Origin of the sequence: Spirosoma liriopis (assembly GCF_023196085.1) — a bacterium.
GTDB lineage: Bacteria > Bacteroidota > Bacteroidia > Cytophagales > Spirosomataceae > Spirosoma > Spirosoma oryzicola.
This window is the reverse complement of the sequence record NZ_JALPRF010000012.1, coordinates 1-56,146: the sequence shown is the minus strand read 5'-3', so window position 1 is coordinate 56,146 and position 56,146 is coordinate 1. Positions and strand designations below refer to the sequence as shown.

The 56,146-nt window shown below is 48.9% G+C and carries 63 protein-coding genes and 1 pseudogene (1 of these 64 cut by a window edge); 35 read left to right on the top strand and 29 right to left on the bottom strand.

Translation table 11 applies throughout. The annotated features are described in order from the left end of the window. The 7 genes from M0L20_RS28620 to M0L20_RS28590 form a co-directional block, all read left to right on the top strand. On the top strand, positions 1–671 hold the 3' portion of the coding sequence (locus M0L20_RS28620) for a hypothetical protein (protein ID WP_248480639.1). Its footprint begins 70 nt before the window's first position; 671 of the gene's 741 nt are visible here — the last part of the coding sequence; the start codon falls outside the window, past its left edge; it ends in the stop codon at positions 669–671. Further along, positions 668–1,735 carry a hypothetical protein gene (locus M0L20_RS28615; protein WP_248480637.1) on the top strand — a complete coding sequence of 356 codons (1,068 nt, stop codon included), beginning with the start codon at positions 668–670 and terminating at the stop codon, positions 1,733–1,735. Before M0L20_RS28620 ends, M0L20_RS28615 begins: the two co-directional genes overlap by 4 nt. A 99-nt stretch (positions 1,736–1,834) precedes the next feature. Next, on the top strand, positions 1,835–2,212 hold the full coding sequence (locus tag M0L20_RS28610) for an ASCH domain-containing protein (protein WP_248480636.1): 378 nt from the start codon (positions 1,835–1,837) through the stop codon (positions 2,210–2,212). A gap of 2 nt (positions 2,213–2,214) precedes the next feature. Beyond that, on the top strand, positions 2,215–3,474 hold the full coding sequence (locus M0L20_RS28605) for a metal-dependent hydrolase (RefSeq protein WP_248480635.1): 1,260 nt from the start codon (positions 2,215–2,217) through the stop codon (positions 3,472–3,474). Between the two features lie 159 nt (positions 3,475–3,633). Next, positions 3,634–6,036: a hypothetical protein gene (locus M0L20_RS28600; protein ID WP_248480634.1), complete on the top strand. Its 2,403-nt coding sequence runs from the start codon at positions 3,634–3,636 to the stop codon at positions 6,034–6,036. 4 nt (positions 6,037–6,040) lie between these two features. Further along, complete coding sequence (locus tag M0L20_RS28595; RefSeq protein ID WP_248480633.1) at positions 6,041–7,156, top strand: hypothetical protein; 1,116 nt, start codon at positions 6,041–6,043, stop codon at positions 7,154–7,156. Positions 7,157–7,535: 379 nt separating this feature from the next. After that, entirely contained in the window at positions 7,536–9,047 is a 1,512-nt protein-coding gene (locus tag M0L20_RS28590) for a tyrosine-type recombinase/integrase (protein ID WP_248480632.1), read from the top strand. A gap of 150 nt (positions 9,048–9,197) precedes the next feature. Here the strand turns inward: M0L20_RS28590 and M0L20_RS28585 are convergent, their stop codons facing one another. Further along, entirely contained in the window at positions 9,198–9,563 is a 366-nt protein-coding gene (locus tag M0L20_RS28585; RefSeq protein ID WP_248480631.1) for a helix-turn-helix domain-containing protein, read from the bottom strand. A gap of 368 nt (positions 9,564–9,931) precedes the next feature. After that, a complete protein-coding gene (locus M0L20_RS28580; protein WP_248480629.1) occupies positions 9,932–10,276 on the bottom strand; it encodes a hypothetical protein in 345 nt (114 codons plus the stop codon). Between the two features lie 229 nt (positions 10,277–10,505). Here M0L20_RS28580 and M0L20_RS28575 point away from each other — a divergent pair, with 229 nt between their 5' ends. The 15 genes from M0L20_RS28575 (at position 10,506) to M0L20_RS28505 (ending at position 16,040) form a co-directional block, all read left to right on the top strand. Continuing rightward, positions 10,506–10,895 (top strand): hypothetical protein, encoded by a 390-nt coding sequence (locus M0L20_RS28575; RefSeq protein ID WP_248480627.1) that lies wholly within the window; start codon positions 10,506–10,508, stop codon positions 10,893–10,895. A gap of 50 nt (positions 10,896–10,945) precedes the next feature. Then, positions 10,946–11,176, top strand: coding sequence for a hypothetical protein (locus M0L20_RS28570; protein ID WP_248480626.1), 231 nt, complete (start codon positions 10,946–10,948; stop codon positions 11,174–11,176). A gap of 4 nt (positions 11,177–11,180) precedes the next feature. Next, positions 11,181–11,369, top strand: coding sequence for a SymE family type I addiction module toxin (locus tag M0L20_RS28565; RefSeq protein ID WP_354004301.1), 189 nt, complete (start codon positions 11,181–11,183; stop codon positions 11,367–11,369). 67 nt (positions 11,370–11,436) lie between these two features. After that, the gene (locus M0L20_RS28560) at positions 11,437–12,042 is read left to right on the top strand and encodes a hypothetical protein (protein WP_248480624.1); all 606 of its coding nucleotides are present in this window, start codon (positions 11,437–11,439) and stop codon (positions 12,040–12,042) included. A 58-nt stretch (positions 12,043–12,100) separates the two neighbouring features. Then, the gene (locus M0L20_RS28555; RefSeq protein ID WP_248480622.1) at positions 12,101–12,454 is read left to right on the top strand and encodes a DUF3846 domain-containing protein; all 354 of its coding nucleotides are present in this window, start codon (positions 12,101–12,103) and stop codon (positions 12,452–12,454) included. Positions 12,455–12,509: 55 nt separating this feature from the next. Continuing rightward, a complete protein-coding gene (locus tag M0L20_RS28550; RefSeq protein ID WP_248480620.1) occupies positions 12,510–13,157 on the top strand; it encodes a PD-(D/E)XK nuclease-like domain-containing protein in 648 nt (215 codons plus the stop codon). 159 nt (positions 13,158–13,316) lie between these two features. Then, positions 13,317–13,502: a hypothetical protein gene (locus M0L20_RS28545; RefSeq protein WP_248480618.1), complete on the top strand. Its 186-nt coding sequence runs from the start codon at positions 13,317–13,319 to the stop codon at positions 13,500–13,502. Positions 13,503–13,538: 36 nt separating this feature from the next. Beyond that, positions 13,539–13,721 carry a hypothetical protein gene (locus M0L20_RS28540; protein ID WP_248480616.1) on the top strand — a complete coding sequence of 61 codons (183 nt, stop codon included), beginning with the start codon at positions 13,539–13,541 and terminating at the stop codon, positions 13,719–13,721. Then, positions 13,721–13,906 carry a hypothetical protein gene (locus M0L20_RS28535; RefSeq protein WP_248480614.1) on the top strand — a complete coding sequence of 62 codons (186 nt, stop codon included), beginning with the start codon at positions 13,721–13,723 and terminating at the stop codon, positions 13,904–13,906. The genes M0L20_RS28540 and M0L20_RS28535 overlap by 1 nt, the downstream gene beginning before the upstream one ends. Before the next feature lie 76 nt (positions 13,907–13,982). Further along, complete coding sequence (locus tag M0L20_RS28530; protein WP_248480612.1) at positions 13,983–14,285, top strand: BrnT family toxin; 303 nt, start codon at positions 13,983–13,985, stop codon at positions 14,283–14,285. After that, positions 14,266–14,418, top strand: coding sequence for a hypothetical protein (locus tag M0L20_RS28525; RefSeq protein WP_248480610.1), 153 nt, complete (start codon positions 14,266–14,268; stop codon positions 14,416–14,418). Before M0L20_RS28530 ends, M0L20_RS28525 begins: the two co-directional genes overlap by 20 nt. Before the next feature lie 309 nt (positions 14,419–14,727). Continuing rightward, complete coding sequence (locus tag M0L20_RS28520; protein ID WP_248480608.1) at positions 14,728–14,976, top strand: hypothetical protein; 249 nt, start codon at positions 14,728–14,730, stop codon at positions 14,974–14,976. Between the two features lie 110 nt (positions 14,977–15,086). After that, a complete protein-coding gene (locus M0L20_RS28515) occupies positions 15,087–15,296 on the top strand; it encodes a hypothetical protein (protein WP_248480605.1) in 210 nt (69 codons plus the stop codon). Between the two features lie 133 nt (positions 15,297–15,429). Next, the gene (locus M0L20_RS28510) at positions 15,430–15,732 is read left to right on the top strand and encodes a hypothetical protein (RefSeq protein ID WP_248480603.1); all 303 of its coding nucleotides are present in this window, start codon (positions 15,430–15,432) and stop codon (positions 15,730–15,732) included. Between the two features lie 14 nt (positions 15,733–15,746). Further along, a complete protein-coding gene (locus M0L20_RS28505) occupies positions 15,747–16,040 on the top strand; it encodes a hypothetical protein (RefSeq protein ID WP_248480601.1) in 294 nt (97 codons plus the stop codon). 260 nt (positions 16,041–16,300) lie between these two features. Here M0L20_RS28505 and M0L20_RS28500 read toward each other — a convergent pair whose 3' ends face one another. From M0L20_RS28500 to M0L20_RS28470, 7 genes are all read right to left on the bottom strand, one after another. Next, the gene (locus tag M0L20_RS28500; protein WP_248480599.1) at positions 16,301–16,708 is read right to left on the bottom strand and encodes a hypothetical protein; all 408 of its coding nucleotides are present in this window, start codon (positions 16,706–16,708) and stop codon (positions 16,301–16,303) included. Between the two features lie 214 nt (positions 16,709–16,922). Continuing rightward, entirely contained in the window at positions 16,923–17,414 is a 492-nt protein-coding gene (locus tag M0L20_RS28495; RefSeq protein WP_248480597.1) for a hypothetical protein, read from the bottom strand. A 280-nt stretch (positions 17,415–17,694) separates the two neighbouring features. Beyond that, positions 17,695–18,138, bottom strand: coding sequence for an anthrone oxygenase family protein (locus M0L20_RS28490; RefSeq protein WP_248480595.1), 444 nt, complete (start codon positions 18,136–18,138; stop codon positions 17,695–17,697). A gap of 69 nt (positions 18,139–18,207) precedes the next feature. Beyond that, the gene (locus M0L20_RS28485; RefSeq protein ID WP_248480593.1) at positions 18,208–18,690 is read right to left on the bottom strand and encodes a hypothetical protein; all 483 of its coding nucleotides are present in this window, start codon (positions 18,688–18,690) and stop codon (positions 18,208–18,210) included. 38 nt (positions 18,691–18,728) lie between these two features. After that, positions 18,729–19,163, bottom strand: coding sequence for a MarR family winged helix-turn-helix transcriptional regulator (locus M0L20_RS28480; protein WP_248480591.1), 435 nt, complete (start codon positions 19,161–19,163; stop codon positions 18,729–18,731). Positions 19,164–19,496: 333 nt separating this feature from the next. After that, on the bottom strand, positions 19,497–19,793 hold the full coding sequence (locus M0L20_RS28475) for a class I SAM-dependent methyltransferase (protein WP_248480589.1): 297 nt from the start codon (positions 19,791–19,793) through the stop codon (positions 19,497–19,499). A gap of 27 nt (positions 19,794–19,820) precedes the next feature. After that, the gene (locus M0L20_RS28470) at positions 19,821–20,084 is read right to left on the bottom strand and encodes a class I SAM-dependent methyltransferase (RefSeq protein ID WP_248480587.1); all 264 of its coding nucleotides are present in this window, start codon (positions 20,082–20,084) and stop codon (positions 19,821–19,823) included. Positions 20,085–20,408: 324 nt separating this feature from the next. Here M0L20_RS28470 and M0L20_RS28465 point away from each other — a divergent pair, with 324 nt between their 5' ends. Further along, entirely contained in the window at positions 20,409–21,515 is a 1,107-nt protein-coding gene (locus tag M0L20_RS28465; protein WP_248480586.1) for a DUF5700 domain-containing putative Zn-dependent protease, read from the top strand. Positions 21,516–21,909: 394 nt separating this feature from the next. Here M0L20_RS28465 and M0L20_RS28460 read toward each other — a convergent pair whose 3' ends face one another. After that, positions 21,910–23,205, bottom strand: coding sequence for a Y-family DNA polymerase (locus M0L20_RS28460; RefSeq protein ID WP_248480584.1), 1,296 nt, complete (start codon positions 23,203–23,205; stop codon positions 21,910–21,912). A gap of 5 nt (positions 23,206–23,210) precedes the next feature. Beyond that, positions 23,211–23,669, bottom strand: a complete 459-nt coding sequence (locus M0L20_RS28455) for a LexA family protein (protein WP_248480582.1) — start codon at positions 23,667–23,669, stop codon at positions 23,211–23,213. 318 nt (positions 23,670–23,987) lie between these two features. On the opposite strand from M0L20_RS28455, the gene M0L20_RS28450 reads away from it, so the two are divergent. From M0L20_RS28450 to M0L20_RS28440, 3 genes are all read left to right on the top strand, one after another. Then, a complete protein-coding gene (locus M0L20_RS28450) occupies positions 23,988–24,881 on the top strand; it encodes an NAD-dependent epimerase/dehydratase family protein (protein WP_248480580.1) in 894 nt (297 codons plus the stop codon). A gap of 549 nt (positions 24,882–25,430) precedes the next feature. Then, a complete protein-coding gene (locus M0L20_RS28445; RefSeq protein ID WP_248480579.1) occupies positions 25,431–26,030 on the top strand; it encodes a nucleotide-binding protein in 600 nt (199 codons plus the stop codon). Further along, positions 26,030–26,281 carry a hypothetical protein gene (locus M0L20_RS28440; RefSeq protein ID WP_248480578.1) on the top strand — a complete coding sequence of 84 codons (252 nt, stop codon included), beginning with the start codon at positions 26,030–26,032 and terminating at the stop codon, positions 26,279–26,281. The genes M0L20_RS28445 and M0L20_RS28440 overlap by 1 nt, the downstream gene beginning before the upstream one ends. Before the next feature lie 138 nt (positions 26,282–26,419). On the opposite strand, the gene M0L20_RS30275 is transcribed toward M0L20_RS28440, so the two are convergent. After that, entirely contained in the window at positions 26,420–26,545 is a 126-nt protein-coding gene (locus M0L20_RS30275; protein ID WP_262924056.1) for a hypothetical protein, read from the bottom strand. Positions 26,546–26,740: 195 nt separating this feature from the next. Then, the gene (locus tag M0L20_RS28435) at positions 26,741–27,760 is read right to left on the bottom strand and encodes an Atu2307/SP_0267 family LLM class monooxygenase (protein ID WP_232564124.1); all 1,020 of its coding nucleotides are present in this window, start codon (positions 27,758–27,760) and stop codon (positions 26,741–26,743) included. Between the two features lie 414 nt (positions 27,761–28,174). Here M0L20_RS28435 and M0L20_RS28430 point away from each other — a divergent pair, with 414 nt between their 5' ends. Together M0L20_RS28430 and M0L20_RS28425 are read left to right on the top strand one after the other, a co-directional pair. Then, on the top strand, positions 28,175–28,366 hold the full coding sequence (locus M0L20_RS28430; protein WP_232564125.1) for a cold-shock protein: 192 nt from the start codon (positions 28,175–28,177) through the stop codon (positions 28,364–28,366). Between the two features lie 463 nt (positions 28,367–28,829). Continuing rightward, the gene (locus tag M0L20_RS28425; RefSeq protein ID WP_248480577.1) at positions 28,830–29,216 is read left to right on the top strand and encodes a VOC family protein; all 387 of its coding nucleotides are present in this window, start codon (positions 28,830–28,832) and stop codon (positions 29,214–29,216) included. A gap of 82 nt (positions 29,217–29,298) precedes the next feature. Here M0L20_RS28425 and M0L20_RS28420 read toward each other — a convergent pair whose 3' ends face one another. Next, entirely contained in the window at positions 29,299–30,120 is an 822-nt protein-coding gene (locus M0L20_RS28420) for a helix-turn-helix domain-containing protein (protein ID WP_248480576.1), read from the bottom strand. A 6-nt stretch (positions 30,121–30,126) separates the two neighbouring features. Next, positions 30,127–30,942: pseudogene (locus M0L20_RS28415) on the bottom strand (oxidoreductase). A 474-nt stretch (positions 30,943–31,416) separates the two neighbouring features. Between M0L20_RS28415 and M0L20_RS28410 the strand changes: the two are divergent. Further along, positions 31,417–31,611 (top strand): hypothetical protein, encoded by a 195-nt coding sequence (locus M0L20_RS28410; RefSeq protein ID WP_232564129.1) that lies wholly within the window; start codon positions 31,417–31,419, stop codon positions 31,609–31,611. Positions 31,612–31,619: 8 nt separating this feature from the next. Here M0L20_RS28410 and M0L20_RS28405 read toward each other — a convergent pair whose 3' ends face one another. The 14 genes from M0L20_RS28405 to M0L20_RS28340 all read right to left on the bottom strand — a co-directional run bounded on the left by M0L20_RS28405 (position 31,620) and on the right by M0L20_RS28340 (position 47,105). Next, on the bottom strand, positions 31,620–31,811 hold the full coding sequence (locus tag M0L20_RS28405; RefSeq protein WP_248480575.1) for a hypothetical protein: 192 nt from the start codon (positions 31,809–31,811) through the stop codon (positions 31,620–31,622). A gap of 135 nt (positions 31,812–31,946) precedes the next feature. Next, on the bottom strand, positions 31,947–32,441 hold the full coding sequence (locus M0L20_RS28400) for a hypothetical protein (RefSeq protein WP_248480574.1): 495 nt from the start codon (positions 32,439–32,441) through the stop codon (positions 31,947–31,949). A 442-nt stretch (positions 32,442–32,883) separates the two neighbouring features. Next, the gene (locus tag M0L20_RS28395) at positions 32,884–33,747 is read right to left on the bottom strand and encodes an ATP-binding protein (RefSeq protein ID WP_248480573.1); all 864 of its coding nucleotides are present in this window, start codon (positions 33,745–33,747) and stop codon (positions 32,884–32,886) included. Between the two features lie 30 nt (positions 33,748–33,777). Continuing rightward, positions 33,778–34,998 carry a PAS domain-containing protein gene (locus M0L20_RS28390; RefSeq protein WP_248480571.1) on the bottom strand — a complete coding sequence of 407 codons (1,221 nt, stop codon included), beginning with the start codon at positions 34,996–34,998 and terminating at the stop codon, positions 33,778–33,780. A gap of 333 nt (positions 34,999–35,331) precedes the next feature. Beyond that, the gene (locus M0L20_RS28385) at positions 35,332–37,746 is read right to left on the bottom strand and encodes an ATP-binding protein (RefSeq protein ID WP_248480569.1); all 2,415 of its coding nucleotides are present in this window, start codon (positions 37,744–37,746) and stop codon (positions 35,332–35,334) included. A 559-nt stretch (positions 37,747–38,305) separates the two neighbouring features. Further along, positions 38,306–40,687, bottom strand: a complete 2,382-nt coding sequence (locus tag M0L20_RS28380) for an ATP-binding protein (RefSeq protein WP_248480567.1) — start codon at positions 40,685–40,687, stop codon at positions 38,306–38,308. Between the two features lie 674 nt (positions 40,688–41,361). Beyond that, a complete protein-coding gene (locus tag M0L20_RS28375; RefSeq protein ID WP_248480565.1) occupies positions 41,362–41,718 on the bottom strand; it encodes a hypothetical protein in 357 nt (118 codons plus the stop codon). Between the two features lie 41 nt (positions 41,719–41,759). Continuing rightward, on the bottom strand, positions 41,760–42,227 hold the full coding sequence (locus tag M0L20_RS28370; protein ID WP_232564136.1) for a hypothetical protein: 468 nt from the start codon (positions 42,225–42,227) through the stop codon (positions 41,760–41,762). Between the two features lie 293 nt (positions 42,228–42,520). Then, a complete protein-coding gene (locus tag M0L20_RS28365; RefSeq protein ID WP_232564137.1) occupies positions 42,521–42,691 on the bottom strand; it encodes a hypothetical protein in 171 nt (56 codons plus the stop codon). An 824-nt stretch (positions 42,692–43,515) separates the two neighbouring features. After that, the gene (locus M0L20_RS28360; protein ID WP_248480563.1) at positions 43,516–44,418 is read right to left on the bottom strand and encodes an SAM-dependent methyltransferase; all 903 of its coding nucleotides are present in this window, start codon (positions 44,416–44,418) and stop codon (positions 43,516–43,518) included. A gap of 52 nt (positions 44,419–44,470) precedes the next feature. Next, positions 44,471–45,436: a fatty acid desaturase family protein gene (locus M0L20_RS28355; RefSeq protein ID WP_248480562.1), complete on the bottom strand. Its 966-nt coding sequence runs from the start codon at positions 45,434–45,436 to the stop codon at positions 44,471–44,473. Further along, on the bottom strand, positions 45,409–45,723 hold the full coding sequence (locus M0L20_RS28350) for a winged helix-turn-helix transcriptional regulator (RefSeq protein ID WP_248480561.1): 315 nt from the start codon (positions 45,721–45,723) through the stop codon (positions 45,409–45,411). Before M0L20_RS28350 ends, M0L20_RS28355 begins: the two co-directional genes overlap by 28 nt. Positions 45,724–46,491: 768 nt before the next feature. After that, on the bottom strand, positions 46,492–46,899 hold the full coding sequence (locus tag M0L20_RS28345; RefSeq protein ID WP_248480560.1) for a putative toxin-antitoxin system toxin component, PIN family: 408 nt from the start codon (positions 46,897–46,899) through the stop codon (positions 46,492–46,494). Beyond that, positions 46,896–47,105, bottom strand: a complete 210-nt coding sequence (locus M0L20_RS28340) for a hypothetical protein (protein WP_232564140.1) — start codon at positions 47,103–47,105, stop codon at positions 46,896–46,898. Before M0L20_RS28340 ends, M0L20_RS28345 begins: the two co-directional genes overlap by 4 nt. Positions 47,106–48,057: 952 nt before the next feature. Between M0L20_RS28340 and M0L20_RS28335 the strand changes: the two genes are divergently transcribed. The 6 genes from M0L20_RS28335 to M0L20_RS28310 all read left to right on the top strand — a co-directional run. Continuing rightward, positions 48,058–48,789 (top strand): hypothetical protein, encoded by a 732-nt coding sequence (locus tag M0L20_RS28335; RefSeq protein ID WP_248480559.1) that lies wholly within the window; start codon positions 48,058–48,060, stop codon positions 48,787–48,789. Positions 48,790–48,816: 27 nt separating this feature from the next. Next, entirely contained in the window at positions 48,817–49,977 is a 1,161-nt protein-coding gene (locus M0L20_RS28330; RefSeq protein WP_248480558.1) for a hypothetical protein, read from the top strand. Positions 49,978–49,989: 12 nt separating this feature from the next. Further along, entirely contained in the window at positions 49,990–51,342 is a 1,353-nt protein-coding gene (locus M0L20_RS30445) for an OmpA family protein (protein ID WP_248480557.1), read from the top strand. Continuing rightward, the gene (locus M0L20_RS28320) at positions 51,339–52,280 is read left to right on the top strand and encodes a hypothetical protein (protein ID WP_248480556.1); all 942 of its coding nucleotides are present in this window, start codon (positions 51,339–51,341) and stop codon (positions 52,278–52,280) included. The genes M0L20_RS30445 and M0L20_RS28320 overlap by 4 nt, the downstream gene beginning before the upstream one ends. Further along, on the top strand, positions 52,277–53,575 hold the full coding sequence (locus M0L20_RS28315; protein ID WP_248480554.1) for a hypothetical protein: 1,299 nt from the start codon (positions 52,277–52,279) through the stop codon (positions 53,573–53,575). Before M0L20_RS28320 ends, M0L20_RS28315 begins: the two co-directional genes overlap by 4 nt. A gap of 33 nt (positions 53,576–53,608) precedes the next feature. Beyond that, positions 53,609–56,146 (top strand): Ig-like domain-containing protein (locus M0L20_RS28310; protein ID WP_494338097.1); only part of this gene is annotated, 2,538 nt, incomplete at its 3' end.

Sequence of the window (56,146 nt, the reverse complement as noted above, 5' to 3'; positions counted from 1 at the left end):
ACGAACCCGGTGCCAACTCCCGGAACGGAACCGTCTACGTGCAGTACGAACGACTGGGTGACGGATTCCGGGAATTACAGCCTGCCTTCACACTGACCGATTATGTATTCCGGGAAGAACCCATTCGACCGGACTGGAGTGCTGATACGAACGAAAACTACATCGATAAAGGCAAGATAGCGGAACTGGTTAAGGCTGGACAGGTGAAACAGACACTCGTCCAGAAAAAAGGCGACGGCCCGTTATCGCTGGAACCCGGTTACCATCTCCTGAGTGATGGCGGGCCAAATCCGGTTGGATTTTGGGTCAACGCAACGGATAGACCCCTGATCTGGGTCAACAGCAATTACCCATTCAGCTGCGATCACGCGGAAGTAAAGATTATCCTGAAAAACTACCCCGCCCGGTACAATCTAAAGTGGTGGTTCATGGGTACCGATCTGATTGATCCCGCAACCACCACTGAGCAGCTGCTGACTAAGTTTACTGAGGATAAAGACGGTATCGATTACGATGCTGGATTTACAGCCATGACCCGGAGAGGGCGTTCGTTCCGCGTACCAAAAGGAATCGGGTATCTGATCGTAAAGACACCGAGAGATACGTATCAGGCGGCACGGATCAACGTAGGGGAAGCGAAGACCACGACTGTAACCTTTACCGCGCCATGAACGGTTTTCAAATCCGGGTAGCGCTGCTGGTGCTGGTGGCGTGTATCAGCTGGCGCTGTGATCCGGTTGACGAATCAACGTTCCCGGACAACAATTCGTACTTTCCCGGTCTGGACTTCGAGCCGGTCAATGATGGTCAGTTTCCGGTGTGGTTAGCGAACAGCATTGACGCGGAGCCGCAGGACATGACGATTGAGGTCTGGTACTACGACGTAACCGACAACAGCGACGAAGCCCTGGCCGATGTACGAAACGCTGCGTATGCTGCCGATGATGAATTTGTGGTACAGGCGAAAGGGAACGGATTCAGCAATTACAACGTCCAGAAACAGGTTCAGCTGTATTTCGATGAAGCGGCATTAGTGGTGCTGCGCATAAAGACCAATGATGGGCAAACCGCATACGCTGCGTTTACGACCACGAATAGCAAGAACCAAGTCGTAACGTTTTCGGCGCAGAACGGTGGCCGGTTAGCCGCTTCAACGAATGCCCGCATCTGTTTCGAATACCTGAACAACGAAACCGAGGTTTTCCGTCCCGCCTACTACATGGTGAAAGTGTGGCGATCCGATAACGAGCCTTCCGGTAATCCAACGGGTAAACCCACATACATCGTAACGAAACCCGCCAACGGACGCAGTTTTGCCCGGAAGTCGGTCAGACCCGGCTGGTACACCGCTGAGTTCGACGGAAGCGGACATTACCAGAAATTCAGCGTGTCGGCCTCGGAGAATGGTTTGCTGGTGTACAATGAACATAACTGGTCCAGTCCATTCAGCGGCTATTCCAGCAGCTACGGAAAGGTACGGGTAAGCTGGGCAAAACCGCCCGGTCAGGATGCGACCGCCGTGCTAACGTTTTTCAAAGCGGGAGCGCACTATACCAATATCTGGATGTATGCCGAGGATGGGTCAGGAAAGATAAAGTACCAGTTCTGGTTTATGCCTTCTGGTGTCTACGAACTGAACTACAACCTGCACAATAGCGATAACTACGCCACCAAATCAGTACCGGTGCACATTGCCCCCGGTAAGGTTTACCCAAACATAAAGCTGACGTATTAGCTCCGACCGCGCGGAATTGTATGCCTACCTGATCGGAAACCCGGCATCCAGCGCTTCAAAAGGGTTTTGTTCTTCTCACCGTTTACCTTCGTTCGAATCATGATTCCGCGACTGATGACTGCTGACCAGTTACCCCAATCACCAAAAATACCCGATCTGCCCCGGCTGGAATTTTCTTACAACTGGAACAAGAAGCTCGACTGTCACAGCTACACTACGCTGCGGCTTGCCAATCCGGAACGATATGCAATTGGACGCCAGTTCGGAATTTATCTGAACGGTAAACACTGGCATGATGCCGAAGTGCTGGACGTAAAGACACTGACGCTCGACCAGCTGAACGAATGGATCGCCCGGCTCGATACCGGTTATAGTCTGGACCAGTGCCGGGAAATCATTCAGACGATGTACAAGAACCGGTCCGTCAACTGGGAAACGCAACCCCTGAACTGGATACTCCTTTGTAAACTCGACTAGGGATGCAAAGCTTTAACCATGTGGCGGGAGGCTTTGCCTTTGCGGGGATCTTCGCCAGCTTTGCCGATATCAATATTTTTGACCGCTTCGATACAATGGCGGTGGTCTGGGTCGCGGCTGTGCTACCCGATGTTGATCATACGAAAAGCATTTCGGGAAAGGTGTTATATCCCTTATCCAAATGGCTGCAAACGCACTACGGCCACCGGACCGTGACGCACAGTATCTTTTTCTTTAGCGCCGTGGTGGTCCTCTGCAAAGGATTCGATAACCTGTTCCACCAGGCATTTACCCTGCCCGTCGCGCTGGCATTGGGAAGTCATTTGATTTTCGATATGTGCACCAAGCAGGGCATTCCGATCTTTTACCCCTTCAGCCGACGACCGGCGGTTCTTCCGGCCAATCCCAAGCTACGGCTCTCAGCCAACGACTTTCGCAGTGAAGCGATCCTGTTCCTGATTTTCTGCTGTCTGAACGTCTTTTGCTATCCGCTGATGGCAGCTGGTTTCTGGACCAGATACAACAAAGGATTTGCGACATTTGACCATCTGGAGCGCGAACGGAAACGGAAACCCGGAGATTATGACGTGCGTCTATTGAGTGCGGATGGGGATACAATTACGGGAATTCTCGTCGAGCAGAAACCAACGCAGCTGACCGTCTGGCAGACAAACCAGTTTATGCACTATAACCCCGCTAAATACCGACTGCTGACTTTCCACCGACTAACCAGCCACCACGAGCTGAAAGCTATTCATCTGGTTGGGGTTACAGTGGACAGTCTGAACCACTACCTGAAACGGGCGGTGGTAAAAGTAACGGTACAAAGTGAACAGGAAGTCTATTACGTTGACGGCGCGTTGGTGAAGAAAGGCAATGAGTTAACGATTGAGTATCCCACCGGTGCCAGGTTTGGTCAAGTCGCTATCAACAACGCGCAGACCCGGCTGGAGCTACACCAGCTGGAACTGGAACACAAGGCTGAGCAAAGACGCTATCAGTTGACAATGGCTGAGCTGGAACGTCACCATGCCGACCTACACATACATACGCACAAAAGCGATCTGAGTGATTACGAAGAAGGTAAACGCAGAGAAAAAGTCAGGGAGCTAAAAGAGAAAATAGCCACATTTACCCAGCCTGAGCCGGTGAACACGGAGCTGTACCGGGTTCGAAAAGCGATGCTGGAACACAAGCTGCGGGAGGTGGCTCGTCTGAACGCGAGCTTATTGATTTGGAAGTTAGAAAATTGGAAAGAATAGCTCTAAGGAACGTCTGTCGGAAACACGTTATCCTTGTCAGGGTAATAGAATGATGTTAATACACCCTAATCATAGACTAAAATTTGGCTGCAATAAGGGTGTTTTACCCGTAAAAGTTTGTCTGTTTATTCCGTATTTGCCCTGAAATCCTCTATCCTGATGAAGCTTTTCCTCGCAAGTCGATTTGCAAGTTTTTTTGCCATTTCAATAATCACTAACTCTTTCGTGTTTGGGCAAATCCAGTTTGATGGATCAGCTAAACTGCTCAATTCGCCCCCTGAAACGATAACCATTGATCAGTCTTTGTCCTTTAAGATTGCGCCCAACAAGGCAGATGCGCTTTTATACTTTCGAGATCTCGTTATGCGCATGGATAAAGCGTATTTATCATTAAGCAAATCATCTACTCAAGACAGTTACATTCAGCTAGGAGTTAATAGAGAGTCCTTGGCAAAGGCAAAAAATGAAATTGGTTGCTGGCTTCGGTTTCTACCTACATGGATAAAGTATCCACTAAAATCTGATTTAAGTCAGTGCGAATGTAAAGATGTAACAACCTCCTACTTGACCTCACCCGAAAAATGGTTTAACGAACTGTACACAATCTACGCGTATGCAGATCGCTCCACACGAACAGATTCCCTTATTGGTCAATTTAATCCTGACGCCAAATTTGAAAATTTTGTAAGTAATATAGATTTGACAGCCTTCGATAAAGATACCCGTCTTCTTCAAATTGATCTGCGGGTAAAACACGCCGTTAATCTGTTGATAAGCCAGCAGGTCGCTGCCTTAAAGAGTTCCGGTTTTCAGTTACCGGATTCGGATAGTATAGATGAGATCAATAGGAATCTATCAACATGGGAACGTACATACAAGTCGACTTATAAAAATGCTCCTAGTTCTTTTACCGATGCTGACAAAAATGCTTTGGGAATTATTGATAAAGAAATACGGAAATCAAAAAACGAAGGATTTGTCATATTGAACCAATCCGACTACTGTTCAATTGCCGATAAGATACAACAGCTTGAATTACCAGTTCAAAATTACTATAAAGCAATACAGTTGGGATTTGAGCCATTCGTTCAATTTTACAATGCAACCTCCTACGCAGACTTGTCATTACGTTGGCTATGGTATACCGGGGGCGTATTAAACGCGCAGCCATTTGACGTTGTAATTCCGAACGGTCTAAATGATGAGCTTAATGATTTTAGTAAATCACTAATTCAACTGAAGCGGGATTCAACCTTATATCAGGCCGAAAAAGTAGTACTTAGCCAACGACTAAGTAAAGAAACGGGACCGGAACTAGTGGTAACTGAAAAGAAACTCGCCAAACTAGAAGGGGATATATTTGATAAAAAAAGAGCTATTAAAGACGCTGAGAAAAAAGTAGCAGAATTAACAGCTAAAAAAGCAAAGCTAACTAAGGATGAATCAGAACTTGCCGATCAACAGTTACGTCGAGATTGGTTTTTGAACAGTGTCCTGCTTGCCTTTAGGAGAGGAAATCCATATGTACTTATGCGGCACCACGATGCGCAGGCAGAGTATAAATTAATGTCTCCCCTGAAAGATTTTCGATCCTTCTACCAAGAGGAGAATCAGGACGTAGCGGTTTTAATTCACAATAATAGAGATTCAATTAAAGTAACTACAGAGACGGCACCGTTTAGCGAGGTATCCATTACAACGGCCCTATTACTTCCCGCTTTTGAAGAAATATCTGGGATAGCTTTCGATGGAATAAAAGCAATAATGGCCGAGGAGAACTTTGCTCTTGAAAAAGCTGGAGGATACACTCTTCCAAAAGCACTAGCTGATCGGAAAGCCTGCAAGCAGATTGTTGATAATTTTGTTAAGGGGCGCTTTTTTGCTGAGGATGCTCCAAAGATGATTGGTTTTTACCGTTCCCAGTTTCGGGAGTTAAATCTGCCCACCTCTGATAAGGAAGATACGAAACCGGCTTTTTTCACACAGATGATTTCACCAAAGCCTGATACACTTGCCAGTCAGACAATGAAGTACACAATAAAAAATTCGAAAACGGGGACAACTGAACGGACGGAGAAATATACTATTAGTACGCTTAAAAGAATTTTACCAATAGCTGGCTTGGGGTACAGTTTTTATAATCAACCTAGTGTTACTATCAATGAAGACGGTAGTATTAAGACGACCAAATTAGGGGGATTCTTTCCTTTGGTAGGTCTAAAAATTCATCTCTTTAAAACAAATGTGAGTGATCGCCATTTTATCATTCACTCAAAGCGGGTCCCCTTGGATTACCATTACAAGTTTGATTTCAGAAAGATACACGCCGTATTGGGGATTAACGCCCTTCACCCACTCAATAGCTTTGTTGCTGGGATTGGTATAGATTTATGGTCTGGTTTCTCTCTTCAAGGTGGATATAATATAGTACGCGCCCAACAGCCTGTTTTACAGGCGAACAAGGTGATCGATACCCGGAACTATCTAGATGCAAAAAGTAAATTTGTTAGTATCACCATCGATCCTTCGCTTTTCATGCCAATCATTAAGCTATTCAGGTAATTCTATGCTACTTCATCGCGCTTACTGCAATATTTGTATAGGTCTACTTCTGACAAGTGTAGTTGTTCTAATGGGTGGTTGTGATCCACTGACTAGAGGACCAGAGGCAGGTTTTGGGGGAAATGCCAGTATTAAGGGAATCGTGACTATTGACGATATTCAAACAGGTCAAAAAATACCTGTATCTAACGCAATTGTGCGCCTTGGCTTTAATAATTCGGATTCAACAGCTAATCAATTATCCACTACAACCAATGCCGGAGGATACTACGAATTTACCAGGTTACAAGGTGGGCTGGGGGATAAAGCAACTTATTATCTTACCTGCATCAATTCTCGTAAGGAGTTGACTAGCTCTATCACGTATATAAAAATGGATTCGGTGCAGTTTCAAGAGCGAACCGAACAAGTTACAAAAGATCTACACTTACAAGCCAAAGCGGGATTGTTTTCCTTAGTAGGTTCTGCACAGATAAACGACGTGTTAACAGGTAAAACTACAAAACAGTCAGGTGTACAGATACTACTTAAGCGACAGACAACTATCGCTGATCGAACCGGATATGTCGTATTAACGGATGCCTTGGGAAACTTTCTCATCCCTAACCTTGTGCCTGAAAAATATACACTGGACTATAAATTCGCAAGCCCGTTCAATGGTGATAGTCTGCGCTACTCAGCTACGTATTCCTTCACGACTACAAGCCCGTTAACGACAACGGCCAGTATTGCACCAATACCTAGTCTATCCTCTTCAACAACTATAGTAAACTCCATCGGGACTACTCCTAAAGTTCAATTTGAAGCAGGACTGGCAACTTTGACATTAAGATCGGAAGGAGATCTAATTTTATTAGTTGTAGATACTGACGGTGTTCCTCAGCCAAGTCTTACGTATAGCCTATATGCCAACAAAACATTATTTGATACGTATAAAGACGGTACACATAGTATAGCCACAGGAACGACAAATGCGTACGGACGAGCGTTGATTCGAAACTTGGTAGACAATAAAACGTACTATCTCCGGGTATATGATGATGCTAAAGCGCCAAAACTATCAAAGGAAGAAAAAATTACTGCCTCTTCGCCAACTAGCAAAACGATAACTGTAGAATGATGAATTTACAAGTCTCGCAAAGAATACATATGTCATCATTTAGAATAAGCATAGCGTTTATTAAAGGGACGAATTACATGTAGTCTCCAGGTCATGAAAAGCATGTGGCTGTCTTGGGGATCATTACGTCGAACGTATGAAACGTTTGGGATAGGCTTATCCGGTTCGATCTAATGAAGCACAGGTTTATTTTCAGAACACCACCCCTGCAATGCTTAACTAATAAATTCTAGTCTATTGTGGATAGGTAGCTTTTCCGGTTTGCTGTAATGTTCTGCTACTTAATTTAGTAGTCGGATAACCACAAACAGTAGATAGGGTAGCTGGCTACGTATAAGCAAGCCATTTGACAAAACTATACCCTTCGAGCGAGAACCGTATGGAAACTCAAACTCCCGATTTTCACACTCGTAAAGAACAGGAAGCGTTACTGGCAGCAACCCGTAAATCTAGTCATCGGCTGCTGATCCTGTTGATGCTCGATGCCGGATGCCGGGTTACCGAAGCTCGGACCCGACGCTGGGAGGACTGTGACTTTCGGGCGCGAACGGTAAAGATCGATAGTTTAAAGAAACGCAAAACCGCCAAGGCCACTGCCCGCACGGTGCCTATGTCCCAACGGCTGTACGAAGCGTTTGAAGCCATGCTCAAAGACGGAGCGACTCCAAAAGGGTTCGTCTTTCCCGGTGAGGACAACGGTCATATCGGACGCTCAACGGTAAACATGATGCTCAAACGCATCAGCGAGAAACGGCCCGAAGTGGGTGATACTAAACCGCACAAGCTACGCCATACCTTCGCCAGCAACCTACGGGCTCAAGGTACTGACCTGAACGATATTCGGGATCTTCTTGGGCACGAGAATGCACAGACAACATTGATTTACGCTCATGCGGACCCCGACCGCCTACGTGCGCAGATCGACGCAGCGGCTCCGCGTCCAACGTTATTGGAGCGGTTCAAAGCCTATCTATTTCCGCCCCGTCGAACGCTGATCAATCTGCTTACCCCGGATACGGATTTTATTGTGGGCCGAGAGAAAGAACAAAAGCAGATTCAAAGTCTGGTGAGCCGGGGAATCAGCGTGCTGATTACGGGTCCTATTGGTATCGGGAAAACGCATCTGTTGCAGTCGCTGAACTTCGAAAAACGGACCTTGCTCATCGACGACTGTTCGGATATGAAGTCGAGCCTGAAAGCGGCTATCCTCCACATCTGCGGAGACAAGGAAACCGCTGCGGCTATGCTGTTCCAAACCTCGGATCTCAAATCGGTCGAAACCAAACTGAGTACGACGAGTCTGGCAAATCTTGTACAGACGCTCAAGGATCTGATTCAGCCTCAGGAGTACTTACTAAAAATCGGCACGCTGGATGGGATTACGCCCAAAGGGGTAAAGGTGCTGGAAGATTTGAAAGATCATTTCACAATCATCACCACGGCGCGCAGCGTAAAGATGGAAGCAGCCAGCTTTGCCTGGAGCTTTGAAAAGATCGAACTCAAACCCTTACCGCGACCGGATGCCCTGAAGATGATCTATCGGCTGATCGGTGATCTACAGGTTTCGGACTTAGATGCGGTAATGACGAAGCTGTACGAAACGAGCGACGGAAATCCACGTAAACTACGGGAACTGTGTGAGCGGTTGCGGAGGGAACCCTTCGTGAACTTGGACGCTGCTACTGAAGTTGCCGACAGCTATTTGGGTAGACAGGTGGAAGAATTCGATTTTTCGGTAATTTTGCTGGTGATCCTGGGCGGTTTTGTGCTGTTGCGCTACTACGGTCGGGAGACGGGCGAGAAGGACCTACAATTCATCGGTGCCTGTATTATGCTGATAATGATGTTTGCCCGGTATTTCTTTCGAAGTGCCCGGCGAAAAAATCTATAGCGGTTCGCCGTACCAATTTTCTATAGTGCTTAAAGGTCAGTTGCATTGCGGCTGGCCTTTTTTGTGTTAGTAACGATGTCTAGGAAACAAAAACGTAGTCAGATAAATAGTTTTATAGTTAAATAATTTTTTAGTTAATTGGTTAATTAACTACTCATTTAAGACTGATCCTTTGCCCCGTAACAGAAATTCCGCTGAAACTTGGGGAAAGGCTTCGGCGATCTTGACCAGGTTCGACCATTTGGGTAGTAACTTACCACTGGTCCAGTCATACATCTGCTGCTTTTCAATACCCGCCTGCGCACCCATTTCGTTTACTCGAAGGCCTAGTGCCACCGCAACGGCTTTGAGCCGCTTTGCCCCTTCCGCATTTGTAAATTCCATCACTCGTTTTTTTGTGCTTTCGCAAAGATAATGAAAGGAATGTGGAATTAGTACGAGAATGGAAATCCGCGCAGCAGCCGCACAGCGCAGGCCGTAACGGTGCGCTCGTTCCTCGACACACCGAACGGCCACGCGCTTCGGCTGTTTGCGCTACCTAGGATAGAGGGTTGCCAACCGGTTGCTTGCTCCGCAGGGCGCTGAGCCGCGCGGCATAACTGACGCATCAACCTGCGCCCTCCTCCATCCCCCGCGCCCCTCCTGCTATTCGCTCGCACATCCTCTGCACGGTCGGGAGGTGTCGTCGGTCGCGGCTTCGGCCCGGCTGGGCGGCTCCGGTCGGGGCGCGTTCGGTCGTCGTTCCTCCTCCCTGCCTTGCCCTCCCTTCGGTGCCCGCCGTCCTGCGCTGATATGTGGCTCCTAGGGTGGCGGTTGCAGGCTGGCTCCCCGCCCGCGCAGGTGGCATCCGGTCAGGCTACCGCCCCGCGTCTGTGGCTGGTCGCTCAGACCAGGATCAGTTTTACCCGCTTGCCCTGCCGTTTCGCTTCTTTGAGTTCCTGTTCGGTGCCTTTGCTTTTGCCATCCCATAGCGCCACCAGGTTGTCTACGGCCTGTACCAGTTCCCTGCCCCGTATCGGTCCAGCAGCCCGTCCATACTCTTTCCAGTTGGGCGCGTGGCCTACCTGCGCCCGCCCGGTTTCGCTGGCCCAGGTTTCGGCGTGTTGTTTCCCGGCTCCCTCGGCTCCGTGGTGTAGTTCGGTGGTTCCCAGTTCCAGGAGGGCCGCGCGTATCTGTTCATAGTGGTTGGGGCTGGTAAGCTGGCGGCTGGCGAGTAGTGCTGTTTTCATAATACTAAGTTACAAAAATATGTAATAATAGCAAAGTTTTCTTTGTGTTTTCGCTTGTTTTCTCGCGTTGTTTTTGTACCTTTATAGTGTTGCAAGTGAGCAATAGTAGTTCTTTGACATGGTAGTATTTTCATTTGTTCGCGCTCCGTCTGGGCTGGTGGTTTGCCTTTAAAAGCCGCGCATTGCACTATAGAAAATCGGGCCTGGTGCCCACAAAACAGAAAAAGTCATGAATCAGATTCAGTATTTTAAACGCACTGATGGCACCGGCTGGGTTGCCATTCTGCATGAACAGTATTTAGAGACCCTTCACTTTTGGGAATTTAGTGGCCTCATCATTGCCCGTATTGAGTTGAATAAAAGCGCTGCTGGTTCGCTCGACGCTTACCAGCATCCAGAAAGCAAATACATAATTTGTAACCAGCAGGAGTATTTAGCCGCTCGTCACAAGGCGCAGTCCGCTATAGCTGATTCGTTTAGCCAGTTTCAGCCAATCCATCCCACGCCCATCAAAAGCAATCCTGCGCTTATGGATGGCTTTTTGGCGCAGGTTCGCAAGCCCGGCCCGTTTGTTACGCTGGCTACAGGCCGTACCATTCTCAACGATCTTCCTTTCTGATTTCTCCCACCAGCCCCGGCCACTCGCGTCGGGGCTAAATTCTCTCTCCTATGCGTTTTTCTCAAACTATCCGCCTGCACGGCGTTGCCATCGCCGTTACCGGCACCTATGAACCCGCCGAAGCTGCTACGCGGGAGTATCCCGGTTCAAAAGCCGAGGTGTACCCCACCACCGCCATGATTGGCGAAACCGATGTGCTACCTCTGATCGAGGCAGCGGACTGGTGGGAGCCACTGGAAAAAGCAATTCTGGAAAATCTGGGCCAACCTGCTTACGCCTGAGTCCATGAACAGCCGCACCCGTAAAGTGCAGTCCCGCTACAAGGTGAGCGGGACTGTCGGAAACCGCAGGATGTCCGTTTCGCCCTCCCTAGAACTGTCGGGCAACTGGTTCAAAGCCGCCGGCTTCGCGCCCGGCCAGCTGGTCAGCGTCGAAACACAGGACGGTGTTATTACCATTCGTGCCGCCCGGTAACGTACCCCGATGCCGGGACGGGGTACGCTCCCGGCTTTTGATCTCTCCCATTTCAATTCCATATACAATGGCTTACAAACACGTAGACACCGACACCGCCGAAGTTTCTTTCTCCATCAAATACCTGACCGGGCGACCCCGCCAGTACCGGTTTAACGGCCAGACCGGACGCTTCAACATCAACGGAATTACTGACGTGGGAAACAGTCTGACCATTCAGCCGATTGTCTGGCGCATCTTTACCGAAAACCTGTTTGCACGGGGTAAAAATGAACTGTGGGCTGAACTGTTCTTCGTGGATTCGGCTAATGCGCTCTGTTCGATCATGTTCAATAACTCGTCGGTCAATGAGTTGTACAATCTGATCGAAACACTTTTCTACGATGATCTGAGTCTGGCCGATGTGGTGCTGACGATTACCAGCGAGAAAAAAGCCTTTGAAAAAGAGCAGACAAAAGGAACCTGGCATCTGGCTAAGTTTGGGTTTGTCCTGGCTGACCCGGCTACGGTAGCCGAACTAGGCGAGTTTGCCCGTTCTGTTGATATTTTCCGGGCCGATACCATCACCGAGACCGCAGTCTATCATCTGGTATCGGACACGTTTCCCAAGCCGCTCCAAACGATTCCGGTAGCTGTCGAACCCGCTCAGTTACCCGCTCCTGCTAACGTATAAATCCACCGGTCCCGATACCTGCACAGGTATTGGGACCATAAACCACCCCACCCTGAAAATGAAAGCGATAAAAATAGACGTAGAGAAACAGGACGTGTATGATCTGGAAATCGAAAGCGGAATAACCGCCATGTATACGGCCATCAGCTGTACTTGTGTTGACCGGGTTGTGCTGGATGATGAAACTGATTTGTGGCTCGATGATGAAGGGCTTTTGCACGAGCCGCAGCCCACTAAGTTTTCCATTGCCGGGTTTGACCGGTCCTTTGCCGGAAACGGGCTGATCTGCGGCTACAATGCCGAGGGCCAAACGATCAGCACGACGCTGACCGCTGAACAGGTCAGACCGCTGATTACGTTCCGGGGCAATGTGCCTACGACTATCGAACCCACTATCGTTATCTCCTTCTGAACCCCCACCAACCGGGAACGCTAACCCGCTCCCGGCTATAACCTGAAACACGTATATGGACTATCGTTCGTTACCCCGTATCTCGAATTCAGACCTCACTGAATTTAAAAACCGGATTTTTGGCTACCGCCCGTATCAACCAGCCAGTGCCCTGGCTTTTGGCTCCGCCCTGCATGAGCTGATTCTGGAACCGAATACAAACGTTAACATGCCCGAAAGCGTTGACCGGAATTTACTGAATAAAGTAGCGGAGCAGGTACAGGCCGATGCCTATTGCCGCTGGGCGTTGCAATTCAGCCGCAAAGAATCGGTGCAGCTGTGGAAAGACCCGGCTACGGGCCTGCTGCTGAAATCAAAACTCGACCTGGTTCACCGGAACCGGCTGGTGATCGACTTCAAAAGTACGAGCCAGCGCACCCACGCCGATTTCCTGAAAAGTCTGCACACCTACGACTACGACCGGCAGGCCGCGTTTTACCTCGACAGCGTTAACGCCCATCGGTTTGTGTTCATTGGGGTCCAGAAAATCAAGCCTTACAACATCTGGATCGTGGAGCCACCTGCGTGTTTCGTCGAAACCGGACGGAAAAAGTATCGGGCTTTGCTGCGGGAATGGAAGCGACGCCAGGAAGCCGGACAGCCCTTTACGCCCTCGTCGTGGAACCGTGAACCCGTTTTAAACCCCGCTGTGCTATGCTCCTGATGTCTGTGTATACCGTTAAAACGCTGGTTCTGTTTGTGCTGATGCTGGGGGGCGGCTGGCTCCTGCGCACCGACCGGTACGGTAACCAGCACCACTAACCAAATCTGTCATTCACTGACCGCGATGCTGCAAGGGATCGCGGTCCTAAACCTAACTTGTATGACCCTGCCGATTACACCACCGAACCGTCTGATCCTCGACACCCTACGCTGCGTACAGGAATCCGAACCTGATCCGCTTTACCAGACCCCGTCACCGGACCCGGCTCCTGACTGGCGGGTAGGCGATCTGGTGCGGCAGACCGATAAGCTGATCCTGATTATCGCCGTTGGTGCCGAGCGGTAGCACCAGGCCCCGGACGCATCGGGAGCGCTTAGCTTAGTGCGAACCTACCGGGAACTGATCTGTCTGGACGAAACCGGTAACTGCTGGCAGGCCGACGGACCCACCAAGCGGGTTGATTTTCTGCACAATACCGGATTGCTTTACGACTACCGGAACCGGGAACAGGTCTGGCGCGACTTCTGGGACGGATTTTTTACGCCTTACTTTGAGATTCTGTAATGGGAGCCGGAATCCTGGGCGTGTGTGCGGGCTTCCGGTATCAGGCGCGCTTCGCCAACGACGGGTTGCGGCAAGTGGCCGGTCGCGTCCGGGAGCCAGCGTCTTCGGGCGAATGCCCTCAACCGCCCGGCCCCGGTCGCGTCCGTCCGCCTACGCTGCCTGGCTGCGAACAGTTCATGGATTGAACGAATAGAATTTAGAGGCTGGATACTTCGTACTTTTACCACAAGTTTCAGCGATTAGCGTATAACAAACGAGTACATGAATTTTGAATGGGATGACGGTAACCTAACCAAGCTGAAACGGATTCAGGATAGCGGTCGTTTTATTGAGCAACAAGAGATTGAAAGCGTCTTTGCTGATGGTCATCAGCTGATTACACAAACCTACAGCGACGAACAGACCGGTGAGGAACGGTATATGATTCGCGGCTTAAGCAATCAAAACCGGGTACTTTCTGATCTATTCGTAATCAGGCAGCCAGGCGACCGGATTCGGGTGTTGAACGCGTGGAAGACAAAGCAGGCTAAACTAAAGGAGTATCATGCAAACAAAACGGAATAAGAAAGGCATGGTTGAGGCATCAGAGGAGCAGCAGAAGCACTTTGACAGCTATCCTGATACCAAACGGCTGACCCTGAAAGAAATACTGGAGCGCAGCCGCCAGCAGGAGAAACCAAAAGAACTTGTTAACTAAGCAGTCGGGAGCTGTAAACAGCTCCCGGTTTTGTTTTAGGTCGATAGGCTGACCAAAGCACTTTACTATATAGCTGCTTAACGAAGCGGCCTTGACTGGAGGAAAAGGAGTCGTTTCAATGGACAGTTTTCAAATGCCTATAACGACAGAGGAAATATGTGTCTATAAAGTTGATAATTGTTTACTTAATGCTATCTTTGATCCAATGTTCATTTGCCATAGGCAAATGACCGGACAAATGAACCGACCTCGAACCCCGTTTCGGGGTTTTTCATTTAAAACGGTTACCTATTACCCTACCGATTAACAATGGACCCATTGCGAGAAAATACCCGTCAGTTATCCAATGCTGATGATCACCCGATAATTCAGGATTCGTTGCTGATTACCTGCCAGACACCCGCCCCTATACTGACTGTGGGTGACACCGTTACGGTCAACGCGGGGATTAAACCACCGCTCGTATTTACGATCACCGAAATGGACCAGGTCGCCGATCAGCAAATGGCCTGTGGAGAATACGGTTGTTTTGCAGTAGAGCTGCTGAGCCGGTGCTAAGCCCGATTTTTAATTTGAATTAGTTAAGTGTAGAAAGCCTGACGGTGCTGCGGTCAGGCTTTTTTGTCAGAGAGCCGGTGACAACGGAAGAATCAAGCGTCTAACCCGGCATGAGACGACTAGCTTACCTACTGATAAACCGTTCTACCATGAACTGGCGCGACGCCTGGCGCAAAGCAGCCCAACAAGCCGAAGACGATAAACCGCGCCTGATCGACAGACGGATGGATTTGGAAGAATGGGACAATTGGCCGATTGATGGGCAGTTGTTTGATACGTCGCACCGCAAAACGATCTGGCAGATATTGACCAGAACGTAAAAGTAGCTCTTACAGGCAGGCTACGCCCGTTGAACGGTGAGCAAGAGTCCCATAAAAAAAGTATCAGGACTCGGTGTTTACCAGATCGCCTGTACTTACGACTAAGGACCAAACAACGTAATCAAGAACACGTATGACTGGTATGTCAACCGCCTGGTTATGGGCGAAGAATAAGACCCAGACCATGACTTTCGATATTCCGCCGATGTATACTCTGGCGTACATCACATTATCCCAAGTCAGCAGTGACGAGGGTACCGTGCGCGCTTACATCAATGGCTATCGACACCGGCTGCCTTCGGGAGCCGATCAGACCGTAAATTTTGACGGCAACACGGTGACCAGCTTTTCTCATGAGCAGGTGACCAGCGTCACGTTCTCGGTATGGGCTTTTCAGGGATATGGCTATGCAACGCCCGTTTTAACGTACTGGTAAACGCAAATCAAACAATGGATCTTATTCAAACGGCAGGTCTACGAACCAGGCCCCAGCAAACCAGAACCTGCATCGTTTACAACGGCGAGACCGGTGAAATCGACCACATCCATACCGTCGTTACGATGGAGGGAGCCCCTGTGCGCGGTCAGCGCGAAATTGAAGCCGAAGCGATGACGCTGGCCCGCCAGCAGGGTATCAAGTTAACAAAGCCTAAGACACTTTTTGTGAACGAACTGCCCCGGTTCCGTCCCGAACGGCGGCTCAAGATTGACTTAGCCAAGCTCAAACTTATTGACGTTGATTAGGATTCTACTAGTCTGCCGTTCAAAAGTGAATTAGTCATCGAGAGTAGCAAATCCGCAGAGGCTACCTGCTTTTGCGGCTCTATTCTAGGTTGTAGGAAATTTGATACGAGAGAAACCGAACTGTGCTGTAACTTGGTCGAAGGATCCATTACAGCACCGTTTCATGACAGCCCTACCCGTCTCATTCAGGAGCGATTTGTGAGACAGTGATTTTTTCAATACCCGTCAACGCCGGTCAGTAGCATACGTCTCCTTAGAAACTACTTGATTTTAACACCCTTATATTCGTAAAAGTCAGAGTCTGGACCACTACTCATCAGTAGCTCTCCGCCGTCAGTTTGGATTGACTGGCCTTGGCGAAAACTTAAAACAGTAGCCACCCCCCCATACGCATGGCCAATTGCATCCAACGATTTGAGCGCCGGTATTTGAACACCTTTTTTACTTTTAATTAGTAGTTCGGTAGTCCCCTGTTTGGAAATCTCTAATGTATCAACATAAGAGGAAGAGACTTGCTGAGTAGTATAATTCTTAAGTTTGACCTCACACACGTAGACACCGATCCGTTGATCGCGTACGTCAACGCCAGAATCAGCAACTACATCGGCTTGTTGACAAGAGGAGTTGATCATCATTACGAAGCCAGCTAAAACGAGCAGGATTTTCATGGCTGATTTAATTTAAGGGAGTATAACATCCTTAACTGCGCAGATCTTTTTGTGTCGTATAAGTGGCGCTCTGTTAGCTAAAGTACAAGACACAAGGTCAACTACTTATTAATAAGCAGATTCATAAAACTCTATTCGCTTCTTGTCTCAGGTAGGAGCATTTTTTAAAAATGAAATATGGTAAGGTGATAAATTGCCGTGGCTGTTGCAAAAGTTAAACAGCGTGGTCTGGCTGAACAGGGTAAGAAAAGCCGAAAGGATATTCTTGTTTATTATCGTCTAATTCTAGTAAGTATCCCCACATATCTCGATTGCCTGTACCAAAATACCAGTTGGGCATCTCAATCCATCTATCCCTGCTATCAATAATATCATTTGGTTTTTTACTCTTCCAATAGAAGCAGTAAGTTCCCATGAACTCTGTCTCAAGATGCATGACCACAGAGATAAACTCTATTTCTTTCAAAATACGCTCAAACCTTAAGATGTATTCTGGCCAAAAATCCTCAACAGCCTTGTATGTAGCTCCAAATGTTATAATCAGTTCATCGCGAAATATGGGTTCTGTCGTTTGCCCAACCATAAAAATATCCTTAGGGATATACGGAAATGTGGCATCATAGGGCAAGTTATCAAAATAGGTTTTTATCTTATCGAAATCCTTACTGACAGTAATTCGCCCATAAACAGTTGATTGTGTTCCCATTATATCTGTAGCAAGGATATATTGTCCATTATAGAAGTATTGAAGTCTGTTTTACAACAGCAACCTGTTTATGTAATTTAGAGTACGAAATTTCAAACTAAGTTATGTTTCTAAAAACGCCCATTTATTGAAGCAGATGTATGAAACCTACCTCGTCTCATTAGGGAGCGATTTTTGAGAATATGCATATTGATGTTACGCAGTACGGTTGGTTCCACTAGTCAATGTGGTTACTACTAAACAACTGTATGCTTGCTTACAACACCAGCAGTTTTAGTCCTCAGCGGCTAACGGCGATGATCCCCAAGATAGATGCCACCGCAGCGAACACGATGCGTAAACTATGGAGCATTAGCCACATATCCCGTTTGGCCAACACTTGAGCTAAAGGCAGCGACCGAGCCGCAAACTGGCTGTTAGTCGGGGCGAACCAGACCGCAGTAAGAATAAATAACATCCCGATACAGCCTGCTGCCAGCAACCACAACCTACGAACCTCTCTATCCCCCCAGCTTAACCAGACCGAACCGGTAAGGCCCACCACCGCAACTAGGCCGACGGCGATGGCGCGGGGAACAAGGGGCAAGAATGTGTTGAAGGAATCCAGGAAGGCCACCGCCGACAGCTCCTTCCAATAACCACCCAGCAACACACCGATGGCGAACAGTACCCCGGCAAACATACCCGAGCTAATAACCGCTAAACTATTGAATACTAGTTTCATCTGATTTAATTGATTCGGGTTAACTAACTGGATAAGCCCCTAGGAGGGGTGAGATCAACTGAATACGATTTAGGATAAAGTTGGACGGTGAGTTTGTGGAAGCTGGTCTTGGTACAGACGCTTTAGGCGGAATCCGTCCCGAATCATCGACCCTAACAAGACTAGGTTGGTCAATCCCACGGCCAACTCGACGAGCTGTGCACCCATGAAAAACGGGTCGAACTGGCCCTGGCTGGCTTTATAATACAGATAGGAGCCTAACGTCAGCAGTAACAACCCATTGGGAGCGATCCACCTCATTCGTCTGCGCTTGCGCTCGATAATAACGTTATGCCCCTTTCCGGCCAGCTTCCGGCCCGTCAAGGCGGCTAGAGGTACCAGTAACACCATCGCCCACATAGTGTAGAAGATGGTTCGTTTGACCAGCACAACCCAGGAAGGACTGCCCAATAGCTCGCTCATCAGCGAGCCAGTAAAAAAGCTGGCGATCAGACACCAAGCGATTATGCCAGCGGCAGCGTGGACTCGGGCAAGATTTCGGCGGTTGACCATAAAAGCATTTGATATATCAATTAATAAGGTAAATTTTATCAGCTCAGATTATCGATCATTTTTCGAACGATTTGGTTAAACAGTGTAACCTCCTCAGTTGTCACTCCCTGGGTGGCTCGTTCTAACACCTGTTGGGCACACGACACCATCCGTGGTACTAATTCCTGACCTGCCGGCGTTAAGGCCAGATACTTGTCGCGACGATCCTGATCGACTTGCTGTCGTTGGACAAGCTGTTTTTTTTCCAAGACGACCAGGGATCGGGTTACGCTCGCATTATCTCGTGAGGTAGCCCGGGCTAACTCAAGTTGATTCATGCCAGGGTGCTCCTGTAAGCGCAAGAGCAGGGCCCACTGCTCGGCCATCACCTCCACGCCGTCTCGCTTGAACTCCTCATTGAGTTCCCGTTTCAGTAGGTTGGCAATGATATTGATGGTGTAGCCAACAGAGTCATCTAAGGAAAACACGTTCATATTGCTGCAAAACTAATTGATATATCAAACATCTGCAAGCACAACCAGAAATAAGGTAGAAATAGCTTATCCCTACCGAAACAGATGAACCCCACATACACCCATTTTATGCTCGCTCAGTCCCTGTTACCTTCACCGATAAGTGGATAGATTTTACAAACGTAGGCTGTTGAGTGTGGGTTTGTAAAATGACATCTACGATTATTTCAGTAAATGCCCGATTTGCGGACAGAGTAATCATATAAATCTCAATTGGGAGCCTTTTTTGAGAACTATTGAAGCACACACCACTTAGTTCTCCTAACGCCCTCATCTTTGAAAGACTAGCCTTGTCTAAGAAACGTTTTCTTTGTTTTGCATCAAGCTTGGCTGATTCTCTAGACACAATAAGGTTGTCAGGCCGCAAGCTTGAGCATCCTGTATCGTTTGTTTACCGCTGGTGGGAAAAATGTGGCTACCTGCACCGGGTGGACCATGCCGAAGGGAAAGGGCGAAAAGACCGTTTAGCTCTAACAAGTGGGCGATTCGTTTCATGGCCATTGATTGCTGCTTATCGTCAAGATGATGCCACACGCCCGATGCCAAGACGAAGGCAAACTCATTAGCATGATGGTCAAGTTGGCTCAGCATTGGTAAGCAGTCATCCATCCACTCAAGCTATGGCGAAGTGTATAATGCTTCTCCAGCAATTCGGAATTGGTCAATGGGTTCAAGGGCGATAACCGAATGTCCCCTTTTGGCCAGTTCGTAGGCATCTCGGCCAATGCCTGCTCCCAAATCCAGGATGCGACTGGGCTGTTTAGGGATAAATGGCAGGAAATCACGATGCAAATCCAGGAAGTCGATGGCGACGGTGGCTTGAATGAATTGTTGAGCGATATCCGCATAGCCCTTTGTGCCTGGTGCCGTTTGAATTTTCATTTGCTTCGTCTCAAGTGGGAGCGTGGCTGTTGCACAACTCTAACTCGAAAGAGAAGTTAGCTAGTTGGACTTCTTTACTAATCAAATCTGAACGTTAAAACGTTTTCCCAGAGCAGTTAAATGATTCGATTTGACACTTATTCAGACCACAAGTGAGTTGTGCAACAGCCACGAGCATTTGATGAGAATAATTGCTCAAGTATAAATCAAATGATAATGCAACGCAGTAATCTTTTTTACACTCTTTACAAGGGTAATCGAATGGGCGTTTGCGAACCCGCCTTCAAAGAAGAACCCTGTTGAGGCCTATTACTGGCATTTGCTATGAAAACAATCGTACTATTTTTGGTCTGGCTTTTAGCCATTGGACACCCGCTACGCAGCCAATCTTTAGCCGCTCCTGAAGCGAAAATAACGATACAACTTGATTTTGAGAGTGCTAAAGCCATCATTGGGTTATTGACCAAAACACAGGTAACCGATGCAGAATTAAACCAAGTGGCCAAACTGTATGGCAATCAGCAGTTGATTGCTAAAGTGACCAGCTATGACAAGACAGGGACAGAAGCGGTCTTTAAGCAAACCTTACGCGAGTTGATCGAAACCGGGACGGTTAACGGAAAAGATCCCTTCGAGTGGAAAGTAGTCAAAACTAGTCTAGGGACCGTTCAGCACATGATTGGTGAGCTCGAAGCCAAAGGCTCCTTTCTGGACGATGTGAAGCGTTGCCTAATCCCATATTGCCCGCCGACCACCAGTCAGGTAACCGCTCGCGCCTGCTTTTTAGTCGGGGGGGGCGCAACAGGCTTTACCATTGGGGATGATGATACGTTTAACGTTGCCCTTCACAAGATCGGTAACGATTATGAAGGCTTGGTTTCGTTAGTCACTCATGAGCTCTACCACACCGTTCAGCAGGTCGGCCAACGAGCCCGAAAAAAAAAGACGTTAGCCGGGAATCTGCCAAAACCCGTAGCCACTGCGTCGATGTTGCTGACTAATTTATGGTCGGAGGGGACCGCTCAGTTGGTCGGCGATGTCACGACGAGCGGAAAGCCTACCTCGTTCATGCAGCGCCAGAGCGAGTACCAACAGAACCGCCAGCGCATGCGGCAGAACTTTGTGTTGTTTGAAAGCTTACTGTTTTCAGCGTATTATGATTCGACGGCCAGTGAGGAACAATTGTACAATGTTGGGTTCACGACCGTTTTTGACCAAACGGCTTATTACACCGGCTACCGCATGGCCAAAGAGATTGAAACCCACAAAGGGAAGGCGGTTTTAGCGACGTTGATCAACCAAAGCCCTCTTGACTTCTGCCGGGTTTATATTCAGCTCTACAAGGAGTATCCTAACAAGATCAACTTTAAATTTAGCTCGACTACCGAAGCGATCCTGGCCAAGCTAGAGCCCTGGCGGGATAAGATTTGAGGTATTCCTAAGCAGATTCATTCCATCGTATTTCGGTAAACGCCCCATTTTTGAGATAGAGATAGCAATCGCGTTCTTGGAAATATTGTCAATAAAACAAAGTCTCAAAATGCCGTCTCACGAATCAAGCTGAAAATCTCACATTTCAGCTAAGTTTCTGAGACTACTTCGCTCCCCGATGAAAGGTTACAACGACTATCAACCTGCGGTCCGGTAGCCTAGCTCAATCAATGGATTAAAGTCTGATGGTGCGCTGGATGGTTTTGTATCATCTGCGTAAAAGAACAGAATGGGAATAAGGTTTGTGGCTGTGGGTAGGTCTTTCCGGTACCTCCTATTTCATATCGTGTTTCGTTACGGCTGCATTCGACTTTTTCAGTACTGACGTTCGGTGTCACTTCACCAGCAGAATATCTTTCCACTGGGTTGTGTAACAGGGCGACAGGTACTGCCGCTTGTGGTGCCAGGTGGGGTTGTACCCCGCTCCCGCCAGCCGCACCTTATCCCGGCCATGCCGCTGGTTCAGTTTATCGACTACCGGGGACAGTTTTGCCAGTCGCGCGTCGGGACCGTCGGCGAATAAGTGCCCCTGCTGATAATCCATAGGGACCAGATCGGATAGGATCACCCCTACTTTCTGGTAATCGTAGCCGAAGGCAAAAATAGCGCTCAGTACGGCCTGCGCGTACCGCACCAGTTCCGGGGTGCTACTCGTCGGGTGGGGCAACTCCACCGTCTGGCTTTTGTAGTACTGTTTCGCTAGTTCTCCGTTCGGAGATCGCTTAAAGCGATTGGTGTGCAGAAACACCGTAATTGCACCGGCTGCCGAGCCTTGTTTGCGTAACTTTTCCGCTGCCCGGCTGACGTGGGTGGTCAGCGCTTCGGTGATCGTAGCCTGATCGGGAATGAGCTTACCGAACGAGGGTGCGGTGCAGATGGTTTGTTTGGGCTGGGCTTCCATCTCCAGCAGCTTGCAGGGCCTCCCCCGCAGCTCATAGGCCAGCCGTAAGCCGTTGACGGTTAACTTTTCCCGCAGCCAGTCGTCGGGAAGGTCACGAAACTGAGCCGCCGTGCGGATAGCGTTGCGTTTGAGCATGCCCGCGTATCGGCTCCCGATGCCCCACAGATCACCAATGGCGAAGTCCTCCAGGGCATCCTGAATTTTGGTATTCGTGTCCAGTAACAGAACACCGTTATGCTGGGGCTCCCGCTTGGCGTAGTAGTTGGCGACTTTGCACAGGGTCTTGGTGGGGGCGATGCCAACGGAGACGGGTATACGTGTCCATTGGTCGATGGTGTGGCGTAGGGTCTGGGCGAACTGAGTTAGGTCAGGCAAACCGTCTTTACGGTACAAGGATTCGTAGCCCGTCAGGTTCAGAAAGGCTTCGTCGATGCTATAGACTTCGACCTCTTCCACGAAGCGGCCAATCGTCGCCATTACCCGTGCCGACATATCGCCGTAAAGCGTGTAGTTTGAAGAGAATACAGTAACGGAGTGCTGCTGAATCAGCTCGCTCATCTGAAAGTAGGGCGTTCCCATCTTCACTCCGATTGCTTTAGCTTCGTTGGATCGGGCAATCACGCAACCGTCGTTGTTGGAAAGCACCACCACCGGGCGACCAACCAGCGATTGGTCAAAGCTACGCTGGCAGGAAACGTAAAAGTTGTTGCAATCGACGAGTCCAAGCATAATGACTACACTTTGTGAATAACAAACGTAACGACGCCAAAGAGCCGGAAGTCGTCGCCGGGATGAATGTAGATCGGCTCGTAGTTGGGGTTGGAAGGCATGAGCACAATCATCTCCCCGCGCGACGGACCGCCCGCGTAATGGATACGCTTGATGGTGTTGCCCCCATTGGCCCAGGCCACCACAATCTTGCCGTCGGTTGCGTCCCGCGAACAGTCCACGACCAGTACATCGCCTTCCTGGATGTGATCCCCTTCCATGCTATCGCCCACGGCCCGCACAAAGAAGGTGGCTTCAGCATTGGTGATGCACAAGTCGTTGAGGTCACAGACCCGCTCGACGTAGTTGTCGGCTGGCGAGGGAAACCCGGCCTGGACGAGTGACAAAAAGAAAGGAACACGCAGGTTTGTATCCACCGTCGCTTTCACAAAACCCTCTTTCCTTAACCGCTTCTCTGGCTGCATAGCCCTGTCCGTTTCTACACCTGAGCGGCTATGTTACTTATTTGTTAGGTATAATACAAATAAAACATAGCGAATAGCCTAGTTGACACTATGGCCTGTCTGTTGCAACATCAACGGATGGTCAGCTGTCACCACTCATTTGCCAAACTTGTCCCTCCTGTTCCAGGTGATGAGTCTGCTGTGCTAAAGCGACAGGACGCTCATCGTTTAGTCGTTGCCTAAACATTCTCAAACCACAACGCTTACTAGTAAGTAAAAAAGCAACGCGGAGATTGACGCGCGGTAGGACAAGCAAAACCAGTAGACCATATAACGAAGATGCGAGTATTTTTTACGGGGGGATCAGGGAAAGCCGGTAAGCATGTTATCCCCTACCTGCTGGGGCAGGGCCACCAGGTGATGAACGTAGACCTAACCCCGCTGGATCATCCAGGGGTTGATAATCTGATTGCGGATATCACCGACTCTGGACAAATGTTCAACGCCCTCAGTTCATACGCTGGGCTGGAAGAGCTGGAACCGGGTCAGGGCGTCCCCAAATTCGATGCAGTCGTTCATTTTGCGGCCATCCCCCGAATCTTGATCAAACCGGATAATGAAACGTTTCGGGTCAACACGATAGGTACTTACAATGTGATTGAAGCGGCAGTTAAACTGGGTATTCGAAAGATCATTATTGCCTCCTCGGAGACTACGTATGGCATCTGCTTTTCGGATGGAGAAACCAATCCCAACGTGCTACCGCTGGAAGAGGATTATGATGTTGATCCGATGGACAGCTACGGCTTATCGAAGGTTGTCAACGAGAAAACAGCCCGCAGTTTTCAGCGCCGGTCCGGGGCTGACCTATACGCTCTTCGGATCGGCAACGTCATTGAACCGCATGAATACGCCGAGTTGTTTCCCTATTATTTTGCGCACCCCGAAGTGCGACGCCGGAACGCGTTCTGTTACATCGACGCGCGGGATCTGGGTCAGATTGTGGATCTGTGTTTGCAAAAGGATGGCTTAGGTTTTCAAATTTTCAACGCGGGCAACGATCACAACGGGGCGGTGATTCCCAGCCGGGAACTGGCGGCAAGGTTCTTTCCGGGTGTACCCATCACGCGTGAATTGGGGGAGCACGAGGCTTTGTTTTCTAATCGCAAGATCCGGGAAGTGCTGGGGTTCTGCGAACAGCACAACTGGCAGAAATACGTAAAACGGGAATGAGAACTTAACCGTTAACTTTTGTTCACTAGGTAGACTTAACCGCTACCCTACCCTTTTACAAGATATACTCTTGAGTAAAACGCAAAGGTGATCTGATTTGATCAACGAGTAGGTTGTTTACTGTATCAACAGATCGACATGGATTACGAAATACTAGACAAGAATACGATTAAGCTATCATCAGGGGGATGTAAATGCGCTAATGCGCTGATACTTAATTGATTATTTGTGTATTTACTCAAATACTCAAATAATCAATTAAGTATTTGAGTAAATATGTACATATTTCTGGCGGTAGAAACTTTAGAGCTTGTATAAAGAAAGATGTATGCTATGAGATTTCTATCCTCTGTTAGACATATATCTACTATTTCACGAAACCTGCGCCGAATAGCAAACACCCCTCCAGAATAAACAAACTTAACAAAGCGCTGAGTCACCAAGCCGGAAGTCGTAAATCAGTAGAGAAAAATAGTATGTATGACACATTTACTTAATTGTGTAAATAGTCATTTGCATAAATGAGTAAATGTGTATAACCTTGCTGGTATGAAAACGATCACAGTGGCTCACCAAAAAGGCGGGGTAGGTAAAACCACGCTGGCGCTTAATCTGGCTTACTGCTTTGCGGATTCGGCAACGGTAGCCGTAACCGATACGGACTTACAGGGCTCGATCAACAGTCTCGGCAAACTGGTAACAGGCATCGACTTAGTTTCACCCGAAGCGGTGCTGGCAAAATCGCTGACGGATTATGATCTGCTGGTCATCGACACACCGCCTTATCTGACGAATCGTTTACAGGAGCTATTCGAATTATCGGATTATGTACTCGTACCCGTAAAGCCGGGGGTACTGGATGCGATGGCGGTACGGGCGACCATTGCTCTGCTAAACGAGTCAATGAAGAAACGCCCTGGCCTAAAAGCAGGCATTGTTCTTAATATGGTCATGCCCCGAACCTCACTGACGACGGAGGTAAAAGAAGTTCTTCAGGAATACGATTTACCGCTTTTGGGAACGATGATTCACCAGCGGGTGAGCTTTACCCGGTCCCCGCTGACAGCGGGTGTGTTCGAGTCCGACGATGAGAAAGCGAAAGACGAGATTCAATCGCTGGCTACTGACATTTTAAACCAACTACGCTAATGGCAAAAACAACCAAAACCGAACGTCCCAAGATGGGCGATCTAATCAAACAGTTACCTGAGCAATCGACACCCATTCAGGAAGTGCGGCCCGTAGTCGTGAAAGCAGCCGAAGCCGAGGTGAAATTGAATTTCTTTGTACCAGCAGAACTGGCCAAGAAAATTAAGGTCTATGCGGCTGAAAACAGTACCACAATTAAGGACGTAAGTATTGCAGCGTATGAACAATACTTTACTCAAATGAATAAATGAGTAATTGAATAAATAGATAATTAAGTAACTAAGTAATTACGCATTTATTTATTTGAGTAAAAGTAACAGCTTGTTCTAATTGGACGTTTCTGTCAGCTGATTTTGAAAAGTTCAGTTAATGCTGAGAATCAGTCCTTTTCATTTAGCCAGCGCTGGAGCCACCCGGCTTTCCTGACGCAGGACCGGTATGGTTTCAACGAGTTCTCGGGCAGGCTGTAAGAGAGAAAGCTTATTATAAGGAAGTTTGGCTTGAAATTGATTCATGTACAAATATTAGAAAAAAACGTACACGATGCGGCATTCATGTACATTCTGTGTACATGAGTATTTTGACAGGCCCGAACGATAGATTGGTGGGTCAACCCAAAAATCATTAGTTGACTTAACCTGCCCCGAGAAGTAGTCGCACGGATAGTGGATGGCTATCGTCTTGGCTTCCTATTAGCTAGACAGAAAGACCTACTTTGCCTTCAGTAAGGGGATGACTTTTTTACCGATCAGTTCAATCGAGGCCATCAATTGGGCGTGGGTTAGTCCGGCGTTGTCCATCTGAAACGTAAATCGATCAACGCCACCAAGCGCTTCGCTGTGCCGAATGAGCTTTTCAGCAACACGCTCCGGCCCACCCACTACCAAGACGCCGGTTGACGATAGTAAGCCCTCGAATTGTCGCCGGGTAACCGGCGGCCAGCCACGCTCTCTGCCTAGTTTCGTCCATAATTCGGCATAACCGGGATAATAGTCGGCCTCGGCCTGCTCATTGGTAGCGGCTACGTAGCCCGGCGAATGCAACCCCACCGTTAACTGCTCAGCTGAAAAGCCTGCCATCGCCCCAGCTTTCCGGTACAAGTCCACCAACGGACGAAAGCGGTGCGTTTCGCCACCAATAACGGCAACCATCAGTGGCAACCCTAAACTGCCTGCCCGAATAAAGGATTCCGGGGTGCCGCCTACACCCAGCCATATCGGCAATTTTTCCTGCAAAGCCCTGGGATATACGGGTTGATTGACTAACTGAGGCCGAAATTTTCCCTTCCAGTTAACTACTTCCTGGTCCCTAATCTTAAGCAGCAGTTCCAGCTTTTCCTCAAACAGGGCATCGTAATCATTCAGACTGAAACCGAACAGGGGGTAAGCCTCTACCGACGACCCCCGACCAACCACCAGTTCAGCCCGGCCTTTGGATATGAGATCTAACGTAGCAAAGCTTTGGTACACCCGAACCGGGTCGGCTGCACTCAGCACGGTTACTGCACTGGTCAGGCGAATAGTTTTGGTACGTGCCGCAGCCGCAGCCAGAATCACAGCCGTTGCCGAATCAAGAAATTCCTTTTTGTGGTGTTCGCCTATACCGAACACATCCAGTCCAACTTCGTCAGCAAAGGCAATGCGATCGAGCAACTGCTCCATGGCATCCACACTCCTTAACTCGTTAGTGCCATACATCGCTGAAGCGAAGCTATCGATACCTATTTCCATCAGGTTCTGTCTACTAAGAAGGAAACGATCCTCCGGCTAAACTAACGTAACCGGCGTATAAAAAATCACAAGATAACTGGCTTTTGCGGGGGTTATTATTGAGTTTTCGATGGCTGTTCAATCTTAAACTGCTGTATAGTCATCACTGATCAAATAGTAAGCTCAGATAATAAAGAGCATTTTTGCGAGTAATTGGCTTTTACAAGTCTAGGCTTCTACTTTAATGGCTGCCCAGCTTAACGGCTATCATACGCTGAGTTTAATTCCCTATGGCAAGCTTTTTCTGATCAGATTAGCTTCGCACAACATTCTTTCTACCATCGAGCCAACTCTGCTACTCCCAGGGAGTGGATAAATTAATTTGCAATTCTAAGTCGTTCTTCCGTTTTTGAACAAATTTTCAACCCAATACCAATGCCAACAGGAACAGTAAAATTTTTCAACGAAGGAAAAGGCTTCGGCTTTATCAAACCCGATGAGGGTGGTGAGGATGTGTTTGTCCACGTATCAGGAACCATTGACCAGATTCGGGAGAATGACAAAGTTACCTATGATGTCGAGCGGGGCAAGAAAGGCTTAAACGCCGTAAACGTGGCACTAGCTTAGCTCGAAAGGTTTCCTTTGTGCTTTTGTGCTTACCAATGACATGCTAGAATAGCATGTCTTTTTGTTTTGTAGCCCTGGTTACTGACGCGTTTATAGGGACTCATTGCGCTTGTGTATGGACTGAGTAAAGATGAAACCTTACCAGACGTAAAGTTCTCATCCTCTTGCTCTTTGTTTTTATGGTGTAAGAGCAGCCCTGTTGAGTCGCTTAGCGTTGTAGGAGGTAGGGTAGCTTAAAGTGAGTATGGGTTATTCCTTGCCGGCTAGGTGTTGCAGTAGTCAGCTTATAAGGCCAGCCTTTTAAGAGACGATGATCCTACCGAGTGGACCGTTACTGCAGTCCACTCGGTAGGATCAGTAAGGAAATAACAATGCATAATGGGCATACAGCATCTTCTTTCTACCCAATTGTCGCTTAATTTTGCCTCTTCAACCCCTACATTTGCTTTAGTAACTCCTTGGCATGGAGGTAGACCACTGTGGGTTTGAGGTCAAGAGTATGGATGAAGCCATTCATCTTTATACCCAGAAACCAGGTTTTCAGCTCGATCACCGAGTCATCAATCACCAGGAACAGGAAGAATATGCGTTTGTCTCGCTGGGCACGGCGCACCTGGAGCTTATTCAAGATTTAATCCATAACTACGGTAGTCCCTCCAGCCGCAAACCCTTCTGGCCTCATTACTGTCTGGAAGTGCTGGATATGGCTAGTGCGGTTGCGGATCTACAGGCTAAAGGCATTCCCATTGTTGAGGGCCCGCGGCTGATCGAAGGGAAGGAAACATGGGTTTATTTTAGCCATCCCGATAACCATGTATTGGAGTACGTTCAATGGTTCAACAAAAAATAAGCTAGACGTAACGAGTCCGTATCAAGCAAGACTACAGGGCTAGCCCAAAATTGCCTGCGCACGCTCAGTTCGCCTACGAGAATCAAAGGCCGGTGCCGGTCGACAAATCGGAAGCCTTTACGCCAAACTTGCTCTTGAAGGCCGTCGAAAAATGCGACAGGTTTTCAAAACCAACCTCCAGATACACCGCTGAGGGACGAAGGTTTTGGGTCGACATCAGATAGTGGGCCTGCTCCAAGCGCTTGCTCTGTAACCACTTTTCGGGCGTCGTGTCGAAGATCTTGGCAAAATCCCGCTTGAAGCTGGAAAGGCTACGGCCCGTGAGTTTGGCAAAGCAGGCCAGAGGAATGTTATACTGATAATGATGGTTCATGTACGTCTCCAGCTCGATCTTGTAGGGCTCCTGAAAATCAAACAATAAAGAAGCCAATGCATCATCCGTTTGCAGCAATAATTCAATGGCTTCACGCGTCTTAAGGGCCGCTAGTTTGGCCGTCAGTCTTTCAGGGTGATCAATATAGGGCCGTAACGAGTGAAAGAAACCCTTCAAGAACTCATTTTGGGTCAGCTCAATCATAGCCTGGCCTTTGTAGACCCGTTGCTTGAGAATCGTATTGTCCGAGGCATACTGGTGTAAGGCCTCCTGGTCAAGAAATACGCTGATTAATGTGGGCGGCTCACCGGTTGGACCCGGCTTTTTGAGCTTTTTGAACAACTGATTTCGGCGCATTAAGCCGATCGTCCCTTCGTTCATAACAAAGGTGCCACCAGTCGAATAATAGGACGATTCCCCCGCCAGCATGATCCCTAAAGCATGGTCGGGGAAGTAGTGTTCGCTACGTTGTACCTTCTGATACCCACGAGAATACAGAATATTATGCTGAACAATGAGCGTGCTTTCCATGGGTTGTTAAGCAAGTTGACGCAGGATCAATTTATCCAGTAGCTTGTCGGATACAATAGCTCGCAAAAATAGCAGGATCCTCGAATTCATTTCTTTGGCTGCATACCTTGTTTTTGGCCTGCTTGATTCGATGCCTGTTTTAATCAGTTTGGCTATCTCAATGGGTTCCTGGATGTTATTCGACAATTGGGTGAAGAGGGTATGGGTTTTGGTGGCTAAGCCTTGGTAAGCTGTATGGCCGGATACGGTCAGTAAGCTTTCGGTGGCAATGGTCCCCCATTCGGACCGGGTAGCACCCGGCTCCACCACGATGACGTCAATGCCAAATTCCCTGACTTCATTGCGCAGACTATCGCTTAAGGCTTTTATGGCAAACTTGCTGGCGTGATACCACCCTGCTAATGGGAAGGCAACCTTGCCGCCGACGGAGGAAATGTTGACAATCTTACCCTATTTATTTTCCCGCATGGTGGGTAGGATGAGTTGGGTTAAATGCATCGCTCCAAACACATTGACCTCGAGTTGATACCGGGCGTCTTTGATGGGTACGTCTTCGATGGCCCCTTCCAGACCAAAGCCAGCATTATTAATTAAAATATCGATACGGCCGGCTTCTTGTACGATTTGGTCGACACAAGCCTCAACACTCTCTCCTTTAGCAATGTCCAGTTCGACCGGTTTGATGCCATACGGAATAAGGTCTTGCATTTTTTCCATCCGGCGAGCCGCCCCATAGACGGTGTAGCCGTTTTGTGCCAAATACATGGCAGTTTGTTTGCCAATTCCTGCTGAAGCGCCGGTGACCAAAACTATTTTTCTCATGTCTATAGCTCATTTTGATTTATAGCACAAAGGTCGTTTAGACTGGCTGGGCTTAGTTTGGTGAAACGTCCAAGTTTGTTTGCTGACAAGTCCACGCTAAGCAGCTATCCTAATTAATAATACAGCAGTCATGCACGCATGTTGAGTATAGAGGTGGTTGACCGTATTGGTATACAATAAAGCGGTTCCGGGAACACTCAGCACCGCTATTCCTGTTAGGTATCAACCCGTAATTTGTCAAACCAATTGCCGTCCGGAAGGGGACACGAAAAGGCTCTCTGTATTGGCGTCTATGGCCAGAAGAGGAAAGGGAATCGATTGCCGTCTAGCTAATCTGACTACCGTATACAAGTAAGTATAGCTTTGATCTTAAATCAATTATAGCCATCTTTGAGTCAATCAGTTCATCTGAGCCTCTTCTCCGTCACCTACGTTCTTATTTGTCGGTCAAGTTTCTCCTTTTCCGACGATCGTATGGATTCGCAAGCAGTCATAGCCAAAAACGCTCAAGTGCGTTACCAGTTTAACCAGGATTGCCTTCTTTTGAAACAAAAGATCAGTGGCCTGCAAGCCTTCAATAACCGGCTTTCTGGCCGATTGCAAGCCCTCATTCTGAAACAGACTCGCTTGATCGATCAGGCTAGAGATCTGCTGACGAAGGAAGTTTAGGCGAAAGGTTAGAAACTCCTACGCTTTTTGAGGGTTTGTAATTGAGCTTCCAAAGCATCAACACGCCGAAAAAGGTCTTCTTTTTTCTGTATCAACTGATGCTGTCTCCGTTCTACCTCAGCGGCAAACCATAGGTAATGCCGAATCCGAGTGTTAGGGTCGAGGCCATGCGACTGGGGCTGCTCTATCTGCTTTTTCATCGCTATACGTTTTTGCCACTGCTATTGTCTAACTGGCTGGCGTGCCTACTCCTTGGCGCTGGTTGTGCGTAGCGATCACGACGGATAAAGACCGCTGGTTCATAGGTAATAAATAAGCAACTGCGGCTGGCCGAGTCACGCTGCCGAGCGCAATCCCCAGGGTGACGTGTTGTGATGGGCAATCGACCGGTGGCAACGATCGATGGTCATCCAACACTGCTGGATCAACTTATCCTTCCGGGGTCCCTCACCCAGATAGTTATGTGTAGTCTCTAGTAGGATCAGCGTCTGCTGTAGGGTTTCCTGCAAGTTAGTTAGGTAAGTCTGTTGCGAATCGACTAACCGCCGATGGAACGAGACTAACGGTCCTCGACAAACCGCCGGTTGAGATAGACACTGCTCCCATTGCTGTCTTAACCCCAAGAAAGGATTCGCTACCAGTTCTTGGTTGAGCGTTTCCAGGGGTAGCAAATAATACCCCCGATTGAAAACAAACTCGACTTTGATAAAGAGATGCCCAAGCTCCGTTACCTTAAGCAAGAAGTCGTAGGCTTGTTCTGGATCATCATAATAACAGCTAAAATCCCTGTCCTGTTGATCTGGAGTAATGCTAACAACGTGAAGAATCATAAACCAAGGGTTGAGCTTGAACCATAAACCTCGAGCCTCGAACCACTGGTATTCGTCTTAGATACAGCGCAAATTGCTTCGACTTCATTAGGATTACTAGCTTGAATAACGGTTTTACGGAGTAAAAGTCGCAGCGATTGTGCTATTTTTTTCTACTGGTCCGTTGCCTCACTGAACGTGATAAGATGAACCATCAGTAAGATCAGCACAAAGAGCCAGATCTAAATCTCACCTAACTCACTCAATCCTCGTTCAATTGAATGATATACTACTGGCTGTTGCTTTCGTGCTTATACCTTTTTTAAAAAGTTCGTCTTCTATGAAGCGATTATTGGTAGGCTACTCCATCTGATTCGTCTAAAAAAAGCGTAGTCTTTAACGCGAAGCATGACAGCGTTCAATGGTTAGCTAGTGTTGCTCAAAAAGCTACCAATCCGTTGGGCTATATTGGTAGGTAGATTGTAAAGGCAGCCCCCTGACCGGGTTGACTCCTAGCGGTGATGGCTCCGCCATGGTTAGTCACGACCTTCTCACAAATGGCCAGGCCGATACCCGTACCAACATACGCACTCTTGCCATGCAGCCGCTGAAAGACCTGAAAGATGCGATCGACATACTTCTCCTCAAAACCAATCCCGTTGTCAATTACCTCAATAAGTTGATAAGCAGGGGCGACCCGGTTAGGGGTAATTCCTGATGGCAATTCATCAGACGCCACCCGACGTGTTTTAATCTCAATCACAGGTGCCACCCCAGGCCGGTGAAACTTCAAGGCGTTGCTCAGCAGGTTCTGAAAGAGTTGGGTTAGTTGCGAAGCATTACCCGAGAGGGTGGGTAGCTGCTCAACCCGAATCTGGGCACCCAACTCCTCAACCCGTAGCTCCAGGGTGCTCAGCGCACTCTCGACAACGGTCTGTAAGGAGACGGTGCCACCCACATCGCGCTGGGTAGAGATCAGCGAGAAGTCTAAGAGGTCTTTGATTAAGATCGACATGCGCTTGGCCGCCGACTGTATGCGCTCCACATAAACTAGCTCCTCGCCAACCGAGTCGGCGTAGCGAGTCGTAAGCAGATCCCCAAACTGTTGAATTTTGCGCAGAGGCTCTTGCAGATCATGTGACGCTACGTAAGCAAACTGCTGCAAATTATCATTAGAACGAAGCAACAAACGGTTCGACTCTTCCAGATCCTCATTTAAAACCACGTATCCTTCATTATTGCTTTCTAGTTCTTCGTTAGTAGCGGCTAATTCTTCGTTGGTAGCCGCTAGCTCTTCCGTCCGCTCTTTGACCTGCTGTTCTAACATGTCTTGTAACTCACGTTGGCTGGTAATGTCCTAAGCAGTACCCTCGATTCGTAGGGGCTCTCCAACTGCGTTAAAATACACTTGACCCAAGGCATGAAGAATCACTGAACGACCGGTTTTGGCATTGACAACCGAGTGTATCACATCATAGCGTCCATCGGACTCTGGCAGCAGCGTGTTGTAGAGGCTCGTGCGTACATAGTCGCGTTCACGCTCGCCAACGCCCATAATAAACGTTTCAGCATCATGGGCCAGACTATCAAAACCAAACCAGGTGGCCACGCGTGGCGAAACCGTCAATAGATTCGTGGCAATATCTACGCTAAAATTACCTAGCTCCGCTAACTCAATGGCATTCTGCAGGGCGGTGGCCGTTTGCTCCACCTGCTGGCGGGCAAGATCCAGCGGTGTAACATCGGCACCCGTGTTCATTACCCCGTACACCCGGCCTGCTGCATCGAAGAGGGGCGTAAAGTTGTAATTAAAGTAGTAGGGGATTAGTTCACCCTGATGGTCGATGTCAACCCGGCTCGTCCCACTACTAAACGGCACACCCGTGTTGTAAACCGACTGCAACTGCTCAAAAATACCCTGGCTTGCCAACTCAGGCAGCAACTCGGGGTAACACTTGCCAATGACATCGGGACCTTTCCCGTACACATCAATGATGGCTTGGTTGGCCAACTCAATGCGCATCTCTCTTCCCGAGTATACCGCAATGGGGAAAGGAGCACTCTCAACCAGCCCCCGCAGTTGCTGGGTTGTCTCTTCAAGAACTCGTCTAGCCAGCACGCGTTCGGTAACATCGGTGGCAGAAACCAGAATGTCGGGGAGTTGACTGGTCTGGTTGGCCAGCGGAGAATACACAAAGTCGATGTAAACAGTCGTTTGCTTTCCATCCCGGATAAATTCGCTCGGTAACTCTTCTCCCCGTGCTGCCAGTCCGGTCCTGCGTACCTGATCGAGCAGCTCGTCGAGTCCCTGGTTGGCAATCAGGGGAAAGGCGTCGAAAACGGGCTCACCGAGCTTATCGCCCGGTGGCAGTTGCCAGATCTCGTACATGGCGGGATTGGCCAGCTTGATTCGGTAGTCGGAGCCTTCCAGCACGGCAACCGCAAGCGGCAGTTGTCCAACAACAGCTGTCAGCAGTTGACATGTCGCGGTTGCGGCTTCCTGAGGTGGTAAATCAGTAGGGGTGAGTAGGGGAAGATGTATCTGGTTAGGCTTGTTAGGCAGCTCAGGGCCAGGCATAGTAGTCGAATTACGAAAAAAAAGCAAGGTAATACATAAAATTTCTGTTCATGGGTATTGTTTTACAGATTGTACTCAACGAGCCTGCAAGCTCCATGGATTATCTATTCGTTCTACTGCGAACTAAACGCATGACCGGCCTAGCCTGAACGTACCACTGGGGCGGTACTGTAGCAACTCAGCCGCCCTAGCTCTATCGTTCCAGCTTGCTATGGGTAGTATATTGGAATGGCTGTAGCCCGACGGTCGTCCTCCTGCAGAGTGGTGTTTATGAAGAGTAGCTTTTTGTATGATGCAGGAGCGCCTGCTCTCCAACCACAAATAAGGATTATATCAGCCCAACGTTGTTCTGTCGTTATCGAGTAAATCCGTAAGCATTTTTGTCAGTTCACCCAGATCCACCGGCTTCACTAAATGCCCATCAAAACCGGCTTCCCTAGTTCGCTGTCGATCTTCATCCTGGCCATAACCCGTTAAGGCAATCACGATCATAGCCCGACTCCAAACCTGCTCCCGAAGCAGTCGACAGGTGGCATACCCATCCAAACCTGGCATGCCGATATCCAGCAGAATAACCGTTGGTTGTAAGGCTTCAGCCGCTTCGATGCCTGACCGACCACTGGTTCGTGTATGTGATTCGTAGCCTTTCAGCTTGAGCAGCATCCCTAAAGTCATGGCCGCATCTGCATTATCATCAATCACTAAAATGCGCCGGGGCGTCCAGGAGTTGGGAGCTTGCTGAGCGGGTTTAGCTAGTGATTGTGGAGCAGCAACTAAAGTTGGTAGACGAACCGTGAAGGTGCTGCCTCGTCCAACGCCCTCACTCTGAGCTTCTGCGCGCCCCCCATGCATTTCCACCAACCGCTTGACTAATGTCAACCCCAACCCCAAACCCCCTTTCGAGCGGGCCAGCGAGTTATCCACCTGCACAAACAGCTCAAAGATAGCTTCGAGTTGATCTTCCGCTAAGCCAATGCCGTTGTCCCGCACCTGAAGAACAGCTTCATTGCCTTCATGCACCAGGCTTACACTCACCTGTCCCCTTTCTCCCGTATAGCGTAGACCATTGGTTAACAGATTAATAACGACCTGAGTCAGCCGGGTGGCGTCCCCGTCTATCTCAATAGGGGCGGTGGGTAAACTCACCCGAAGCACTTTGCCTTGCTGCTCAAACAGAGCCTCCAGACTTTGCTGAGCCTGTCGAACCAGGTCAACCAGATTGGTTCGTTCGGTTTTCAACGCAATCTTGCCCTGGCTGATGCGATTGACATCCAGCAGATCGTCGACCATTCTGACCAGATGCTCTGTCTGCCGGCTTATCATGTCCACCGTCGAGCGGTGCAATTCGTCGGTGGTAGTTAAGTTCAGAATGGCCAGCCCTGAGTGGATGGCGGCCATGGGATTACGCAATTCATGAGCCAGCATGGCCAGAAACTCATCTTTATGCCGTACGGCTTTGCGGAGACCTTCCTGGGCTTGTTTGGCGTCATCGGTGTCAATGCTCAGGCCGTACCAGGCCTCAATTTGTCCGGCTGAGTTGCGACGAGGTAGGGCGCGAAAAATGTGCCAACGATACACCCCATCGTGCCGTTGGTAACGAACCTCCCCTTCGTAGGATTCGCCCGTCAGTTGGCACCGTTTCCAGTAGGGTAGAATTCGGGCTGCATCGGCTGGATGCATCGTCATTGTCCAGCCATGCCCACTGGCCTGCTCATCGGTCTGGCCCGTATAGTCATACCAACGTTGGTTAAAATAAATGTTTTCGCCCAAGGCCGAACAAACCCAGACCAGCGCAGGAGCGGCTTGGGCCATGATCCGAAACTCGGCTTCGCGTTTGCGCAAGGCTTCTTCGGCTTTCGCTCGTTCGACGGCTATCCAGGTTCGTTCGGCTACCTGTTTGACCAGATCGACTTCTTGTTGTGTCCATACCCGGGACGTTGGAACGGCTGCAATGAGTAGCGCTATCAGCTTATCTTCTTTGACGAGCGGCACGGCAATCAATGCGCCTGCCCGGATCGTCCGAAACGCTTGCCGGTTTTGCTCCGTAAAACTGGGCTCAGCTTGCGTATCTCCGTAGTGCAAGGCCTGGTTATTCGCGTAGTCAGGCAGAAAGGACATACCAAATCTTGACATCTTGGTATTTGGTAGTAGCGCCAAGGGTTCCTCTTTCGACACCCCTTCCAGCGTGGAAATCGTATCGTTATCAATGGCAAGGCTGACAAAGTACACCCAACCAGCCTGTAGTTCGGCTAGTAACTGCTGGGCAGCGGTCGTTTGTATAGTCACCGGATTGCTGAGCGGACGGAGGCTATCGCTGAGCGCCAGTAAAAATGATTGCTGTCGTTCGTTTTTTTTCCACTCGGTGATATTGGTGAACAAAACCGCAATTTGCGGTGGCTGTTGACTGATTTGATAGACAGTAGCCTCCATCCACAAGTCTAGCTGGGTTACATAAGTCTGAAAGTGAGCATACTGTCCCGTGAAGGCCACCTGATCATAGATGTCCATGGTATCCTGTTCCGCCTGTGGAACTACCTCCAAAATGGTTTTGCCCGTAACATTATCCAATCCGGTGTGCTTTTCAAAAGCAGGATTCACGGTCAGATAGCGAAAGTCGGAGGGATGATGGGGGGGGGTATCAACTTTTTCCAGCAGGCAGAAGCCCTGGTCCATGTTGGCAAAGGCAATGGCGTAAACGGAAGTGAATGCAGCAAGCGATGCGTTCTGCGGTGAGTTAGAGGGGGTCATAAAGGTAAGGGGCTAACAAAGGTAAAAGAACACTCAGCAAGTAAGCAAGCCGGCCGATGGTGTTCGGTTCTTTCCTTAATGAATGGTCGCATCCCCGTGTTTCTTAAAACAGCCATCTGCCGGTTAACAAAGCTGGGCTTGATTGATTTTTTATTGATACGTTCCACAAAACGCCCGGATTAAACAGGTAGCAATCCTTCTCAGTTGGAAGCCTTTTTTGAGAAGCGTCCCGCCAAGCTGATTGCGTTAATCTAACCGCCAGAAACCAAAAACTGCATCAGCTGAACGTACGCATCTTCCAAGACGCTCACCCAGCACGAGCGATTGGCGAGCATATTGCCCCTGTAATGCCAGGCTAATGCAGGTATCCTTAACCTGGTGCCAAACTTGTGCACAGCTGTATTCAAGTCGGCTTTGTACCCGTATCACCTGAGCCAGTTGGTCTACTAGTTGCTGGACATAAACGCGGAGCCATTCCTACTTCGGATGGTTGGCCTCAGTACCGATTGGTGATGAGTCAGGACTCATACACTATCCAGTTTGCTTACCTACTGCTCGTTTAGCGCCCCATCACCTCGTTGAGCAGTTCACTTAGCTGAGCCAGCTGAAGCGGCTTCAGCAGATACCCGGAAAAACCAGCCTGCTTCACCTGGAGCTGGTGGGCTTGTTGTCCGTAGCCAGTCAAGGCAATGACGGCCATAGTCTGTCCCCAGGACTGTTCTTTCAGACGCCGGTTTAATTCAAAGCCATCCATCTGGGGCATGCCCAGATCCAGTAAAACCACATCGGGTGCCCACTGCTGGGCCTCCTCCAAAGCAGAGCTGCCACTGTAACGAGCCCGAGCCTCATAGCCCATCAACTTCAACAGCCGGACCGTTGAATGCGCAATAGTCACATTATCATCCACCACCAGTACCCGGCCTTGTAGCCCGGCAGCGGGGACCATAAACAGATCGACTTCCGGTTCAACAGCCGCCTGAGCAGTAAGCGGTAGGTGGATTAAAAATTCACTACCCTGCCCTTCTCCTCCACTCTGCACGGCTACCTGACCCTCACGCAGGTTCACCAGTTGTTTCACCACAGCCAGACCTAAGCCCAATCCTCCCTGGGGGCGATCCAGCGGAGTTTCACCCTGAACAAAAATATCAAAAATGGCTTGCTGTTGTTCAGGCGCAATCCCGATGCCGTCATCTTTCACCGAAAGCAGAGCCTGAGGAGCAAGGCTCGAATCACTCACTCGTTGGAGACTTACCCAGACACGGCCTCCCTTGTGGGTATACTTGAGCCCATTGGTCAACAGATTCATCACCACCTGCACCAGCCGCGTCTCATCGCCCAGCACCATTAGGGAAGTCACCGGACTGGCGAAGAACAAATGTCGCTGCTGCTCCGCGTAGGCATAGCGGGTCAACTCAACGGTTTGGCGCACTAGGGGCACCAGATCAAAGGGTTTCTTGTGGAGCTGGATCAACCCATAGCGGATGCGGCCTACCTCCAACAGATCATCGACCATGCGATTCAGGTGGCCCACCTCCCGACTCATCTGATCAACGGCTTTAGGATAGGGTAAGGAGGAGTCGGCTCCCTGGGTGAGTTGCAACAGCAGCAGCATATTCGATATTGACGCCAGGGGATTACGCAACTCATGGCCCAGCATAGCGATGAACTCATCTTTGCGCCGATCCGCTTCCCGAAGAGTCGCTTCTAGGCGTTTAAGGCCGTGGATATCGATGGCAGCGCCATACATCTTGACCACCTGACCAGTCTCGTCTTTGAGTGGTGCCGCTTTAACGACGAACCAGCGATACGTCCCGTCGTGGTGCCGGATCCGGTGTTCCTGTCGCAACAAGGTGCCTGCTTCCACGGCTTGGCTATAGCGCCTGGCCGAAGCGGCCTGGTCGTCGGGGTGAATGGCGTCGGTCCAGCCCCAGCCGATAGCCTCTTCGAAGCGCTGTCCGGTATACTCCAGCCAACGCTGGTTATACCAGTTGGTGGAGCCGTCGGGGTTGCTATCCCACAGCAGGTCGGGCACCAGGTTGGCAATCGATTCAAAGCGCTTTTGCGACGTGAGCAAGGCTGCTTCGGCTCGGGCGCGTTCAATACGTGGCAACAGTTGACCAGCCACTTCCTCAACCAGCTCAATCTCACCGGCTGTCCACTGTCGTGGGCGGCTGTCGGCGACGGCGAAGCAGGCTTTCCATTTGCCTTCCTGACTTAGTCCAATGGTGATGCAGGCGCTAATCTGTTGAGCAGCCGCCCCGGCCTTGAGCACCGCGGCTTCGGCAGTGCCATCGGGCACCTCACGCTCGATGTCTCGGAAGATAATCGGCTTTCCCGCACGCCAGTTAGCTAGGGCTGCGGGTGAAACGAACGCGTGGAGTGGGTAAGTGCCTAGAATGGGAGGAACATCCAGTGCATGCCAGCAGTGGCGAACGGTAGCCTGGTCGCGGTCTTCGTCAATATCCACATAGTGATAGCCCGTGATGCCTAGATGCGCGGCCAGCCTAGCACCCACGGAGCGAATGATTTGGGTCTCGTCGGTCAGCTGACCCAGATCCTGAGTGATGCTGATTAGCAACTCCCGCCCTATCTGGCGCTGTTTGCGCTCGGTGATGTCATTAAAGAGAATGGCCACCTGATGGTTTTGAACTTCTCCGAAGGGAAAAGCGAAGACCTCATACCAGACCCCACCGGCCAGATAAGCCGCGTGCTGCTCCACATGCACCGACTGGCCTGTTTTGGCGACTTGTCCATACAGTTCAAACCAGTGTTGCTCATGAGCGGGTCGGAGTTGACGCATGGTTTTACCGACCGCATCAACTAGTCCGGTTTGCGCTTCAAAGATGGAGTTAACTTCCAGGAAGCGGTAATCCAGGGGCTGGTCCTGTGCATTAAAAATAACTTCAATCAGCGAGTAGCCCTGCTGCATGTGCTGGAGCAAAGCCTGATATTTCTGGTTGTCGGAAACAGGGACTGGCTGCTAGGCGTTGGTAGGCCTTGAATCGGGTTGCAGTGAGTTGTTCATGGCTAGGTAAAGGATCTTTTGCAAAACCACCAAGTTATTTGAGTGTTGGCATTGGCCGTGAATTAATGATCCTTGCGTCCATTCCGTTGCCTACCTAAGCGATTCATATAAAAAATGGAAGAACGCTTGGCGATTGTTGGACAAGACGGCCCGTTTTCGGACATGAAGATTCACTTCGACTCAAGGGAGAGCTTTTTATGATAATCGATAAAATAGGGTTGGGCCATCACCAATCTGCTATCCTGGCTGAAGGCAAAATAACGTATATAGATAAGCGTTAGACCTGGCGGGATCTAGGGGTTAATCCATTTAAGTAGCCGAAAAATGAACTAGGTCAGTAAGCTATCAATGGTTTACGATCTATAATACCTCAGAGCGGTACAGCAATACCCATACGATTTTGCTATTACTCAGATGCGGAGGTAGGCCAAGTAGCTAAAGTAATTGGCAAAGCCATGAAAACAAGGGAAACGGTGCAGGTGGACAAAATCGGAAAAGCATTATCTTATCAACATGCGGATGGCGCAGATAGAGGAATTACAGAGTAAACGACCTTAAGAATGATCCACCGGTTTGGCTTCCCGCAAGAGCTACGATAGAATGACCCAGTTAGCCATTGTACGACTTTGAATCGCTACGGACTTAGCAAAAGGTAAGTGTCCTTTAGGAGATAACAAGTATAGTTCCCCACCACTGAGTAGAGTTAATTGACTCAGCAGTTTGAGCTTGGATAGCAATTCATCAATTGGACTGGTTTTGAGAATCACTTCAAAGTACGATTGCTGCTCAAATTGCTTAGCGGTTACGTCTGGAATAAACCATTGTCCATCCTGCTGCCGACCGTAGCCACGAGGTTTAGCATACCCTTCTGTGTTAGCCATAATGTCAACAAATCCATGGGCTTTGGCCCAGATAGCGGCTTGCTGAATATATATCTGTTTGCTCATGATCTGGATTGGCTCGTAAATAAATGAAATATTAAAGTTACCTAAAGGCGTTGGTAGTGAGCGTGTTCCACCTCAGAAATGGCTCGTCGAATTTGCCGGTTGAGATAAACGCGCTGGTCATCGATAAAAAAAGCTAGCTCGTTGTTGAATTCAGCCGTAAAAAATGAGCCATTGGCAAAATAACCCCAGCCTTGATTGGCGTATCGGTTTAAGCGATTCGTGGTAAGCTGACCTGGCTTATCGGTGGCTAACTCGGGTAACCGGTCATACATCCAAGTGATCAGGGAAGTGATGTCCTGTATTTTTCCATTTACGCCCACTCCTTCGAGAAAATCAACTCGTTTACCCGCCTGGTCAGCTAGCGTCAGCAAGCCATGAACACACAGGATGAGTTGGATAAATTCTGACTTCCAGAGGGTATCTTCCGATGCGTTTAAGCGGAAAGCTGGGGAATCCAGAGTAGTATGTACGGCTGTTAAGTACTTGTCAAGCTGAGTGGTAGGTTGCATCGTTTTTAGGATTCTAGTATTGGATCAGGCTGAATCATAGGGAAAAACTGGATAAATCATCGTTAATGAGGTACCGCCTGAGAACTGAATCGTCTTTAGCAACCGAAGAATTCATTGACTGTAATCGGTCGACATCTGGTCGAAGGCCACATAAAGCTGGCGATATATTAGCTCGGTTTCTGGGACTACATTGATCCGTAAGCTCACCAGACACCCGTCTGTTTTATTCATTGTAGCAAACAGAATAATCGTCCTATCCATCAGCCTGAACGATTTTTTGCAAACAGAAATGACTAAAGGCTAAACTGAGGAATCAGGTCTTGCCGCTTGGCCGCCTGCTCAGCCGTCAAATACAATACTGTACGGGCCAGACCCCGTACCAGATACGGTTTTTTGCTCGCTTCGAGAAGTTGATGGGCGGCTTGCTGCCGTTCTTTTACAGTCAATTTTGGGGCATCTTTCATGCATTTTGCGAGAGTAGGTAACTGGAATTTTGAAATGTTTGCTATCGCCTGACGGGTAAAACCAGCATGACTCACCAGCTAACCAAGCCGGTGAATCACAGGTACTGGACAAACGATTGGAAAACAGTCCCCGTCCGGATAACGGAAGGGATAGCAATTCGGATAAAAAAGAGAACGGCTACCTGTAGGGGTTTTTATTGAAAGCAGATAGAGGGCAGAAGAGAAGAGCCTAACCCAATTGGCAACCAGGTAGTCAATCATGAGCAGGGCATTTGACCGCCGGTTAGCACGTACGCAACAACGTAGTAAACTATAAACGTGCCAGCGACTGAAAAGATTACAATTTTGAGATATAAATCAACAAAGCAGAAAAATAACTATTAATTGATAAAAAGTCTTAACAATCACCAGGATACGAACTCACTAAATGTAGGGTTAATCAAGCTTGATTAGTAGAAGAATACAAGTAGGTAGCCCTTGATTTTTAATAAACCCAAAGGCTTTGGGTTTATCAGTTCGCTGGATGGCCACCCTGGTTTCCTTGTTCATGCATCCGGTTGGTTGAGCCGATTCAGGAAGCTGATGAAATGACCTTTAGTGGAGTTGACGGTACAAAAGGCCTCAATGCAGTCAAACCTTACTGTATGATTCGACTAGTCCGGCTTATTCATCGCAATGGAAGCGATCACTCCGTCGCACTCGGCCAGGGTTGCCGCTGTGAGCCGTAGCCATCAAGGTGATAACAAACGGACTGGTCGTAGGGATAGCAGGTCTGATAAGCGAGCCCAACACAGAGGTCTATGCGGAAACATAAGATCAGTAAACTATATTTTTTCAAATACCATCCGGTAATGTTCCATCGTCTCCTGCTGAAAACATACCCGGTTGGGGCTAACCCGAAACACGGCAATCAAGTCCCGGAAGGCTTTGCTGGTTAACAGCTTCGGCAGTAGCGAAGCATAGAGGCCATATTTTTGCAGGTTAAAGGCACGAAATCGTTTCCGCCACTCGCCAATGGTCTGAATGTAATCCAGCCTACCGCTACTTTTCGAGATTAGCTTGAAGTGAGGCTGTGCATTGCGAATGACCTGCTCAGGTCCATAGGGTAGCCAGGACCCTGGAAACTGGGCGATCATCAATGCCAAGGCATACGATGGCGAATCCCTCGGCGCATCCAGGCTTATTTGCTCGAAGGGAATCATGTTCTTACCAAAAACCATGGTCTGGATATAAACCCTTCCCCCGACCGGCAGTAGGTCCGCTAGTTTAGTAAAGAAGTCGGCGTAAACCGCATCCTGCTGGCCAGCCTGATACTGTTCAACCGAACAGAAATGTTCCATCGCTCCCACACTGCTGATGGCATCGAACCGTCCGTAATCGATGGGTGTAATCTGGCGGCAGTCCTTGATATCGACCGCTAGTCCGTTGGCCCGGCAGGCTGCGGCCTGTCCCTGCGAAAGCGTAACACCTTGCCCATTAGCGCCCCGTTCTTTCACGTACTGAAGAAAAGGCCCCCAGCCGCAACCCAGATCCAACACCCGAGAACCGGCACTTAGGTGCAGACTGTCGGCGATAAACACGTGTTTCTGGCGCTGGGCCTGTTCCAGGGTGAGCGAAAAATCACCGTTGTACAGCGCTCCGCTATAGTCGCCAGTCTGGCCCATGCTCAGGCGAAAGATTTTGTCGATAGTTGTGTAAGTAAAATCGAGGTCTTGTTGAGAAGCCATAAGGGGAGAATAAAAGGAGATATACGAGTTACAGGAACAGTGTTTCGTTGACCTAGGCTGGTCGTCCCAGCGTTTGTAACAGGCGAAAATGGGAGTAGAGCGCTGAATGAAAGCTGCGATTCTCCAGGTAAGGCAAGTTAAACTCGTGCGCCGTGCGTTTGACAATGTCCGTAATGGCCGGGTAATGAATGTGGCAAATCTTGGGAAATAGGTGATGTTCAATCTGACGGTTTAGGCCCCCGCAAAGAAAGGCCGCTAGCTTGGAGCGGGGCGCAAAGTTGGCCGTCGTACATAATTGGTGAATCGCCCAGGCGTCCTGCATGTTGCCCCTTTCATCGGGTAGGGGGAACGTTGTCCCTTCCACCACATGAGCCAGCTGGAAAACCAGTCCTAACATCAGTCCTTCGGCCAGGTGCATGACTAGGAACCCGATCAGTACCTGCCACCAGGTCAGACTAAGTACGGCAATGGGCAGTACCAGAAAGAAAACGTAATAAAGTAGTTTGGCCACAAATAGCTTCACGTATTCGACGCGGGGATGGGTCGAGGTGTTGTGGTGGCCGATCCGATTCTTAAAGAACTTGACGTAGTCTTTGCGCAGCACCCACGAGAGCGAGGTCAGTGCGTACAACGGAAAAGTGTACCACTGCTGATAGCGGTGCCAAGGTTTTAACGAGTCCTGAGGGTCCAAGCGAACCAAACCTGGTGCCACCTCAATGTCTTCATCATGGCCGGGAATGTTAGTAAAGGTATGGTGCACGATGTTATGACTAATCTTCCAGACGTAGGGGTTGGCACCCAGCAGATAAAAGCTGCCGCCCAGGAGTTTATTGACCCAGGGACGAGCCGAGAAGGCACCATGCAGCGCATCATGGGAGACATTGAAGCCAATGCAGGCGGCAAACACGCCCAGCAAAGCCGCTAAGCCCAGCATCGTCCCTATATCGAACTGATTGGATAAGATCAGCCCATAAAGTAGGGCGTAACCGATTAGGAAAAAGAGCGTCTTGGCCCACATAACGCTATTAGCGTGGGGCGAAATAACGCGCTCAGTAAAATAAGCATCGACCCGCTCGCGAAGCGTAGCAAAAAAGGTGGATCGGTTTGTATTGGTGAATTTAAGCTTGGTCGCCATAAAAGACAGTTAGGAAATGAGTTGACCGATTGATTGAATCTGCCTCCGCAGTGGTAAGGCAGCACGGCCTTTAGGGTTAGTGTGTATTCTACCCGGGGTGGAATTTCAACGTATGCAGTTCGCTGCACGACGCCTAAAGCGAACAGGGTTTTCAACTCGTCGGCTAGCACTTTTTCGCTAATACCGGGCAGTTGTTAACCCAGTGGACTATAGCGCAGGGTTTGATCGCCCAGCGTTAGCATAATGTACAACCGCCACTTTCCGCAAATAATCGATAAGGTCAGGCTGAAAGGATTGATCAAACGAAGCGCGAGAAAGTCCTGACAGACCCACTGATCCGACGATCATTAGCAACGGAGAAGCGTAGGGTAGAACTGCGCGATAAAGGTGATGAAAAAAGAAAAATTAAATTCGTTAAATTAGAATGGGGATGAAAAATAGACTGGCTAGGAATTAAAGCACATGGGTAGACTTGTACAAATACTTACAAAAACAACCCCGATGTGAGCGAGTAGGGAAGATATGCTTATAGGCCAATGTCTATGATGTAACTAGCTAACTGACTGGTTGGTTCAGAATAGGTCCAATTAACCCCGAAAAGTCGGCAGAAACACCAATTAAATCTCGCTTTTACCGACTAGGGCAAGCGTGCAGGCTTCTTGTTGCTTAACGAATATCCTTAGCACTTTTTTTAACCTGTATGGCCTTAAAGCCTTTGGGCGTATGCTACTGATTGGCGTCGGGCGTTTTTGTGAACAGTGGCAGGGTAGGGGCCGGAAACGGTCCTTTTCGCGTTCAAAAAATCCGTCCAGTTTAATAGCAAAGGATATTGACTTCTACTCGGCTTTTTCTGAACGATTTCTGACGAGTGGAACAACTAGAGTGACAAGGAGTAAAAAAACTTGATGGAAATCATTATTAATAGCCCACACATAGTATTAAGCAGACACCCAGCTCAGAAAAGCAAATGGGGTAACAATCGATAGTGCCCGGTACGGATGCAAAACCAGTAAGTCCTGATCACCTGTGACGATGCAGTTAGCTATACCATCAATGGCTAGTTCAAGAAACTTATTATCCTTAAGATCGCGACAATCAGTAATCGAACTACTGATAGTGACTACTGTTGCTTTCAGGCTATACTGGTTGATGAATAAGTCCGCTTCAAAGGGTGTCAAGTAACGAGCAAACTTAGGGCGATGTAATACCTGATTGAGCTCGGCCAAACAGCTCTCAGATGTCAGAAGCTCACCTTTATTTAGGGCCATATCGAAAGCCTGACGGGGGATAGACTTAGCCATTAAAGCAGCACTAACGAGCGTATTAGTGTCCAGCACAAATCTCATTCCTCGTTTAGTAATTGCTGAAGAATAGTAGGCGTTAGCCCCCGCTGGGTGGCTTTAAAGCTGATATAATCCATAACATCGGCTAGACTCGAAGGCTCAGACAGGCAGTCAGCCACTAACTGTGAAACCAGCGATTGTTGCTGTTCTGATAATAACTGAAAGCGTTCAGCAGTATTTTCAGGAACGGGAATCTGGAGGATAGTCATAGATACAATCAATTTTCAACAAAGTTACGAAAGATTAACACAACAGGTTTTGGTTTAGTGACAGGCTATGTCACTTTACTATATTAACTCACGGGTAAGAAAACAAGATTTTACGAGGGACGTAACTAGTTATTACAATGAACTGTATTTCAGAGGTTGATCCATGAGAGGAAGGATTGAAACGTTCATTTGGCTTCATCTTCAGCCGTCAGATAGCCTACCATATTCCAAGAGGTAATCTACGAAAAGAAGGATTGCAACGCGGAAGGTTCTTTTAGCCACAGGGGCGCTGGTTCGAGCCTAGCTTCGAAAAGCTAGTGGTCAAGTTCTTACAAATAATTTGTAAGAACTTTTTATTCTACTACAATACATAATGAGGACTTCTCTTATTTGGTATTGTAAGCACTTCTACATTAAACCTACCTAAATAATAAGGATAGCTTTTATCTTTCTCAATTTTATACTGTTAGAAACTGAATGGGATTAGCTATCACTACACACATGTGTCCCGAATTTGAGAACTGCTGAATCCAAGGCGTTGTATGTTTGCAGACTAATCGCAATTGGCAATTCAATTACAAGAACTAGCCAAGAGCTTGTCTCAAGCTCCACTTAATTCCTTCGCTTACATACCGAAAAATAAATGAATGTATATACAATAGACTATATAATAGATGTACTTAAAAACGAATAGCACTATTTGTTATGTTTGTAACTTGTGGTAATCCTGTGTGAAGCACACGCATCATTAGTAGGAAGCTATCCTTCTATACGTGTAAGCCTGAACTGGTGGTTTATCACTACCTTTAAGCTGGTTTATAAACCAGCTTAACATCCACACTGAAGATTCTTTTAAATGAATAAATTTTACTTCTTTGTAGTAATAGTTACGCTCTGTCTGGTAGGTTGCAGTAAAAAGGCAGTGATCCGTTTTTCGCAAAAACCTCCCGAATTGACTTCTAGCGATGTACTGACCGAAATTATGTTGGTCAAAAAGTCCCCACGAATCGTTCTTCGCGTCCCTAATACTCGAAAAGGCGTTACTAACACGCAGGGTACCACAAATCCGCAATCAAACGTCGTTAATCCTGTTATTGTCCGACAAGCTGGAAATGGACGTGCTTCTGCCAAGGTGCAGTTTGTTGAAACACAGTATGATGAAACTGCCCTGTATAACGCCATTGAAAAACAGCTTTTCAAAGAAGGTTTCAGCGTTCGGGATCGTGGTCTGTTTAATCAGGTACTCGATGCCAATCAGGGTGTTGCGTATTCTAAAATCAGCTCACTAACCGATACAGATCTGATTCTTGAACTCGTTCGGCTGGATAATCCTGTTGGCTACACGACGAATGTCTGCAATACGGAACCCGATAATCAACAGCGGCTTATCAACGATTACCGTGATATGCGAGGTGCGTCCGTGGAGTTCAAACTGGTGCACGTAAGGACGAACGAAATTGTTGGCTCCTACAAGATTCACTATACGCCTTGTCTCGAAGGATGCCGGGGTCTATACAAAAAAGCGGGGTCGAAAGGTGTATTCGTTAACAGCCCGTGGCTCAAACCAGGCGAAAAAACTGAACAGCGCCGATTAAGTAACAAAGCTAATCAGGAACTGGACCAAGACGAACTCGAATCATTCATTACCGACGCGACGCACCAGCTGGTCAAAACCATGCGCTAGTACCCAATTTCTTTTCTTATCCACTCCATGAAGCAAATTTTACCCACACTCTTTCTTTTTCTTGGGTTACATTTAACGCTGTACGCGCAAGACGCTATTTACACCGCTAACGGTAACCGACTCGACAATGCTCGGGTCGCTGATCTAACTGATGACCGGATCACCTTTACCATACAGCAGACCGATAAGCTTAACACTCATAGTTTTCAGCGGCAGAACGTATTAGTAGCTTTTCGGAAAGGCAATTTTCTTCTCATTGACAAGCTCAATCCAGATCTGGCGCTGGCCAAACAGGAATTACAATCCTTTCTGACAACGACTGTCTGGCAGAACAAAGATTATTTGTTACGAGCCGTGCCGTTCGGAGTGCTTCCAGCAAAAATTTCTTACGAAAATGACGCGGTCGTCAATTATCTGACCAGCGATGGCAAATCAGCTTCAATTTCAAAAGGAGAGTTAATCGCGATCTTTTACGGTGATGGCCGCCATAGCTTAATCAGAGATGCGTCCGAAGCAGCTCCACTATTGGTGGGCGTTAAAGAACTAATTAACGCAGCGAATGAGCAGCCAGTCGCTTCCCAGCCACCAGTCAAAGACCCTGCTCCCATCCCGCAACCCACCCTAGATCAGCCAAAGGATAACAGCCCCCAACCAGTCTCTATACCAGCTTCACCAACACCCGTAAGTAAGCTGGTTTTAAATGCTGCCGATTACCAGCAATATCGCAAAAAAGCACTCGACAAAGTAGAAGAGTTTTCCTCCTACCTGAACATCATCACCAACAAATCGCTGTCTTCAAACGACCGAAATCAGGCTATCGAACAGGCGGTATCTTTGTTCATGCCAGCTGCCACGATTGAAGTTACCTCGAGCAAACGAACCGGCGCACGACGGTATCCGATCCGCACGTATCTAAATAATCTAAAACTGCTACCCTACAGTTCGACTACGATCGAGTGGACTGAAATTCAGTACTTAAAGGAATTATCACAAGCCGCTGACGGTAATTATTATGGAGTAATTACTGCCCAGCAAACGTTCGTTGGCCGAGGGGAGAATACCTATTATAGCGATGTGACACAAAAAAACGTTCGTGTCAAACTGGAGCGTTATCACATGATCAAAAACGGTCAAGAAGACGTAAAATGGAATTTACTGCTAGGTTCCATCGGCGTTTCCGCTCAATAGATCAGCGCAATTGTGATCAGGCTAGCTCTATTCTTTAGCGCCCTACCGCTTCTGGTTCAGGCTCAGAACGTAGACACCTCGGCTTGCCTCCATTTACAGGGCAGCGTCGTCAACTATGCCACTCGCCAGCCCTTGGCTGCTGCCCGGCTGGTAGCAAAAACGCCAACTGGTCGCGTTGCCGTTGGCTTAAGTGGAGAGTCTGGCCGGTTCTCGGGGAGACTTCCTTGTGGCACGACGGCGCTACTCATTAGCCGAAGCGACTATCGAAGTCAAACGATTCCCGTCCAGCTTCCCAACGATTTACCTGAAAAACCCGTCAGTCTTTTCATTCCACTTGTGCCGGTCGATAAGCAAGGTAAAGATACCCCATATCTGCAAACCGAACAGACACATTACGTTCAGACTGATCGAGCTTCTGATGGTCGATCAGCACCGGACAGTGTTCAGCGGCAGTTGAATACGTTTGTAATTACGGATGCCGTTCAATCTAACCCACTGTCGGCTTCGCTTTGCCTCTTTTTTACAAAGTCAGGTATTCGACAGTGTTTGGAATCTAGTTTGATAGGACAGTTTCAGGTCGAGTTCACTCAGCGAGACATCGTAGCGCTTGAAGTAAGTGCTGCCGGTTATCAGCCTTACGCGGGCAACATGCTTGTTGAGCAGTTAGACGGACGTTCGCTGAAGCACACGATAAAACTGCAACGTGAGCTAACCTTGTTAGCGGTCAATGCCCCCGGTGCCAACCAGTGCGAAGTCCGGTCAGCCACTCGGGCGACTACGCTGTTTCCACTTCCCGGCTATGCGGGTCAGTACATTGCGTACGACTTGACACCCGAAACCGTTGAACTGGTCGTCAGCTACCAGAGCCAGGAAGCCAAGCGAACCATTGACCTGCGTACGGGTCTGAATTTTGTCACGATCACCCAACCACTCAACCGTTCACCCCTAACGCCCACCCGTCCACAAGCGACAGCAGCAAAAGCGGTACTGACAGACACTAGTATCAGCCCGGCCTTGTTCAGGCCGGATTCGATACCAATGATCTATTTTGAACAGAGCAGTTATCAATTACGCCCAGATTCGCAGAATGTGCTGACGCAGGTGGTAGACTATCTGAAAACCCATCCCACGTATTCATTACAGATTACTGGCCACACGGATAACGTTGGTGACCCGCAGCTCAACCAGACGCTATCGGTGTACCGGGCACGCGCTACAGCCAACTTCCTGACCAAGCACGGTATTTCAGAGGATCGATTAACAAAAGAAGGGATTGGCAGCAGTCAGCCCCTGGCCCCCAATACAACGGAAGCCAATAGAGTCATTAACCGACGGGTTTCGTTAAAATTAATCACAGCTCAATGAGAAAAAATCACTTCGTAAAGCACCTTTTGTGGTCTATAGTCCTGCTTAGCGGAACCATTGGCTGCCATCAGGAACCAGCTATCCCAGCCTCTGGTATTCCCCAGACCTGTCAGGTTTATAGCATCGCCAATGTCAATGAAAGTGTACATGATACGACGTTCTATCAATACAATACGTTTGGCCATGTAGCAGAAAGCATCTATAAGCAAGTGACTAGTGGTCGGCTAACAGCGAGCATCAAACAAAGCTTTACCTATTCGGCTGATTATTTTCTGACCACGCAAACGGAGCAATCCATCGTCTATTCCGCCAGTGGCAGTCCGACGCAGGAAATCAAGAGTTACACGTATGCGTATCAGGACGGGCTGCTCCAACAAGTAGCCATTACTAATACTCAGTCCGGGCAATCGCTTGGATTTAGGCTATACACTTATGAAGGCGGGAAACTCAAAACGTACGCTGAAACGAACGCGCAACGAACACCTCTTCGAAGCTACACTTACGATGGATCGGGGAAGCTTATTCAGTTTACAGATTCGGGTATAGCTGCTACGATAACAAATGGCAAAATCACCAAACGAACGCTATCGGACGGCCAGATTATCGAGTATCAGTTCGACAGCCAAGGTCAGTTGATAAGCGAAAAGACAACGCTTCCAGCCAGTAAGACAGAACGTACCTACACGTACACGTACGACAACCGACCCTACTGGAACAAAACACAACTCCTGCTACGGGGCATACCTTCCCCTGACATTGGGGGGCATACGTTCCTTCATAACATAGCGAACAGCAGGCTTGTGGAAATTCAGAACAATCGTACCGTTCGCGATCAGTCATTCACATATCAGTACAACTTCAACAAAGCAAACTACTCAACTGGCTATTCACGCAGTGACGGTTTTCGCCAGCGCATCGTTTATGCAAACTGCTTATGAACAACACATTTATTCTTCTTTTACTGGGAGTACTTCTGGTGGAAACATCCGCATTAGCGCAGCAAGATCCTGGCAAAGTGTACACGGCCAGGGTCGTTAGTACCACCGCAGGGCCCGTTTCTAAGCGTGATAAGGACGAGATCACGTTTCAGGCCCGGAGTACCATCGACAACTTGCGCAACCTTCTTAACACACTAAATACAACTGGGTTGACGGAATCCGAACAGAACCCGATTATTCAAAATAGCTATCTACCTAACCAAGACCAACTCTTTTACAATGATGCAATTGTTGTTGAGGACGATATTGACCCCAAGCATAACTCCTCAGACAGTACGGCTGACTTTAAAGTCGATCGATACCTGCGGAATTTGATTTTGTTCTATACAAAATCTGATGTTCCCACCATTGAGTTTTCTCGGATAGTCACCTCACCCGTTCTGGAAGGGAAGGAGTATCCGTATATAAAAATATTCTTTACATCAGCCTTCACAGGTAAACACACGCAAATCCCGGTTCCCTACCAGCCTGTTCAACGGGTCGCAGAATTGAGAGCCGAGAAAATGGGTGGCAAATGGCGTACGTACATAATACGGCTGGGTTTCGTACAACCAGGGGAAGGGCTTACGGCCATCAGCGCACCGGTTATCGCGCAGCGTTTCGAGACGAAGCCAAAGATCCGGGGCAATGAGTTTCTGTACAGAAGCACAAATGGCACGGCGGACTCCGTCACCGTAACCTGGGATCAACGCTGGCTTAACGTTTCCAGATCGTCGACCAAAGCCATCCCCATCGGCTTCTTTCAGCGCAGTGCCGCTAATACAACCAGTCAGGAAAGGCTCAGCATCCTGCTAACCGATCAGGACAAGCTACTTACGTTTCGACGGGTCGATGGCACTACGCTGGTACTCCGACAAATACCGTCCATTGATTACCTGACCAGATTGAAACGCGCTTATCAGACAAAAGGCTGGATTCAGATTATCGCGGGGGTGACCGCATTAGGAACCAGTTACGCGGGCTATAGCTCGCTACAGCGCAGCTATGATGCGTATGCAGGCCGGTTTGCTACCCTCAACGCAGACTACGCAGTCTGGCAAACACTATCTCAACAGCCCGGTACACCACCGGCCGCAGCAATGCCCTTCAACACCTACGCTCAGCCGGGCATTTATGCAGTTTACGGGGGTAGCCTTGTCGGCAGCGGATTGATTATCAACGGAATTAGGTACCTACTGAAAGCAGGAAAAGTTAAGGCTCAACTTGACCATGTGAAGACCCAGTCCAGAAACTAACGAGCGCGCTCCTCGCCAAAACCTTATCCTCTAATGCGTACATCTATTAATACCTACTGGCTGTTTATTCTGCTCGTTGTCATGGGTTTGCGAACCGCCCATGCACAGACCAGCCTGACGCTTACCTACGGCAACCCCTCCGCCACTTCCGACACCACGTTTGACGGTAGTGTTTTTCAGGCAGGAACCGAGACGGGCGATGCCCGCTTTTTTGCCAAATTTGGCGGGACTGGTACCCGCTATTTCGAGATCGATTCGCCGGGAGAGAACACAACACGCAAGGTCACCAGCGATGGCTTCGTCTTTATTCGGCCAGTCGCGAGCATGGTCATCGACCAATCCAAAATTAAAGGATTTACAGGACCGGTCAGCGGATCACTGGTTATCACCGTCAAGCCGCTTAGCATCACGACAATTAATACAAACGTGACGACGGAAGCTTCCCCTGGTTCAGACATCATCGTTTATTACCGCACCGGTTCCGGGACCTTCCCCAAGGAATTAATAAATAACAAGTTTAACGTACAGCTTTTGAATGCTAATGGTACCCTGGTTGGCGATTTGCAAAACGTCACCGATCAGTACAATGGCAGGGAACAGGCCGCAGCCAGCTTTGGCGGTATTCGCTCCATCAAAGCAACCCTGCCAACGTCGGCAACCTCAGGGTCTTATCAGGTCAGAGTGGTTACGCGGGGTCTTGTTGCCAACGTTACAGGAAGCGTCAGTAGTGTATTCACCATCAAAGCGAGTACACCCATTGTTACTGCTATTGCGGCCAATGGTGTGGCTGGCAACTACTGCGCCGGCTCTACAGTGTCATTTCCGTTTTCAACAACGGGTACGTTTCCTGCGGGTAATGCATTCAAGGTTCAGTTGATCAATGCCAATGGTAGTATACTACAAGATTTACCTGGCACAAGTGTCTCCTCATCCATCAGCACTACGTTACCGGCTTCACTCGCCACGGGGACATACCGTTTTCAAGTGGCCGCTACCGCAACGAACGTTGTCAGCAATACAAGTACCATTGGTGTGCTGGCCTTCCCGACCATGACCATCTCGGGCAGTTCAACCATTGCGGCTGGTGCAACAGCGCCCGTTCGGTTCGACTTTACGGGAACACCACCCTGGTCGTTTACGTATACGGACAATGTAACCGTTCGTACAGGAACCTCAACCGCTAATTCGACAACGATTACGCCAACGTTTGCAGCGTCGACGACTTACGACAAATCGTTCATAAAAAGCTTCAACGACAACATTTGTGGCATTAGTGACTTGATTAGCGGCTCGGCTCAGATTACGACTATCAGCCCGTTAACCCTTGTTACGGGCACATTGTCAGGCAGTTATTGCCCCGGCTCTACGGTTCCGGTTTCGTTTAGCGTCAATGGGTCTGCTCCGTCCGGTGTGGTTTATCAGGCTCAGCTTTCCGACGCTACAGGCAGTTTTTCAAGTCCGCAGTCTATTGGTAGTGGAGGGTCGAGCCCCATTAGTGTCCTGGTTCCTGCGACAATAACGCCAGGTACGGGATACCGGATTCAACTCGTTATTCAAAAGCCCACTACCTCAGGAGTGGTGGACTATAGCAGCTTTGTCAGTTCCATAGCCAGCACGTTCATCATTAGCCGTACCGATGCGCCAAAAGTCGCTGATTTGACGGTTTGCTCAGGAACCACTACTAACCCATTAAGTGCTACGGGCACCAATCTCAAATGGTACACGACCAGCACAGCGTCTCAGTCGTTGACTAGCGCCCCCACACCGCCCAACGATAAATCCAGTGTGTACTATGTCAGCCAGACGGTAAATGGGTGTGAAAGCGTTCGCCAGCCCCTATCGGTTTCTGTGGTAACTACGCCATCGGCCCCATCGGTTAGCAGCATTACGCTTTGCCAGGGAGCACAAGGGCAGTTCTCGGCCACCATCCCCGGTGCACTCTGGTACACAGCCGCCACAGAAGGCACCGGCTCCAGCCAACCGCCGACGCTCAACAATCAGACTACTGGCGAGCAGACCGTTTATGTATCGCAAACAATCAATGGATGCGAAAGCCCGAGGACGGTCGTCAAAGCCACCGTCAACGCTATTCCGGCAGCGCCTACCTTGCCCACATCCGCAACGTTCTGTCAATTTTCTACCCCTGGCTCGCTCACAGCAACCGGGTCGGGGCTGATCTGGTATGGTCAGTCGGGCCGACTGACGGGTGCGCCTACTCCGGGCACATCGCTCTCGGGTATCCAGTCGTATTTCGTCACTCAGACGATCAGCGGCTGCGAAAGCCCGCGTGCATCCATAACTGTTGTTATTACCAATGCACCGCTTGCTCCGGTAGCCGGATCACCCGCTTACTGCGTTGGAACGACCCCGACTTCGTTGACGGCAAGCGGAACAAATCTGAGATGGTACACGGGCTCAACCAGCGTAGCTTCTTCTCCGACTTCTCCTAGCTTCTCAACCCAAACGGCGACGGTCTTTACGTTTTACGTTTCCCAAACCGACGTCAACGGCTGCGAAAGCCCCCGCCAACCCGTCTCCGTCTCCGTCGTAGCCACGCCGTCGGCACCAGCA

What these genes read in the sequence shown, in the direction of transcription:
- M0L20_RS30275 (WP_262924056.1), bottom strand. Translation starts at nt 26,545, where the DNA reads ATGAATCAATTTCAAGCCAAACTTCCTTATAATAAGCTTTCTCTCTTA.
- M0L20_RS28360 (WP_248480563.1), bottom strand. Translation starts at nt 44,418, where the DNA reads ATGGCTTCTCAACAAGACCTCGATTTTACTTACACAACTATCGACAAA.
- M0L20_RS28370 (WP_232564136.1), bottom strand. Translation starts at nt 42,227, where the DNA reads ATGCAACCTACCACTCAGCTTGACAAGTACTTAACAGCCGTACATACT.
- M0L20_RS28515 (WP_248480605.1), top strand. Translation starts at nt 15,087, where the DNA reads ATGAGACGACTAGCTTACCTACTGATAAACCGTTCTACCATGAACTGG.
- M0L20_RS28355 (WP_248480562.1), bottom strand. Translation starts at nt 45,436, where the DNA reads ATGTGGGCCAAGACGCTCTTTTTCCTAATCGGTTACGCCCTACTTTAT.
- M0L20_RS28440 (WP_248480578.1), top strand. Translation starts at nt 26,030, where the DNA reads ATGGCAAAAACAACCAAAACCGAACGTCCCAAGATGGGCGATCTAATC.
- M0L20_RS28605 (WP_248480635.1), top strand. Translation starts at nt 2,215, where the DNA reads ATGCAAAGCTTTAACCATGTGGCGGGAGGCTTTGCCTTTGCGGGGATC.
- M0L20_RS28320 (WP_248480556.1), top strand. Translation starts at nt 51,339, where the DNA reads ATGAGAAAAAATCACTTCGTAAAGCACCTTTTGTGGTCTATAGTCCTG.
- M0L20_RS28500 (WP_248480599.1), bottom strand. Translation starts at nt 16,708, where the DNA reads ATGAAAATCCTGCTCGTTTTAGCTGGCTTCGTAATGATGATCAACTCC.
- M0L20_RS28475 (WP_248480589.1), bottom strand. Translation starts at nt 19,793, where the DNA reads ATGCTGAGCCAACTTGACCATCATGCTAATGAGTTTGCCTTCGTCTTG.
- M0L20_RS28600 (WP_248480634.1), top strand. Translation starts at nt 3,634, where the DNA reads ATGAAGCTTTTCCTCGCAAGTCGATTTGCAAGTTTTTTTGCCATTTCA.
- M0L20_RS28330 (WP_248480558.1), top strand. Translation starts at nt 48,817, where the DNA reads ATGAAGCAAATTTTACCCACACTCTTTCTTTTTCTTGGGTTACATTTA.
- M0L20_RS28575 (WP_248480627.1), top strand. Translation starts at nt 10,506, where the DNA reads ATGAATCAGATTCAGTATTTTAAACGCACTGATGGCACCGGCTGGGTT.
- M0L20_RS28495 (WP_248480597.1), bottom strand. Translation starts at nt 17,414, where the DNA reads ATGGGAACACAATCAACTGTTTATGGGCGAATTACTGTCAGTAAGGAT.
- M0L20_RS28460 (WP_248480584.1), bottom strand. Translation starts at nt 23,205, where the DNA reads ATGCTTGGACTCGTCGATTGCAACAACTTTTACGTTTCCTGCCAGCGT.
- M0L20_RS28555 (WP_248480622.1), top strand. Translation starts at nt 12,101, where the DNA reads ATGAAAGCGATAAAAATAGACGTAGAGAAACAGGACGTGTATGATCTG.
- M0L20_RS28545 (WP_248480618.1), top strand. Translation starts at nt 13,317, where the DNA reads ATGACCCTGCCGATTACACCACCGAACCGTCTGATCCTCGACACCCTA.
- M0L20_RS28525 (WP_248480610.1), top strand. Translation starts at nt 14,266, where the DNA reads ATGCAAACAAAACGGAATAAGAAAGGCATGGTTGAGGCATCAGAGGAG.
- M0L20_RS28505 (WP_248480601.1), top strand. Translation starts at nt 15,747, where the DNA reads ATGGATCTTATTCAAACGGCAGGTCTACGAACCAGGCCCCAGCAAACC.
- M0L20_RS28455 (WP_248480582.1), bottom strand. Translation starts at nt 23,669, where the DNA reads ATGCAGCCAGAGAAGCGGTTAAGGAAAGAGGGTTTTGTGAAAGCGACG.
- M0L20_RS28450 (WP_248480580.1), top strand. Translation starts at nt 23,988, where the DNA reads ATGCGAGTATTTTTTACGGGGGGATCAGGGAAAGCCGGTAAGCATGTT.
- M0L20_RS28395 (WP_248480573.1), bottom strand. Translation starts at nt 33,747, where the DNA reads ATGTTAGAACAGCAGGTCAAAGAGCGGACGGAAGAGCTAGCGGCTACC.
- M0L20_RS28375 (WP_248480565.1), bottom strand. Translation starts at nt 41,718, where the DNA reads ATGAGCAAACAGATATATATTCAGCAAGCCGCTATCTGGGCCAAAGCC.
- M0L20_RS28385 (WP_248480569.1), bottom strand. Translation starts at nt 37,746, where the DNA reads ATGACCCCCTCTAACTCACCGCAGAACGCATCGCTTGCTGCATTCACT.
- M0L20_RS28510 (WP_248480603.1), top strand. Translation starts at nt 15,430, where the DNA reads ATGACTGGTATGTCAACCGCCTGGTTATGGGCGAAGAATAAGACCCAG.
- M0L20_RS28595 (WP_248480633.1), top strand. Translation starts at nt 6,041, where the DNA reads ATGCTACTTCATCGCGCTTACTGCAATATTTGTATAGGTCTACTTCTG.
- M0L20_RS28435 (WP_232564124.1), bottom strand. Translation starts at nt 27,760, where the DNA reads ATGGAAATAGGTATCGATAGCTTCGCTTCAGCGATGTATGGCACTAAC.
- M0L20_RS28480 (WP_248480591.1), bottom strand. Translation starts at nt 19,163, where the DNA reads ATGAACGTGTTTTCCTTAGATGACTCTGTTGGCTACACCATCAATATC.
- M0L20_RS28590 (WP_248480632.1), top strand. Translation starts at nt 7,536, where the DNA reads ATGGAAACTCAAACTCCCGATTTTCACACTCGTAAAGAACAGGAAGCG.
- M0L20_RS28390 (WP_248480571.1), bottom strand. Translation starts at nt 34,998, where the DNA reads ATGCCTGGCCCTGAGCTGCCTAACAAGCCTAACCAGATACATCTTCCC.
- M0L20_RS28490 (WP_248480595.1), bottom strand. Translation starts at nt 18,138, where the DNA reads ATGAAACTAGTATTCAATAGTTTAGCGGTTATTAGCTCGGGTATGTTT.
- M0L20_RS28470 (WP_248480587.1), bottom strand. Translation starts at nt 20,084, where the DNA reads ATGAAAATTCAAACGGCACCAGGCACAAAGGGCTATGCGGATATCGCT.
- M0L20_RS28535 (WP_248480614.1), top strand. Translation starts at nt 13,721, where the DNA reads ATGGGAGCCGGAATCCTGGGCGTGTGTGCGGGCTTCCGGTATCAGGCG.
- M0L20_RS28365 (WP_232564137.1), bottom strand. Translation starts at nt 42,691, where the DNA reads ATGAAAGATGCCCCAAAATTGACTGTAAAAGAACGGCAGCAAGCCGCC.
- M0L20_RS28565 (WP_354004301.1), top strand. Translation starts at nt 11,181, where the DNA reads ATGAACAGCCGCACCCGTAAAGTGCAGTCCCGCTACAAGGTGAGCGGG.
- M0L20_RS28425 (WP_248480577.1), top strand. Translation starts at nt 28,830, where the DNA reads ATGGAGGTAGACCACTGTGGGTTTGAGGTCAAGAGTATGGATGAAGCC.
- M0L20_RS28465 (WP_248480586.1), top strand. Translation starts at nt 20,409, where the DNA reads ATGAAAACAATCGTACTATTTTTGGTCTGGCTTTTAGCCATTGGACAC.
- M0L20_RS28570 (WP_248480626.1), top strand. Translation starts at nt 10,946, where the DNA reads ATGCGTTTTTCTCAAACTATCCGCCTGCACGGCGTTGCCATCGCCGTT.
- M0L20_RS28445 (WP_248480579.1), top strand. Translation starts at nt 25,431, where the DNA reads ATGAAAACGATCACAGTGGCTCACCAAAAAGGCGGGGTAGGTAAAACC.
- M0L20_RS28530 (WP_248480612.1), top strand. Translation starts at nt 13,983, where the DNA reads ATGAATTTTGAATGGGATGACGGTAACCTAACCAAGCTGAAACGGATT.
- M0L20_RS28420 (WP_248480576.1), bottom strand. Translation starts at nt 30,120, where the DNA reads ATGGAAAGCACGCTCATTGTTCAGCATAATATTCTGTATTCTCGTGGG.
- M0L20_RS28580 (WP_248480629.1), bottom strand. Translation starts at nt 10,276, where the DNA reads ATGAAAACAGCACTACTCGCCAGCCGCCAGCTTACCAGCCCCAACCAC.
- M0L20_RS28410 (WP_232564129.1), top strand. Translation starts at nt 31,417, where the DNA reads ATGGATTCGCAAGCAGTCATAGCCAAAAACGCTCAAGTGCGTTACCAG.
- M0L20_RS28550 (WP_248480620.1), top strand. Translation starts at nt 12,510, where the DNA reads ATGGACTATCGTTCGTTACCCCGTATCTCGAATTCAGACCTCACTGAA.
- M0L20_RS28430 (WP_232564125.1), top strand. Translation starts at nt 28,175, where the DNA reads ATGCCAACAGGAACAGTAAAATTTTTCAACGAAGGAAAAGGCTTCGGC.
- M0L20_RS28485 (WP_248480593.1), bottom strand. Translation starts at nt 18,690, where the DNA reads ATGGTCAACCGCCGAAATCTTGCCCGAGTCCACGCTGCCGCTGGCATA.
- M0L20_RS28615 (WP_248480637.1), top strand. Translation starts at nt 668, where the DNA reads ATGAACGGTTTTCAAATCCGGGTAGCGCTGCTGGTGCTGGTGGCGTGT.
- M0L20_RS28345 (WP_248480560.1), bottom strand. Translation starts at nt 46,899, where the DNA reads ATGAGATTTGTGCTGGACACTAATACGCTCGTTAGTGCTGCTTTAATG.
- M0L20_RS28405 (WP_248480575.1), bottom strand. Translation starts at nt 31,811, where the DNA reads ATGAAAAAGCAGATAGAGCAGCCCCAGTCGCATGGCCTCGACCCTAAC.
- M0L20_RS28520 (WP_248480608.1), top strand. Translation starts at nt 14,728, where the DNA reads ATGGACCCATTGCGAGAAAATACCCGTCAGTTATCCAATGCTGATGAT.
- M0L20_RS28560 (WP_248480624.1), top strand. Translation starts at nt 11,437, where the DNA reads ATGGCTTACAAACACGTAGACACCGACACCGCCGAAGTTTCTTTCTCC.
- M0L20_RS28340 (WP_232564140.1), bottom strand. Translation starts at nt 47,105, where the DNA reads ATGACTATCCTCCAGATTCCCGTTCCTGAAAATACTGCTGAACGCTTT.
- M0L20_RS28400 (WP_248480574.1), bottom strand. Translation starts at nt 32,441, where the DNA reads ATGATTCTTCACGTTGTTAGCATTACTCCAGATCAACAGGACAGGGAT.
- M0L20_RS28315 (WP_248480554.1), top strand. Translation starts at nt 52,277, where the DNA reads ATGAACAACACATTTATTCTTCTTTTACTGGGAGTACTTCTGGTGGAA.
- M0L20_RS28610 (WP_248480636.1), top strand. Translation starts at nt 1,835, where the DNA reads ATGATTCCGCGACTGATGACTGCTGACCAGTTACCCCAATCACCAAAA.